This window comes from Dactylosporangium sp. NPDC006015 (assembly GCF_040614215.1).
GTDB lineage: Bacteria > Actinomycetota > Actinomycetes > Mycobacteriales > Micromonosporaceae > Dactylosporangium > Dactylosporangium maewongense.
Genome location: NZ_JBEXUD010000062.1, coordinates 1 through 57,524 on the forward strand (window position 1 = coordinate 1; position 57,524 = coordinate 57,524).

Consider the following 57,524-nt stretch of genomic DNA (forward strand, 5'->3'; position numbering starts at 1 on the left):
TTCCTACTTTGTTTGTGGGGGGCGCCCCCCCCGCCCCCCCCCCCGCGGGGGGGGGGGGGGGGGGGGCCGCGCCCCCCCCCCCCCGCGACACCCTGCACGGAACGGTGTGCTCCCGGCGCTTCCGGCTTCCATGGACGATCCACCACCGATCCCGCCGTGCGCCGCAGAGTCGCGGGCGGTGGGCTCCGGCCCTGAGCGATGCTTCAATGATGACCATGCCGCTCGACGAGTTGCGCCACTTGCTCGCCCGTCACGCTCGGCGCGATCTGAGCTCGCCCATCGATGACGTCCGTATCTTCCGGGCAGACCGGCCCAACCCGCCGACGCCGACCACCTACGGCAAGGTGCTGGCTCTCGTCGCCCAGGGCACCAAACGCTTCGCGCTGAACGACCGGCTGTACGAATATCACGCTGGGCAGTACGTCATCGCCTCGGTCGACCTGCCCGTGACCGCGTACTTCGCTCGGGCCAGTCCGGAGGAACCCGCGCTCGGCTTCGGCCTGACCCTGCGACCGGCCGTCGTCGCCGAGGTGCTCCTGCGGGCTGACCCGGCGGGACTGCCGGACGCCTCTCCCGGCACACCGCCCGGCCTGGCCGTCAGCACCGCCCCCGCCGAGTTGATCGACGCCGTCGTCCGTCTTGTGCGCCTGCTCGACCAGCCCCGGGACATCCCCATGATCGCACCCCTGATCAAGCAGGAGATCATCTGGCGGCTGCTCACCGGTGAACAGAGCAGCATGCTGCGCCAGTTCGGCCTGCCCGACAGCAGCCTCAGTCACATCGCGCGCGCTGTGCAGTGGATCCGCGACAACTACGCGCAAAGCTTCCGGGTCGAGGAGGTGGCACAGCAGGCAGGCATGAGCGTCTCCGCGTTCCACCGCAACTTCCAGGCCGTCACCTCGATGAGCCCCATCCAGTACCAGAAACAGATCCGACTGCAACGCGCCAGGCTGCTGCTCGCCGCGAACCCCGGGGACATCGCCGGGATCAGCCGCCGCGTCGGCTACGAGAGCCCGGCACAGTTCAGCCGCGAGTACCGCCGGCTCTTCGGTGGTCCGCCGCGCCGGGACGCCGCCCGCCTCAACCCTCATGCTCGAACCAACGCACCGGCGAACCCCAGCAGCGGTTGATCAGAACTCGCCTTCTCTTGCTTGATTCTGCCCGCCTGCCCGGCCGGCCGCTTCTGCGATGGTTTCCGATGTAGCCTGCCCGAACAGAGACCCCTTGGTTGTCCTGTAGTCGGTACGAGGTCGGCTGATGGCCGACAAGCAGACAACGGGTGTGTAGGTGCGGGGAGGCCGGTATCGAGCTGTTCGGGCGTCACGCTGAGCTGGCACAGATCTCCGACTTCCTCGACGGTGTACGACGTGGCGGTGACGTCCGGCTGATCTGCGGCGAACCGGGTGTCGGCAAGTCTTCTCTCATGACTGCCGCGGAGGAACTCGCCATCTCCGCCGGGATGCGGGTGCTGCGGGCGTCCGGGTCGGAGTTCGAAGCCGACGTCAGCTACTCCTGTCTCAACCAGTTGTTCCTGCCCGTGCACGCCGACCTGGACCGTCTCCCGTCCGGTCCGCGCGAGGCGCTGTCAGTGGCGCTCGGCTTCGGCGCCGGCGCGCTTCCGGACGTCCTTCTGGTCTGCAACGCCGCGCTGCTGCTTGTCGCGGAGGTCGCGGCCGACGTGCCGGTCGTCCTGGTGGTCGACGACGTGCACTGGATCGATCGCGCGACCGCGGTCGTCCTCGGATTCATCGCCCGGCGGCTGGCGGGCCGCCGGGCCGGGCTGCTGGTCTCGGCCAGAACGGAAACGGTGAGCTTCCTCGACCTGCGCGGGCTGTCGGAGCAGGTCGTCGAGCCGCTCGGCAACGAGGCGGCCGGGCGGCTGGTCGACGCCCATCACCCGCAGATGCCGGCGACGGTACGGCGCCGCCTGCTCGACCTCGCACAGGGCAATCCCCTCGCGTTGCTGGAGCTGCCGTCCACGCTGCTGGGTTCCGTTCAACGCGCCGGGACGCAACCCGAGGTGGTCCCTCTCAGCGACCGGCTACAGGCGGTCTTCGCGGCACGCCTCGCCGGACTGCCCGAAGCGACCCGACAGGTACTGCTGCTCGCTGCCTTCGAGGGCGCCGGCGACGTCCGGGTGCTCCGCGCGGCCCTGTCCGACCGGTCCAGCCTGGCCGACCTGGCCCCCGCGGAGCGCGCGCATCTCGTGCGCGTGGACGACGCCACCGCCCGGATGGCGTTCCGGCATCCGCTGATCCGGTCGGCGATCGTGGCGATGTCCACTCATGAGGAACGCCGCAGCGCGCACATCGCCCTCGCAGGCGCCCTCGTCGAAGACCGGGAACGCCGCGCATGGCACCTGGCGGCGGCCGCCACCGGCTTGGACGAGGCGGTGGCGGAACTCCTCGACGACGCGGCGCATCGCGTGATGCTCCGCGGGGATGCGCTCGCCGCGATCGCGGCCCTGGTTCGCGCCGCTGAACTGAGCAGCACCAGCGCCGGCCGGGGACGGCGGCTCGCGGAGGCGGCGTACATCGGCGCGGAGGCCAGCGGCGCCATCGACGATGCCAAGATCCTGCTGACCGATGCACGCCGGGCTTCGCCGGACTCCGCCGGCTCGCTGCACGCGGCCAACGCGGCCGTCTTCCTCATGATCAACACGGATGGCGACGTGAATACCGCGCACCGGCTGCTGGCCGGCGCCATCGAGACCGGCGACCACGGCTACCGCGCCGACGATCCCGCCCTCATCGAGTCCATGCACACGCTGCTGCTGTTGTGCTGGTACGGGAGCACGCCGGACTACTGGAAACCGTTCTTCTCCGTCTTGCGAAGGCTCCAGCCCCAGCCGCCGGACGTACTCGCGCTGGCGAGCGAGAGTTTCGCCGATCCGGTACGCACCGGGACGGCTGCGCTGCCGAGGGTCGACGCGATCCTGCAGACGCTGACCGACGATGCGGACCCCACCCGCATCATGCGGATCGGCACGGCCTCGGTCTATCTCGATCGCCTCGGCGACTGCCGGGAGTCGTCCTGGCGCCTGGTCCAGCAGGGTCGGGAGGGCGGAGCACCCCGCCGGCACCTCGGGGCCCTGATGCACCTGTGCCTCGACGACTATCTGGTCGGACGGTGGGACGAGGCTGAGGAACTCGCGGCCGAGGGGCAGCGGATCTGCGACACGAGCGGCTTTCCGTTCTTCGCATGGTATTTCCGGTACAACCGGGCGATCCTCGCCGCCGGCCGGGGGCGTCTCGAGGAGGCGTACGCGCTTGCCGACGAGATCACCCACTGGGCGCTGCCCCGTGGCGTGGCGGCCGCCGCACTGTTCGCCCATCATCCGCGGGCGCTCGCCGCCCTGGGGCAGGGTGACTACGACGCCGCGTTCGGGCACGCCGCCGCCATGAGCCCGCCCGGTGTCCTCGCCTCTCATGTGCCGCACTGCACGTGGGTCATGTTCGACCTGGTCGAGGCGGCCGTACGCACCGGGCGTACGGTCGAGGCCAGGGCCCACGTCGAGGCGATGCGCACCGCGAACGTGGCGGCGCTGTCGCCGCGCATGGCCCTGCTCCAGGCCGGCGCCGAGGCTCTTGTCCTCGACGGCGATGAACCGGCGACCCGTCTGGAAGCGGTGCTGGCCGGTGCCGCGGCGAAACGGTGGCTCTTCGACGGGTCCCGGGCGCAGTTGGTCCTGGGCGAGAAACTCCGTCGGAGCCGGTCATCAGCGCAGGCCCGCCGGCACCTTCTCGCCGCGCGCGACGGATTCGCCGCCATGGCGGCCGAACCGTGGCTCGCCAGGGTCGACGGGGAGCTGCGCGCGTCCGGGCACCGGCCGGCCCCGCAGCAGCGGGGCGGTCTGAGCGCGTTGACGGCGCAGGAACTGCAGATCGCGCAGCTGGCGGCGAGCGGCATGACGAACAAGCAGATCGCCGAGCGCCTGTATCTGTCGCACCGGACAGTCGGCGCTCACCTGTACCGGATCTTCCCCAAGCTGGGCGTCACGTCCCGGGCCGGACTCCGGGACGCGATGTCGCCGCCTGCTGCTGAGAAGACTGCGCGCTGAGCTCGTCGGCCTGCGTCTCCTTCTCCTCGAGCAGCCGCTCCAGCAGCCGCCTGCTGGTGGGATCGTCGTTGCCGATCCAGCGCACCGCCTCCTGCAACGTCTGAACGAGAATCCGCACCCCGACGAGGTTCTGCGTCACGATGCCGGCGAGGTCGCCGTCGCCGAACGTCCGGAAGGCGACCCGGGACCGGGCGCTCAGGTGCTGCGGGTCGTACTCGCCGGCGAACCCGAGCTGCCGGATCCGCGCCGCGAGCAGCCGTGCGCCACCGCGGTCCGCGTCGGCGCAGGCGAACAGGAACTCCGCGAGCGGCCGGCCCGACGGCGCGCGGACGACGATCGCGTGCTGCTCGTACTGCAACGACGACACGACCAAACTGGCCAGCAGCACGTTGAGCAGACGCGTGGTCGCCACCAGATCGACGCGGTTCGACGGCGTGACGGGCCCGTCGTCCAGGTCGAACAGGGCACGGTCGCGGACCTCGCGCGTACGCAGCACGGCGGGCGGCGATGCGGGTTCTTCCCGTCCTGATGGCGTCACGTCATCGATGGTGGAACGCGGCCCGCACCACATGCATCCGTCAAACGACCTAACCGACGGCCGGAGTACCGCCGCTGGGCGGCACCACCGGCCCAGAACCGGGTCGCTGTGATCGGTCACACCCGCCCCGCGCGCCGGCCGTTCCGACATGACCGGTTAGGTCATCCGCCGCCGGCGGGCCGGATCCTCGAAGTCGGATGACTGATGAAGCCCGATCGGGTCGCATCGACAGTGGAGCTCGTACACATCACGTCGATCGCCGCCGGATCACGGCGGCACCGAACGAGGAGATTGGCCGATGACCATCAGCTACGGCTTCCACGCCACCATGACCGCCCAGCCCGGAAAGGGCGACGAGCTGGTCGGCTTCCTGCTCACGTCGCCGTCGCTGGCGAACGAGGACTGCGTCGTCTTCCTGATCGGCCGCTCGGCCGGCAACCCCGACGTCGTCCACGTCACCGAAGGTTGGACGACCGAGGAGGCGCACCACGGGTTCTTCGCCACCGACGCCGCGCGGACGCTGATGGCGCAGCTCCAGCCGCTGATCGCGGGCGAGCCGGAATACGTCGACGAAGTGCCGATCGGCGGCAAGGAAGCCATCTGAGACCGCCGAAGGACAACCGGCCGTTCCCGACCACCCACAGCGAAGGAATCCGTCATGACACTGGCAAGTCCCCCTTTCGACCCTGAGCTGCGCACGCTCCTTGCCGACGTGCCGCTCGTGCCCGAGCTCAACCATGAGGTCCTCGCCCAGATCCGGCCGTTCTCGTCGGCGCCGGTGGAGCCGCTGCTCGAGGGCCGCACGATCGACCGGCGCGACGTCGGCATCGCCGGCCCGGACGGCACGCGCATTCCGCTGTCGGTGTTCAGCCCCGCGGGCCCGAACCGCTCCACCGCAGCGCCGTGCGTCTACTGGATGCACGGCGGCGGCATGGTCATGGGCGATCGCTTCTCCCAGATCGACATCCCGCTGGAGTGGCTCGACCTGTTCGGCGCCGTCGTCGTTTCCGTGGACTACCGGCTGGCGCCGGAGGCCACCGGCACGAGCCTGGTCGAGGACTGCTACCGCGGCCTGCTGTGGGTGGCGGAGCACACCGACGAGCTGGGCGTCGATCCGGACCGCATCGTGGTCGCCGGTGCCAGCGCCGGCGGTGGCCTCACCGCGGGGGTCGCGCTGCTGGCCCGCGACCGCGGCGGCCCGTCGATCGCCGCCCAGGTGCTGATCTGCCCCATGCTCGACCACCGCAACGACACCACGTCCAGCCGTCAGTACTCCGGTGCGCCCGGAGTGTGGACGCGGGAGATGAACGAGTTCGGATGGCGGTCGGTGCTCGGCGACACGGCCGGCGACACCGTGCCCGCGTACGTCTCACCCGCCACGGCCGGTGACCTCTCCGGCCTGCCGGACGTCTACATCGACGCCGGCACCGCGGAGGTCTTCCGCGACGAGGCCGTCGCCTACGCCAGCCGCATCTGGGCCGCCGGCGGCCAGGCCGAGCTGCACATCTGGGCCGGCGGCTTCCACGGGTTCGACGCGTTGTACCCGCACGCGCGGCTCTCGGCCGTGGCGCGGCGTACCCGCAGCGACTGGCTCACCCGTCTCCTGACCCGGGCCGCCGGGTCGGCCCGGCCGCAGGTCTCCGGGCAAGGAGCCGGGCGATGAGGTCTGAGCACCGGGCAGCGTTCCTGCGAGAGTTCCTCCGCGACCCGTTCACCGTCGCCGCGGTCGCCCCCAGCGGCGCGTCGCTGGCCGACCTGATCACCGCGCCCGTGCCCCGCAACGGGAATCCGCTGGTCGTCGAACTCGGCCCCGGCACCGGAGCGTTCACGGCCGCCGTCCAGCGCCGGCTCGCCGGCCGCGGGCACCACCTCGCGGTCGAGGTCAACGAACGGTTCGCGGGCCTCCTGGCCGGCCGGTACCCGCAGACCGACGTCGTTGTGGCCGACGCACGCGACCTCCGCGAAGTGCTGGCCGAACGGGGCCACCACCACGCGGACGTGATCGTGAGCGGCCTGCCGTGGGCGGCGTTCGCCGGGGACCAGCAGGACGACCTCCTGGGTGCCGTCACCGACTGCCTCGCCCCGGACGGCGCGTTCGCCACGTTCGCCTACACCCTCGCCCGCTGGGCTCCGCCCGCCCGGCGACTACGACGGTCGCTGGACGCCCGGTTCGAGGAGGTCGTGGCCGGCCGCACGGTGTGGGCCAACGTGCCGCCGGCATTCGTCTACTTCTGCCGGCGGCCCAGGGTACCGGCGCGGTCGCACGCCCTGGTGCCAGCCTGACAACCGTTACCGGAAAGGAGAGTTGGCCATGGGAAAGCAGCGTTCCCTCCCCGCCGTACGCCCGGTCGGCCAGGATCATCGCGCGACGCCGTTCGAGCTGTTCTTCGACCTCGTCTACGTCTTCGCGACGACCCAGATCACCGGATTTCTGGCGCACGAGCACAGCGCGTACGGTGTCCTGCAGGGATTGTTGATCCTCGCCCTGCTGTGGGGGACGTGGTCCGGCTACACCTGGCTGGGCAACCATTCCCGGGCCGACAAAGGCCTGCTGCGGGCGGGAATGGTCGGTGCGATGGCGGCGATGTTCGTGGTCGCCCTGACCATTCCCGAAGCCTGGCACGACACGCCCGGCGGCCTGTACGGCCCTGTGGTGCTGGTGTGCGCCTACGTCATCGTCCGATGGGTGCACCTCACGGTGTACGCCGTGGCCGCGACCGGCGACGCCGGTCTGCGGCACCAGATCGCGGTCACCTGGCTGCCGCTGCTGGCGGGTGCGGCCCTGCTGCTCTGCGGGGTGCTGCTCGGCGGCCGGGCCCAGGTGCTGATGTTCGCTGTCGCCCTGCTGGTGGACTGGGCCGGCATCTACCTCACCGCCAGGCACGGCAACTGGCGGCTGCACAGCCCGGTGCACCTCGCCGAACGACATGGCTTGTTCATCATCCTGGTCCTCGGCGAGTCGGTCGTCGCGATCGGTGTGGGCGCCGCCGACCGGCCCATCGGTGTGCCCCTGGTGGTTGCCGCCGTCCTCGGCGTCGGCGCCGCCGTCTGCCTCTGGTGGTTGTACTTCGACGTGGTGGCGCCCGCGGCTCAACGCCGCCTCGGCGACGTGCGCGGCCGGGCGCGGGTCAGCCTGGCCGTCGATGCGTACACCTATGGTCACTTCCCCCTGATCGCCGGCATCGTGCTCGTCGCGCTCGGCGTGGAGGGTGTGGTCGCCCACGCCGGTGAGAGCCGGCCGTTGGGGGCCTTCTCCGCGCTGTCCCTCTTCGGCGGTGCGGCGCTCTACCTCATCGGGCATCTGCTGTTCGAGCTCCTCATGCACCATGCGTGGGACCCGCCCAGCCTGGTGACGGCCGGCGCGCTCGTCGCCGCCTGCCCGGCGGCTGCCGTCCTCGCGCCGATCGCCGCGCTCGCCGGCCTGGTCACGATCCTGACCGTTCTGATCATCGTCGAGACCGTCCGGCACGAACGGAGTCCGCGGGCCGTCGCGCAGCCGATCGAGGCGCCGGCGGGAACGACCGAAATCGAAGAGGATCGAGCAAGCATTTGCGAGCATTGAAATAGCCGTTTCACCTGCACAGCTGATTACATCAGTGCATTGTCCGGCTTTTCCGAATGTCATTCCTGCTTCCGATTCAGACTGGTGAGAGGACGACGATGACCGATCACACGAGCAGCGACATATCGCTGCGGGTCAACGATGTGATGCACCGGCTGTCGGTGGACAACCGCCGGACGCTGCTCGATGCGTTACGGGAAGACCTGGGCGTCACCGGTCCGAAGAAGGGCTGCGACCACGGGCAGTGCGGCGCCTGCACGGTGCTGCGCGACGGCCGGCGGGTGGTCTCCTGTTTGACCCTCGCGGTCGCCGCCGACGGTGCCGCGATCACGACCGTCGAAGGGCTGGCCGGCGAGGGCGAACTGCGGCCGATCCAGGAGGCGTTCCTGCGTTTGGACGGTTTTCAATGCGGCTTCTGCACACCCGGGCAGATCTGCTCGGCGGTCGGGATGCTCGCCGAGTACGCGGCCGGCTGGCCTAGCGCCGTCACTGCCGGCGACTCTCCGGACCGGGCGCCGGACCTGGATGAGGCCGAGGTACGCGAGCGGATGAGCGGCAACCTGTGCCGTTGCGGGGCGCACCCGTCGATCGTCCGCGCGGTGCTCGAGACGGCCGTTCGTGAAGGGGTGACAGGGTGAAGGAGTTCGCTTACCGGCGCGCGACTCAGGTCCGCGATGCGCTGACAGCGGTGGCGGAGACTGCCGGCGCCCGGTATCTGGCCGGGGGCACGAATCTCGTCGATCTGATGAAGGGCGGCGTCGAGGCGCCGACCCGGCTGGTGGATATTCGGCAGCTTCAGCTGGACGGTGTCCGCGACGCACCGGACGGGGGGCTGGTGATCGGTGCGACCACGACGAACAGCGACGCTGCCGCGCATCCCGAGGTGCGACGCCGGTTCCCGGCGCTGACCCAGGCCATCCTGGCGGGCGCGTCCGGCCAGTTGCGGAACATGGCCACGGTGGGCGGGAACCTGTTGCAACGCACACGGTGCGGCTACTTCGCAGACCTCTCTCAGCCGTGCAACAAACGGGTTCCGGGCAGCGGATGCTCCGCGCTCGCCGGGGTCCACCACAACCACGCCGTCCTCGGCCGCTCCGAGCATTGTGTGGCCACCCACCCCTCGGACATGGCGGTGGCGCTGGCCGCGTTCGACGCGGTCGTGCACTACGAGACGCTCGACGGCGCCGGCGAGATCCCCCTGTCACGGTTCTACCTGCCGGTCGGTGAGCGTCCGGACCTGGAGACGGCGTTGCCACCCGGCGCGCTGATCACCGCAGTCGCCCTGCCGGGGTCCGCGGTGAACCCTCGGTCGCGGTACCGCAAGGTCCGCGAGCGCGCGTCGTACGCCTTCGCGACGGTCTCCGTCGCCGCCGCGCTGGACATCCGTGACGGCGTGGTGCGCGACGTCCGCATCGCTCTCGGCGGCGTGGCGTCACGGCCCTGGCGCGCCCACTCCGCGGAGGCCGTCCTCCGCCACACCCGGCCCACCACCGACCGGTTCCGGATCGCCGCCGAGGCGGAGCTGGACGCCGCGGAGCCGTTGCCCGGCAACGGATACAAGGTGACGTTGGCGCGGAACCTCATCGGGGCCGTGCTCGGTGAACTCGCTGGAACGGAGAACGACCGATGAACACAGACCCCACTCCCGGCGCTGTCGGTGCCCCCCGCTCGCGGATCGAGGGCCGGCTCAAGGTCACCGGCGCGGCCCGGTACGCCTCGGACGTACCGATGCCGGACCTCGCCCACGGCTGGATGGTGACCGCCACCATCTCCCGGGGCCGCATCCGCGACATCGACGCCGCCGGCACCCTGGCCATGCCGGGCGTGCTGGGGGTGCTCGACCACCGCAACGCGCCCCGCCTCAATCCCCGGGCCGGCAACTACTTCGGCCCGGATGGGAGCCTGCAGCTGCTGCAGGACGACGTGATCCCGTACGCGGGCCGGCCGATCGCGCTGGTGGTGGCGGAAACACCGGAGCAGGCACGGGCGGCGGCGGCAGCGCTGCGGGTGACCTGCGACGTCGAGCCGCACGACTTGGACTTCCACCTGGAGCATCCTGCCGCCCGTCCGGCGTCGACCGCCTTCGGCCCGGAGGCGGACACCGGCGACATGGACGCGGAACTGGCGGCGGCCGCGGTCGTGGTCGACGAGCGGTACCGCACCCCCGAGGAGAGCCACAGCGCCCTGGAACCCCATGCCGCAACCGTGTGGTGGGAGGACGGGCACGTGTACGCCGTGGACTCCAACCAGGGAGCGTTCAGCGTGTCCGAGGTCCTGGCCGCGTTGTGGTCCATCGACCGTGAGCGGGTCCACATTCGCGCCGAGCATGTCGGCGGCGGTTTCGGCGGCAAGGTCGCCTGCGGCCCGCCGGTGATCCTCGCATCGATGGCCGCCGAACGGTTCGGACGTCCGGTGCGGATCGCCATGACCCGGGAACAGGTCTTCGAGGCGACCGCGTCCCGCCCCCCGACGGAGCAGTCGATCCGCGTCGGTGCCGACGCCGACGGCCGCCTTCTCGTCATCCACCACCGGGCGGCGTACGCCCTCTCCCCGCTCGCCGAGTACATCGAGTGGTGCACCGAGCAGGCCAAAATCCTGTACGCGGCACCGGCGATCCGCACCCAGCTCACCGCCGTACCCCTCGACATCCTGCCACCGGCCTCGATGCGCGGACCCGGCGCGACGCCCGGCTCGTTCGCCCTGGAGTCGGCGATCGACGAGGTGGCGGAGCGGCTGGAGATGGACCCGCTGGACCTGCGCCTGCGCAACCAGCCCATGGTCGCGCCCGTGTCGGGCCTGCCGTTCAGCAGCCGGCGCCTGGTTTCCTGCCTGCGGGAGGGTGCACGCCGATTCGGCTGGACGGCCCGCGACCGGCGTCCCCGCTCGCGGCGCGAGGGCCCGTGGCTGATCGGCAGCGGCATGGCCACGACCTCGTTCGGCGCCGGGGTGTTCCCGTCGTCGGCGTCGATCACCGCGGAGAAGGACGAGACGTTCACGGTGTCGATCGGCGCGAGCGACATCGGTACGGGTGCCCGTACCGCGCTGACCGCGGTCGCCGCCGACGCGCTCGGGGTCGGCACGGACAAGATCCGGATCCGGATCGGCGACAGCGACCTCGGCATGGCTTGGGGCGCGGGCGGCTCCCGCGGAACGACGTCCTGGTCCTTCGCCATCCTCGAAGCCGCCAAGAAACTCCGGGACAACCTGGGCGACCCGGCACGGCCGGTGACCGCGACGGCGGACACCACTGCGATGATCAATTTCCAGCCGGACCGCGAGCGGCAGACCTACAGCGCCGTCTTCACGGAGGTCGCCGTCGACACAGCGACCGGCGAGGTGCGGGTACGCCGACTGCTCGGCATGTTCGCCGTGGGCCGGGTGATCAACCCCCTGCTGGCCCGGAGCCAGGTGATCGGCGGGATGATCATGGGGCTGTCCATGGCCCTGCACGAGGAGAGCCTGCGGGACCCACGGACCGGCAGACAGACCAACGGCGACTTCGCCGGCTACCACATCGCCGCGCACGCCGACGTACCCGACATCGAGGCCGACTTCGTCCCGGACTACGAGCCCCAGGACCCGTCGGGGTTCAACGGTCTCGGCGAGATCGGCACGGCCGGCACCGCGGCGGCGATCGCCAACGCCGTGTGGCATGCCACAGGCACCCGCCAGCGGATCCTCCCGATCCGCCTCGACCGCGTGCTGGAGCCGGCAACCACGGTCGACATCGCCGGCGAACTCCGTGTTGCGTAAGGCCTGGCCATTCATCGACGCCCATCGCCAGGCGGGGCGCCGCGTCGTTCTCGCCCGGCCGGTCAGCCGACGGCGACCAGTTTGGGGTGGGCGGCGAGGAAGCCTTGACCCGGTCGGTGCGGACGGCGGTGAGCAGGTTGATGGTGGTCTGGTCGAGCTCTTCGGCGGTGCCGTTGCCGGGCGACTGGTTGAACGTGCCCTCGTTCGACTTGATGGTGACCACGTCGTCGCCGCTCACGCCGCGCATGGCGTACGCCCAGTCGGCCAGGTCGATGCCACCGCTGTCGATGGTGATCGCCTTGCCTGCGCCCTCGATGACCTTGTTGAACCGCACGCGTACCTGCTGGCGTTCGTGATGACGCGTTTTCCGGTCCGGCCCGGGCGCGCGCCTCGACCCGTTCACGGGCGCCTGGCAGCCACCGGTCGGCGCACTGCCGCCGCTGCTGGCGGTGCTGGCCGGCGGCACGATCCTCGCGGTGCTGGCCGCAGCGGCGACCGGCGACAGCACGCGTGGTCCCGTCCACACACCGCCAGAACAGCACGCGTTGCCTTCCATGCCGAACGTCCAGTGACACGCTGCCTCCGTCAGGCGCGGCGTCACGCCGGGACCGCGGAGCCCTACTGGCGCCCGCCAGGACCGCGAATGCGCGCCGGGAACAGGCAGCAGCGCCCTGCAGCGCCGCCACGGCGGGCCGCAGCTGCTGCCGTCACCTCTGCCTCCCGCAACGACCCTCAATACGTCGTGTATCACCGGGGTAGGAGCTGCTCCACGGCGGTCAGGGGTAGGGCGGTGAAGCCGGCCTCAGCGGCGCGTTCGTAAGTGCCGCTACCGGGGATCTCCGTCAACGGGCCGTGGAATGGTGTGCCGCCGGCCGGCCGGACGTCCCAGCAACCGCCGGAGATGCCGAAGATCACCTGGTGGTCCACGACAGGCGACTGGATAACCGTCACGCCGAGGGGTGAGTTCCGCGCCGCCTGCGGAAACACGAACCCGAACAGGGCGCCGTCCGGCCCCCAGAGCGGCCCCGGGTTGCCCCGCGCGATGGCGTCGCCCTTCAGCGGCGGCAGCTGCGGTGTTTCGATCCACACCATGGTGCCGTCCGGGAGGTCCGGTCCGGCGAGGGTACGCACAGCGGTCAGCGTCATCTCGCTGTTGAACGGACCGTCGGGACCGATCCGCCCCGTCAACCTACCGCTGGCCACGACGATCGACGCCCCGAGCTCGAGCACCTGCCGCATCCGCTCGCCCAGCGACATGGGGACGCACGCCTCCGCGGCGGCCATCGGCGCGGTGTCGTCCGGCGAACGGGGTTGCTCGCGCAAGGCGAACCAGCCGATCGGCACCAGCAGAACGCCCACGATCACGGCTGCCGCGACGGTGATGCGCCGCCGGCTGCGGGTCCGGCGCCGCGCGCCCAGTAGCCCGAGAACCGTGTCCGGGTCGGGGTCATGCTGCGCGAGTGCCTCCCGCAGCTGAGATTCTTCCATGTCAGGCCTTCTTCTCCTAAGTTGCCGTCAGCCGCAGCGCCGACCGTGCGTGCGACAGGTGCGAGCGGACGGTGGCGGTGGAACAGCCGAGCACTGCGGCGATCTCGTCGTCCGTCTGGTCGTACAGGTAGCGCAGCACGACTGCGGCCCGTTGCCGGGCCGTCAGCCCGGCGAGGAGCCGCTGGACCTCCTCGCGGTCCTCGACGGCGCGGTATGTGTCCGTGTCGGTCCGGTCCAGCACAGCCGGGTCGGCAGTCACCTCGGTGCGCCGCCGTTGCCGTTTGCGGGCGTCCGACAAGAACGTGCTGAGGACGATGCGCCGCACGTACGCCACCGGTTGCCGCATCCCGGAGATGCGCCCCCACCTGGCCGAAGCGGCGAGCAGTGCGTCGGCCAGATGGGCGGCTTCCAGCTGGCGCCGGCCTACTGGCTCACCGACGCGGCCCGTGTCGCGGGTGACGCCAGTCGCCTGACGGCAACCGCTCGCGGATCCAACCCGGAGGCATGGGACGTGCACTGGGTGCCGCTCGCTGCCGGCCGGTGCGGCGGCTACCTGGTCGTCGACCACACCCCAGACGTGGACACCGGTCGAACCTTTCTCTGGGAGCCCGAGAACGGTGCGGATGCGATGGGGTCATGGACAGGTCTTGAGGAGCTCTGCAGCGAGCTCCGGTCCGCGCTGCTGGGTGGAGCACCGTGGCTGGACAACAGCTACCAGATGGTCGACGGTGGGGTGGAGTGGGAGTAGGACTCGCTGCTGCCGGGCGAGAGTGTCGACGCATACCTGCGGCGGATCAGCCCGCCGAAGGCTTCGCTGGCCGAGTAAAGGGTCCACGAATCACCTCGCCGCCGGAGCCCGGCCATTGCCCGGAACTGGCGTTGTCGTTCATGCCGCGCTCAGCACCTCGGCGATCGGAGTGAAGTCCGGCGCGATGAGTCCCGCGAGGTCGTCGGCGCTCTGGTGGCGGTCGGCGTTGACCCGAGCGTAGTAGCGCATCAACGTCGTCGGATCGTGGCCGAGACGCTCAGCCACCTCCGCAATCCCGTACCCGGCCGGGGTCCAGCAGATTCGAAGCGGCCAAGCGCCGGCGTGGGTGCCGATAGACCCCATCCATACGGCTCGTACCAATGACCGATTCGGACAGGAACGTCGAGATCCTGACGCTGCGCCACCAGCTCGCCATCCTGCAGCGCCAGATCGACAAGCCCCGCCTCACCCCGCCCAACCGGGCGTTCCTCGCCGCCCTCCTCCACCGGCCACCAAGACCGAAGCTGCGTCGGCAGCGGTGCCGGTCCCGGCCTGTCCATCGCCGCCGTCATCACCACGCACGGCGGCGACATCCGGGCCGAACCCGTCGACTCCGGTTTCGTCGTGCGCATCGGCCTGCCGGTCGCCGGTGCGTGGGACCGGCCGGCGCGGTTCAGCTCCAGGCGCGGCCGAACCACCGCCGGACACGGCTCGACCCGAACTCGGTCTTGTCCGCCCGGTAGACGTCGGAGGCGTCGTCGAAGGTGCCGAACGGCGTCTCGCCCCGGCGGAACGTCACCTGGACGCGGCCGATGCGCTCCTCGCCGAACTCGACGAAGCAGATGCCGGTGCCGTCGTAGGTCGCCGCGGCACCGTCGCCGCGGTGCGCCGCGATGATCTGCTCGGCGACGACCGCCGCCTGTCCCTCGGCGAACACCCCGGCCTTGGGCGTGCCGACGCTGGTCACGTCGCCGACCGCGTAGACACCCTCATACTGCGTGCGCAGGGTCAGCGAGTCGACCGGGATCCAGCCGTCGACGCACATCCCGGAGTCCAGCACCACCTGCGGCGCCCGGTGCGCGGGCACCCCGAGGAACAGGTCGAACGGCAGCTCGTCGCCGTCGGCGAGCAGCGCCACCTTGCGCCGCGGGTCGAGCCCGCGCACCAGCCGGTTCGGGTGCCAGCCGATGCCCCGCTCGGCGAACGCCGTCAGCAGCGCCGCTGACGCGGCCGGCGACGGCGGGATCGGCGCGCCCAGCGGCATCACGAGGTCGACCCGCGAGCGGTCCCGGATGCCGCGAGCAGACAGCAGGTCGTGCAGCATGAGCGCGGTCTCGCTCGGCGCCGGCGGACACTTGAACGGGGTCGACGTGACTCCCACGAGCACCCGGCCGCCGTCGAACCGTTCGAGGACCTCGCGCAGCGCGAACGCGCCGTCGACCGTGTAGAACTCGTGCCCGGCCTCGACCAGGCCCGGGGTCGCGCCCGGGTCCAGGTCGGCGCCGAGCGCGACCACCAGGACGTCCGCCTCGTACGTGCCCTCGTCGGTCTCGACCCGCCGCCCCGCCGGGTCGATGGACCGGATCTCGGCCCGTACGACGCGGACACCCGGCTTGACCAGGTCCGCGTACGGGTGCCGCACCGCCGCCGCGGTGGTGCGGCCGAACATGACGTCGAGCTTGGAGAACCCGAAGACGAACCCGTCGGCTTTGTCGACCAGGGTGATCTCGGCGGCGTCGCCCAACGCCTCGGACAGCCGGGTGGTCAGCTCCAGCCCGCCGAAGCCGGCACCCAGCACCAGGACGCGCACGACGTCAGGCCGGCTGCGCGACGATGCGGATGTACGGCTTCGGCTCTTTCCAGACGCCGAAGATCTCGCGGGCCCGCTCGTTGCTGACCGAGCCGGCGATCACCACGTCCTCGCCCTGTCGCCAGTTCACCGGCGTGGCGACCGCGTGCCGGGCGGTCAGCTGCAGCGAGTCGATGACCCGCAGGATCTCGTCGAAGTTGCGTCCGGTGGTCATCGGGTACAGCAGGATCAGTTTGATCTTCTTGTCCGGGCCGATCACGAAGACCCCGCGGACCGTCTGGTTCTGGGCGGCGGTCCGGTCGGCCGCGTCACCGCTGACGTCGGCGCCGAGCATCCCGTACGCCTTGGACACGACGAAGTCCGCGTCCCCGATCATCGGGTAGTTGGGTGCCGTGCCCTGCGTCTCCTCGATGTCGGCGGCCCACTGGGCGTGCCGGTCGACGGGGTCCACCGACAGCGCCATCAGCTTGACGCCGCGCTTGTCGAACTCCGGCTTGATCTTCGCCATGTAGCCGAGCTCGGTCGTGCAGATCGGGGTGAAGTCCTTCGGGTGCGAGAACAGCACCGCCCAGGAGTCGCCGATCCACTCGTGGAAGCTGATCGGGCCGTCCGTGGTCGCCGCCACGAAGTCGGGGGCGATGTCACCGATCGTCAAGCTCATCTCGTGCTCCTTCATCCTCGCCCGGCCGGCGTGGCCGGGCGTTGAGGAGAACAGTAGGAAGGCGGCGTTCCCTGGGCGTTACCTTATTGGAAGGCCTGCTCAGCGCGGGTGCGATCGACCCAGAACGGGTGATCGGCCCGGGTGAAGCCGGCCACCGCGGCCTGCCGCCGGTCCCGGGCCAGGGCCGGGTCGCCGGCCGCGACCGCCGCGTAGGACGCCGCCAGGTCGGCCATCGCGGCCCAGCCGGAACTGGCGAACGCACCCGCGAACCGGGCGGCCGTCGCGGCCAGCTCCGCCGCTCCCTCCGGCGCGCCCGACTGGACGTGGGCCTGCGCGCCGACCGGGTTCAGCAGCGCGCTGCAGGTCGGGCACTCGCCGTACCTGGCCGCCGCGGACCGCGCCGAACGCACCGAGCGGACCGCCGCCTCGGGCTCGCCGCGCTCCACCGCCGCGAACGCGGCCGTGGCGTGCAGCCGCGCCCACGCGTGCCGGGCCATCGGGGTCACGGTCGCGATCGTCGTCGCCCGCTTGAGGAACACGGTCGCCTCGGCGTGCTCCCCGACGCACGCCGCCAGCTCGGCTCGGCGCAGCCAGGGCAGCGCGACCGTGCGGCTGCCGAGCGGCTCGTACAGGTCGCAGCTGCGCTCCAGACAGGCGGCGGCCTCGTCCCACCGCGCCCGCAGCAGCAGCGACTCGCCGAGCAGGCACCAGGCGAACGCCTGGGCGGGCACGGCGTCCAGGCGTTCGGCGAGCGCCAGCGTCTCCCGGGCGTACTCGTCCACGTCGCGGGTCGAGTCGTCACCGTACAGCTGGTACTGGCTGAGGCAGTGGTTGAAGTCGCAGAACCGGGCCACCCGCTGGCCGAGCGCCGAACCGGTCAGCCGCTCGATCTGATGCTGCAGGCCGGGACGCCAGTCGCCACGCAGGTGCGAGACGAACGCCAGCGCCTCCAACGCCGCGGCCACGTCGTCCTCGTCGCCGTGCGCCAGCGCCGCCGTGTGCGCCTCCTCCGCGTGCCGGCCGGCGACCGCGAGGTCGCCGCGTTCCCACGCCAGCTGGGCGCGCAGACAGCTCAGGCGGCCCCGCTCGGCCGGGCCGGGACCGAACCCGTCCGCGGCCGCCAGGTGCGGCTCCGCCTCGTCGGGCCGGTGCTGCATCAGCCACGCGCCCGCGGCCTTGCGGTGCACCCGACCCGACGGCGCCGCGGCCAGCGCCTGCGCGTAGGCCTGCACCGCCGCGGACGGGTTCCCCGACTGCACCCGCAGGTCGCCGACGCGCTCCCACAGGTCGGTGGTCAGCGCCGGCTCGCTCACCTGCTCGGCGCGGATCTCCTCGTAGAGGCGCTGGGTCTCCGCGGCCGGTCCCACCCCCAGCTCCTCCTGAAGCACCTCGCACAGCCGCGCGTACTGCCGCTGCGCCTCGTCGCGTCGCCCGGCCAACGCGTACAGCCGCATCAGCCACGCGTGGTTCGCCTCGCCGAGCTGGTCGGCGGCCACCAGCCGCTGCACGGCGCGGGCCGCCTCGACCAGGTCACCGCCGGCCTCCAGCAGCCCGGCGTACTCCCCGACCAGGGCGAGGAAGTCGGCGTGCAGCTCCTCACGCGGCGCCGCCGCCCACTCCTCGTACAGATCCTCGGGCAGCAGCCCCTGCCGGTACACGGCGATCGCGGCGGCGTACGCATCGGCCTTCCTGCTCGCCCGGGCCTCGGCCACCAGCGACCAGTAGTCGCCGACGTCGACCGAAAGCCGACCGGGCGGCAAAAAGAGCAGATCCCCCGCCGAAACGATGTATTCCGCGCCATCCACGGAATGCAGAATCCGCCGGGCGGAATGCAACACCTTCCGCAAATTCGCGGCCGCCGCCGACGGCTCGAACTCCGGCCACAGCGCCGCCGTCACCTGCTCCCGCCGCAACCGCTGCCCCGGCGCCAGCGCAAGCATCTTGACCAGGGCCGCGGGCTTCCGCTGGGTCCACATCCCCGGATCGACGGCCCGACCTTCCACGTACACCCGGAAACCGCCGAAAAGGTCGATGCGCAAATTCACGCGGCCACCCTACCGAACCGATCCGTTCAGTCGGCTACCTCTGCCTTTCCCGTGACCGATGGTATTGCTGCGACTGCGCCACGACGGGTGTCATGGCCCCGGAACGGCAGCGGCTGTGGTGCCGAAATCCTGCTGTAACACGTAACAGTCCGGTCACGACGGCTTTCCCGGCGCGTGCCGCCGCACGTACAGTGCCAGTGGCCGGAGGTCAGACCTCTGTCCTCAGGCCTTCAATCCATGCCAACGTGAGGTGGACGCGTGCAGGAACCCGCCGCCCGGTACGAGGGATACAAGTCGTTCGACTACCTGGCCCCCCATACCGACTTCAAGGTGTTCGAACTGGCCCCGCAGCTGGGCCGGGTGCCCGAGCACGACCTCGGGCTCTCCGACAGCCAGCGGGAACGGGTCGCCCGGCTGCTCAGCGAGCACGCCGCGATCTCGCTGCACGAGCACCCCAAGATCCTTCCTGCCGACGTCACGCAACTGCGGGACTACAACCGCACCGGACGCAACGCCTTCGGATTCGAAGGGCTCGCGCGGTCCGGCCTCACCGCCGTCTTCGACAACTTCATGAACGGCACCGGCTGTGTCACCAGCGAGCACGCCTGGAAGTGGGACGACGTCATCTATGACATCGGGCTGCGCTTCGCCGATGTCGCCAAGCAGGACTACGTGGTGGTGGCGACCACCCTCGACGAGATCTTCGCGGCCAAGCGCGACGGCCGGCTCGCCCTGGTGGCGGGGCTGGAGGCGGCCACGATGATCGAGAACGAGCTGGACCGGATCGACATCCTGTACGGCTTCGGCGTGCGCCAGATGGGCATCGCCTACAGCCAGGCCAACATGCTCGGCAGTGGGCTCTCCGAGGACCGCGACGGCGGCCTCACCCACTTCGGCCGCCGCGCCGTCGACCGGATGAACAAGCTCGGCATCGCCATCGACATCTCGCACTCCGGCGACCAGACGTCCCGCGACGTGATCGAGGCCAGCCGGGTGCCGGTCTTCATCACCCACGCCGGCTCGCGCACGGTCTGGGACACCCCCCGGATGAAGCCGGACGATGTGATCCGCGCCTGCGCCGAGCGCGGCGGCGTGATCGGCATCGAGGCCGCCCCGCACACCACCCTGTCCGCGAAGCACCCGCACCACTCGATCGAGTCGGTGATGGACCACTTCACCCACTGCGTCGAGCTGGTCGGCATCGACCACGTGGCGTTCGGACCGGACACCAACTTCGGCGACCACGTCGGCCTGCACGACAGCTTTGTCGGGCACCTGGCGATCGGCCGGGCGCACGGCGCGGTCGACCACCCGCGCGTGCCGTACGTCTCCGGGCTCGAGAACCCGGCCGAGTGCTTCAGCAACATCGTCGGCTGGCTGGTCCAGCACGACTACTCCGATGACGAGATCGCCAAGGTCATCGGCGGCAACATCATTCGCGTACTTCAGGAGGTTTGGTGAGGAACCTGAGCAAGGCCGCCGTCGCGCTCGGCGCGGCGGTCGCCCTGACCCTGTCCGGCTGCGGGCTCAACGAGGACAACGACTCGTCGAAGGGCAGCAGCGGCGGCGACGCGGTGCTGCGGATCGGCACCACGACCGACGTCTCCAACTTCAACCCGCTGCAGTCGCTGAGCAAGACCGACTCCTGGATTCTCAACGCGATGTACCCGCACCTGCTGCGGATCGACGAGAACGCGAAGAAGGCGCCGGAGCTGGCGAAGGACTACAGCTACGAGGACGGCGGCAAGACCGCGGTGTTCAAGCTGCGCGACGACTTCGTGTGGACCGACGGCAAGCCGGTGGTCGCCGATGACGTCAAGTTCAGCGCCGAGTCGATCATGAAGTACAAGCTCGGCAACGTCGCCGCCAAGCTCACCTGGGTCACCTCGGTCGAGGCGCCGGACGCGACGACGGTGAAGTTCCACCTCTCGCAGGCGTACGCGCCGTTCGCCGAGGGTGTCGGCTTCTGGATGTCGGTCGTGCCCAAGCACGTCTTCGAGTCCGCCGGCGACCTGTCGAAGTTCCCCAACGACTCCAACTGGGTCGGCGCCGGGCCGTTCGTGCTGGAGAGCGCCACCAAGAGCCAGCGGTACGTGATGAAGCGTAACGACAAGTACCCGCTCGCGCCCGGTGGCAAGGCGGCCGTCAGCAAGGTCGAGTACCGCATCTACCCGGACGTCAACACGATGATGCTGGCGCTGCGCAACGGCGACATCGACCTGATGGGCACCCCGGTGCCGACGTCCGCGGCGAAGACCTTCCAGGGCGACTCGAAGATCAAGCTGGCCAAGGTCGGCGCGCTCGGCTTCGCCCACCTGACGTACAACATGAACAACAAGGACCTGGCCAAGCAGGAGGTCCGGCAGGCGCTGTCGATGGCGGTCGACACCAAGGCCATCATCGCCTCGGTGCTGCAGGGCGACGCGCAGCAGATGGCCGGCCCCATCTCGCCGATCTTCGCCGAGTACGACAACACCCAGCTCCAGCCGTACGCGTTCGACCCGGCGGGGGCGAAGGCCAAGCTCACCGCGGCGGGCTACAAGGACGGCAACGGCGACGGCTTCTTCGACGGGCTGGAGCTCGGCGTCGCCTGCGACCAGTCGAACGCCAACATGACCCGGGTGGTGCAGCTGTTCCGGGAGAGCGCCGAGCAGGCCGGCATCAAGTTGAAGAACGAGTGCGTTGAGCGCAACACCTTCCTGAGCCGCACCAAGGAAGGCAAGTACGACATCGACGCGTCGCAGTGGGGCGTCTTCGACAACCCGATGGACCAGCTGCGCAGCACGTACCTGTCCAGCAACCCGGGTGGGATCAACTACAACCTGCTCAAGTCGGACGAGATGGACCGGCTGATCAACGACGCCGCCGGCACGACCGACCACGCCACCTTCGTCGAGAAGATCAAGAACATCGACAAGGTCGTGCACGACCAGGCGTACCTGACCCCGCTGTACGTGGAGAACTTCCAGTTCGCCTACAACGCCAGCAAGTTCCAGGGCTTCGTCGCGTCGCCCTCCGACCTGCTCGGCATGGTCACCGCGTACTCGCTCGCCCAGGTCAAGCCGGTCGGCTGACCGGCTGACGCCAGCGTAAGAAAGGAGGGGGTCCCCCGTGGCACGCTTCGTGCTCAACCGGGCGCTGAAGGCCGTACTGACGATCTGGATAGCGATCACCGCGACGTTTTTCCTGCTCCGGTTGCTCCCGGGGGACCCCACGACCCTGATGGTCGAGGGCGACATGACCCCTGAGATGCGGGCCGCCCTGCTCAAGACCTACGGCCTGGACCAGCCGTTGTTCGAGCAGTACGTCGCGTATCTTCGCGAGCTGCTGCACGGCAACTTCGGGATATCGTTCCGGCAGATCCAGCCGGTGAGCGAGATCCTCCTCGACCGGCTGCCGTGGACACTGCTGCTGGCCGGCACGGCGTTCGTGCTGACCATCGCCATCGGCATCCCGATCGGCGTGTTCGCGGCGGCCCATCGCGACCGCTGGCCGGACAAGGTGCTGCAGGGCTTCGGCATCGGCGGGCACGCGCTCTTCGTGCCCAGCGTGGCCATGCTGCTGCTGGTCTTCGTCGGCGCCCGGCTCGGCTGGTTCCCGATCGGCGGGGCGATCGACCCCGACAGCCGGGGCGCCGCCGCCTATCTCAGCCTGGCGCACCACCTGGTGCTGCCGGTGCTCTCACTGGTCCTCGTGCAACTCGGCCCGTACGCGCTGACGCTGCGCACCAACCTGGTCGACGTCCTCGGCGAGGACTACATCCGCGCCGCCCGCGCCCGCGGCCTCTCCGGCCGCCGCCGGCTGTGGAAGCACGCCCTGCGCAACGCGATCCTGCCCGCGCTGACCCTGATGGGCCTCCAGCTCGGCACGCTGGTCGGCGGCGCCGTGCTCACCGAGACCGTGTTCGCCTACCCCGGGGTCGGCCGGCTCATCTTCGAGGCCGTCGGGCAACGCGACTACCCCGTCCTGCAAGGAGCGTTCATCATGCTCGCGATCACCGTCGTGGTTGCCAACACGCTCACCGACCTGCTCTACGCCGTGCTCAACCCGAGGATCCGGCTGTGAGCGCGCCGCTCATGCCGGAGCCGGCGGCGGAAGCGGCCCCCAGCGCCAAGCCGGCCTGGCGCGCCTTCCTGCGTCAGCCCTCCGGGCTGCTCGCGGCGACGGTGCTGGCGGTGATGGTCGTGGTCGCGCTCGCCGCCCCGCTGATCGCCGACGAGCCCGTCGGTACGGGCAATGACGTGCTCGTCGGACCCTCGGGCGCGCACTGGTTCGGCACCGACGACCTCGGCCAGGACATCTTCGCCCAGGTGGTCTGGGGCACCCGGACCAGCCTGATGATCGGTGTGGCCGCCTCACTCATCGCGATCGTGCTCGGCACCGCGATCGGACTCGCCTCGGCGCATTTCCGGCCGGTCGACGCCGTCGGCACGGTCGTCACCGACGTGATGCTGGCGCTGCCGACCCTCCCCCTGATGATCATGCTGGCCGCGATCGTCAACCCGAGCGTCTGGACGCTCACCGTGATCATCGGCGTCTTCGCCTGGCCCGAGGTGGCCCGGCTGATCCGCTCGCAGGGCCTGGTCGTCTCGGCGATGCCCTACATCGACGGCGCGCGGGTGCTCGGCGCGAGCGGCTGGCGGATCGTCACCCGCGAGATCCTGCCCGCGGTGGTCCCGCTGATCGTGGTGAGCGTGCTGCTGACCGCGTCCCGCGCGGTCATCTCCGAGGCGGGGCTGAGCTTCCTCGGCCTCGGTGACCCCGACTCGTGGTCGTGGGGGCGGATCCTGCTCAACGCCCAGCGCAGCGGCGTGGTCGCCATCGCCTGGTGGCAGACGCTGTTCCCGTCGCTGGCGATCCTGCTGCTCGTCCTTGCCGCCACCGTGGCCGGCATGCGCTTCAACGACATCCGCGACCCCCGCCGGAACGGAGGCTGACCCGTGCGCCTGCCCGACAGTTTCTACTCGTCCGTCCGCGCCGAGCTGACCGAGGCGCTCGGCGAACGCGGCCTCGACGGCTTCCTCGCCACCTCCCCCGCCGACGTGGCGTACCTCTGCGGGTTCTTCTACATCGCCACCGAGCGGCCGGTGTACCTGTGGATGCCGCGCTCCGGCGACCCGCTGCTGGTGATCCCCCGTCTGGACGACGAGTACGCCGCCCAGCAGCGGGTCACGGTCGAGACGGTCAGCTACTTCGAGTACCCCGGCGTGGTCACCGCCGAGCAGACGCTCGCCGCGGCGCTGGCCGGCCGCGGGGCGCGCCGGATCGGGGTGGGCGCCGGCGTGTCGGTCGGGGCGTTCCGCGCGCTGTCGACGGCCCTCGGCGAGACCACCACCTTGGAGACCACCGACGCGGTGGCCAGGCTGCGGCTGCGCAAGCGGCCCGAGGAGATCCCGTTTCACGAGGCGGCGGCGCAAATCTGCGACGAAATGCTGGCCGCGGGCCGGGAGCTGATCGCCGACGCGCTGCGCCGGGGCGACGAACTGCCCCGCGAGGACGAGATCGCCCGGCACGTCATCGGCTACGGCACGGACCGGATGTACGCCGACTACGACATGGTCGTCTACACCACCAAGCTCGCCGGTGGGCTGGTCTACGCCGGGCCGAACTCGGCGCTGCCGCACGGCCTGCCGACGCGGCGGCGGGTCCGGCCCGGCGACACCCTGATCCTCTCGCTCGGCGCGGCGGTGGCGAGCCGGTTCGTGGAGAGCGAGCGGACGTTCGTGATCGGCGAGCCGACCCCGGAGCAGCAGCGCTACTACGAGGCCGACCGGGAGGCGCAGGAGGTCGGCACCCAGGCGATGGTGGCCGGGCGGACCTGCGCCGAGGTCAACAAGATCTGCCTGGACGTGCTGCGGGGCCACGGTCTCGGCGACTACATCCGGCACCGGCAGGGCCACGGCATCGGGTTGCAGAACCACGAGCCGCCGTGGGTCGAGGACGGCGACACCACCGTCCTGGCCCCCGGGATGCTGCTGTCCAGCGAACCCGGCGTGTACGTGCCGGGGCACGCCGGCTACCGCATCTCCGACACGGTGCTGGTCGAGGCGGCCGGACCGCGCCGGCTCACCAGCCACCCCCGCGACCTGGCGTCCACCGTCATCGAGGAGGTCCGATGAGTTTCCATGAGCGGCTGACCGTCAACGGCGCCGAGCTGGTGGTCGAGGCGTTCGGCCCGCAGGACGGGCCGGCGATGATCGTGCACCACGGCGCGCCGGGCCTGGGCTCCCGGTCCGAGCCGAAGCGGTCGTTCGGCCCGTTCGCCGACACGTTCCGGGTCATCGTCTTCGACGCCCGCGGCTCCGGCGAGTCCAGCGACCACGAGCCGTTCACCCACGCGCAGTGGGTCGCCGACGTGGACGCGATCCGCGCGTACTTCGGCCACGAGCGGATCGTCATGGCCGGCGGATCGTACGGCGGGTTCATCGCGCTGGAGTACGCCGTCGCCCACCCCGACCGGGTCTCGGCGCTCGTACTGCGGGACACCGCGGCCGACACCGCGCACGACCACCTCGCCGTCGAGCGGGCGAAGTCCACCGACCGGACCGTCATTCCACAGTGGGCGATCGACCGCATCGGCACCGGCCGGTTCGAGAGCAACGAGCAGCTGCGCGAGTACTGGAAGGCGATCCTGCCGCTCTACGACCACCAGCACGACCCGGCGAAGGACGCCGCCAAGCTGGCCGCGACCCGGTTCCACTACCGGACGCACAACGCGGCGTTCGGGCAGAACATGCCGCGGTACGACCTGAAGCCGAAGCTCCCGTCGGTCACCTGCCCGACCCTGGTCACCGTGGGCCGGCACGACTGGCGCACGCCGGTGGCCGCGTCGGAGACGATCGCGGAGCTGATCCCCGACGCCCGGCTGGTCGTGTTCGAGCAGTCCGGCCACTCCCCCCAGCTCGAGGAGCCGGAGCTGTTCCAGCGGACCGTCCGGGACTTCCTGGCCGAGGCCGGAGTCGTGTGATGGCGCTGCTGGAGGTCGAGGACCTGCGGGTCAGCTTCCCTGCGCCGGGCAGCGCGCCGGTACGGGCGGTCAACGGCGTGTCCCTCGCCCTGGAGCCCGGGCGGACGCTGGCCATCCTCGGCGAGTCCGGCTCGGGCAAGAGCGTCACCGCGCAAGCGGTCATGGGCATTCTCGACGCGCCCCCGGCGCAGGTCAGCGGATCGGTGCGGCTGCGCGGCCGGGAGCTGCTGACGCTGCCGGCGAAGCAGCGCGACAAGGTCAGCGGCGAGGAGATCGGCATGGTCTTCCAGGACGCCATGGCCGCGCTGAACCCGGTCTACACGGTCGGTGAGCAGCTCAGCGAGCTGCTGCGGGTCCGGCGTGGACTGTCGCGGTCGGACGCCCGGCGGCGCGCGGTCGAGCTGGTCGACCGGGTGCGCATCCCGGCCGCCAGGGACCGGGTGCGCGACTACCCGCACCAGTTCTCCGGCGGGATGCGGCAGCGCATCATGATCGCGCTGGCCATCGCGCTCGAACCGGCGGTGCTGATCGCCGATGAGCCGACGACCGCGCTCGACGTCACGGTGCAGGCCCAGGTGATGGGGCTGATCGCCGAGATCCAGCGGGACAGCGGGATGGCCCTGCTGCTCATCACGCACGACCTGGGCGTGGTCGCCGAGGTCGCCGACGACGTGGCGGTGATGTACGCCGGCCGGCTCGTCGAGCGGGCCACCGTGGAGCAGGTCTTCGGCGGCCCGGCCCACCCGTACACCGAAGGGCTGCTCGCCTCGATGCCCCGGGTCGACCGGCGCGACGAGGAGCTGTACGCGATCCCCGGTGCCCCGCCGAACCCGGCGCGGCTGCCGGCCGGTTGCCCGTTCCACCCGCGCTGCCCGCGTGCCGACGACACCTGCCGTTCCACGCTGCCGCCGCTGTCGCCGTTGCCGCACGGCCGGGCCAGCGCCTGCCACCACCGGGAGGAGCTGCTGCATGTCAGCCACCGATGACCCGGTGCTCCGGGTCGACAACCTGGTCCGGCACTTCCCGGTGAAGGGCCGGCTGCCCTTCACGTCCGGCGGGGTGGTCAGGGCCGTCGACGGGGTGTCCTTCGACCTCCGGCGCGGCGAGACCCTCGGGGTCGTCGGCGAGTCCGGCTGCGGCAAGAGCACGCTCGCCCGGATGCTGGTCGGGCTGGAACGCCCGACGTCCGGCGAGGTGCGCTTCGGCGACGCCGTCGTGCACACCGCGCGGGGCCGCCGGCTGCGGGAGCTGCGCCGGCGGATCCAGATCGTGCTCCAGGACCCGTACACCTCGCTGAACCCGCGGCGCACCGTGCGCGACATCCTGCTCCAGCCGTTCGAGATCCACCCGGACGTGGTGGACCGCCGGCGTCGGCTGGACCGGGTCAAGGAGTTGCTCGAGCTGGTCGGTCTCGACCCGTCGCTGCACCTGGACCGCTATCCGCACCAGTTCTCCGGCGGTCAGCGGCAGCGGATCGGCATCGCCCGGGCGCTCGCCCTGCGGCCTGACGTCATCATCTGCGACGAGCCGGTCTCCGCGCTCGACGTTTCGGTCCAGGCCCAGGTGGTCAACCTGCTGGAGCGGCTGCAGCGCGAGCTCGGCGTGGCGTACGTCTTCATCGCCCACGACCTGTCGGTGGTCCGGCACATCTCGGACCGGGTGGCGGTGATGTACCTCGGCAAGCTGGTCGAGACCGGACCCGAGGCGCCGTTGTACGACGCGCCGCAGCACCCCTACACCAAGGCGCTGTTGTCGGCGGTCCCCGTGCCGGAGCCCGTGGGCCGGGCCGAACGGCAGCGGATCCTGCTCGCCGGCGACCCGCCGAGCCCCGTCGACCCGCCGTCCGGCTGCCGGTTCCGGACCCGCTGCTGGCAGGCCTCGGAAACCTGCGCCCACGTCGAGCCGCTGCTGACCGGCGACGGGCGATCGGTCGCCTGCCACTATCCGCTGTCCGCCGCATAAGGAGAATGTGCTGTGCTGCAAGAACCCGCGACCCGGTACCAGGGCCACAAGTCCTACTCGTACCTTGAGCCGCACCTCGACTACCGGGAATTCGACCTGGCTTCGGAGGTCGGCCGGGTGCCCGAACACGACCTCGGGCTCTCCGACGCGCAGCGGCAGCGGGTGACCCGGCTCCTCGCCGAGCACGTCGCGATCTCGCTGCACGAGCACCCCGTGGTCCTCCCGTCCGACGTGCGGCAGCTGCGCGCCTACAACCGCACCGCGCGCCAGCGGACCGGGTACGAGGGGCTCGCGCGCTCCGGCCTGACCGCGGTCTTCGACAACTTCATGGCCGGCGCTTCCTGCGTGACCAGCGAGAACGGCTGGAAGTGGAACGACCTGATCTACGCGCTCGGGATGCGGATGAGCGACCTGTACAAGCAGGACCACGTACGGCTGGCCACGTCGGTCGACGACATCCGGGCCGCCAAGCGCGACGGCCGGCTCGCCCTGGTCGCCGGGCTGGAGTGCTGCACCCCGATCGAGAACGAGCTGGACCGCATCGACATCCTGTACGGCTTCGGCGTCCGGCAGCTCGGTGTCGCGTACAGCCAGGCGAACATGCTCGGCGGTGGGCTCTCCGAGCCGCGCGACGGCGGGCTGACCCACTTCGGCCGGCGCGCCGTCGACCGGATGAACAAGCTCGGCATCGCCATCGACATCTCGCACAGCGGCGACCAGACCTGCCTGGACGTGATCGAGGCCAGCCGGGTGCCGGTGTTCATCACCCACGCCGGCGCACGGTCGGTGTGGGACACCGCGCGGATGAAGCCGGACGAGGTGATCCGCGCGTGCGCCGAGCGGGGCGGCGTCATCGGCATCGAGGCGGCGCCGCACACCACGCTGTCGGAGCAGCACCTGGAGCACTCGATCGAGTCGGTGATGGACCACTTCACGTACTGCGTCGACCTGGTCGGCATCGACCATGTCACGTTCGGCCCGGACACGATGTTCGGTGACCACGTCGGGGTGCACAACACGTACGCGGGCAACTACGCCCACGACAGCGGGAAGAAGCCGTCGCACCCCCGGGTGGAGTACGTCGCCGGCCTGGAGAACCCGGGCGAGGCGTTCGGCAACATCGTCGGCTGGCTGGTCAAACACGACTATTCGGACGACGAGATCGCCAAGGTCATCGGGGGCAACACCCTGCGCGTGCTCGAACAGGTCTGGTAGCGGCTGGCGCTATTACACTCTGGACGGCGGAGAGGTGGGACTGAATGGCTCGGCGCGAAACCGCGCTCCAGGCCGCGCAGATGCAGCTGCGCGAGCTGATCGGCAGCGAGTTCCTGAGCGGTGACAGGCTACCCAACGAACGGGAGCTCGCGGACCGGTTGACGGTCAGCCGCGCCACCGTGCGCGAGGTGCTCGGCCAGCTCGCCGCCGAGGGCCTCCTGACCCGCACCTGGGGTGTCGGCACGTTCGTCCGGGAGCCGGCCGAGCGGGTCCCGGTCTCGATCAGCGACGTCACCGCGCTGCGCGACCGCATCACCGCCTCGGGCCACAGCCCGGCCCTCCAGGACGCGTCGGTGAGCCGCACCGCCTGCCCGGACGACTGCGCCAAGGTCCTCGGCCTGGCGCCCGGTGACCCGGTGTGGCGCGTCGACCGCCTCTTCGCCGTCGACGGGGTGGCTGCGGCCTGGATCCGCGACCACCTCCCGCTCGCCGTCGGCGGCCGGGACCTCGACCCGTCGGGCCTGCTCAGCATCGACCACGACATGTTCGAGTTCCTGGCCGGCGCCACCGGCATGCCGGTCCGCCGCGCCGAGATCGACTTCGCCGCGGTCCTGGCCGACGAGGAGGCCGTCGACCGCCTCGGAGTGCCGCTCGGGCACCCGCTGGTGAGCGCCACCCAGATCGGCTACACGGCCGAAGAGCTGGCCCTCTTCCACGGCCACATCACGGTGCGCACCGACATCCTGACGCTGCGGATCACCCGCGCCGGCTGACCGCCGGCGGTTCTGGGCGGCTGGGCGTCGTTCGGCCCGCGTGAATCGCAGTGGCGTGCACCTGGACGACCTCGCCCCCGCCGCACAGAACCGCCCGGCGACGGTGGTGGCGTGACCGGATGCGCCGGTCGAACCGGCGTCGCCTCCCCCAGGGTGATGGGCCGCCCCCGTTTGCCGGCCCATCACCCTGGCGCGCGTCTTCCTTGGCGAAGTGCCGATACCTGGCACCGGCACCTTCGCCGGACGTCCCTTACGATCGCCGGACGCGGTGGTGACCGCCAGGTCAATGGGCGGCAGTTGACCGGCAACTTCGCCCGTTGGCATCATGGGCACGCACCGGTCGGGGCCGATGCGCCGGTCCTGGCCCAGCCGGTGCCGGGGCCTGTACGGAAAGGATCGGATGTTCAGCGCGCAGGTACGGGCCCACCGCCGGCGGCTGGGTATGACGCAGGAAGACCTGGCAGCCACAACGGGTGTGAGCGTGCGCACCATCCGTAACCTCGAAGCCGGCCAGACCGGTCGCGCCCGGCCTGCAACGGTGCGACTGCTGGCCGACGCCTTCGAGCTGGCCGGCGACGAACGGGACCGGTTCTGCCGGTCCGCGCTCGACGGCACCGACCAGCTGCCCGCAGACAAGGCTCCGACGAGCGCCGCCGGCACTCCCCCGGCGCATGGACGACCCGTTCCGGCGCAACTGCCCGCCGACGTGGCCGGCTTCGTCGGCCGTACCGGCCAGCTGCGACAGCTCACCGAGCTGCTCGACGACCATGACCGGCCGGCCGCGGTGGTGATCTCCGCGATCGCCGGCACGGCAGGCGTGGGCAAGACCGCCCTCGCGGTGCACTGGGCACACCAGACCCTCGACCGGTTCCCCGACGGGCAGCTGTACGTCAACCTGCGCGGCTATGACCCCGACCAGCCCGCCACCCCCGCAGAGGTGCTGGCCCAGTTCCTCACCGCCCTCGGGGTGCCCGGCACCGACATCCCCGCCGACCTCGACGAACGCGCCGCCCGCTACCGCACCGAGCTCACCGGCCGACGCATGCTCATCGCGCTCGACAACGCCGCCACCGTCGACCAGGTCCGGCCCCTGCTACCCGGAACCGGTTCCTGCATGGTCCTGGTGACCAGCCGCGACAGCCTCGCCGGACTCGTCGCCGTCAACGGCGCCCACCGCCTCGACCTCGACCTGCTCCCCTCGGCCGACGCGATCACGCTGCTGCGCCGGCTCATCGGCCACCGCGTCGACGCCGACCCCGACGCCGCCGCCACCCTCGCCACCCAATGCGCCCATCTCCCGTTGGCGCTACGGATCGCCGCCGAACTCGCCGTCGCCCGCCCCACCACCCCCCTGGCCGAACTGGTCATGGAACTGGCCGACCAGCAGCACCGCCTGGACCTGCTCGACGCCGACGGCGACTCCCGCGCCGCCGTCACGGCAGTGTTCTCCTGGTCGATGCGCCACCTACCGGCCGACGCCGCCCGCACCTTCCGGCTGCTGGGGCTGCACCCCGGCCCCGACATCGATGCCTACGCCACCGCTGCGCTCACCGACACCAGCCTGTCGCAGGCCCGTCTCGCCCTCGACCGGCTCGCCCGGGCCCACCTCGTGCACCCCACCGGCCCGGCCAGGTACGGCATGCACGACCTGCTCCGCGCCTACGCCACCACCCTCACCACCGCGCACGACGCCGCCGCCGACCGCCGCTCGGCGTCGACCCGACTGTTCGACTACTACCTGGTCACCGCCGCGGCCGCCACGCAACAGTTGCGCCTCGTCGATGCCCACAGCCGGCCCGGCACCGCCGCGCCGGCCACCACCCCGACCCCGGACCTGGCCGGCCCCGGCACCGCCCGGCGGTGGCTGGACACCGAACGGCCCTGCCTGGTGGCCGCTGCCGTGCACACTGCCACCCACGGCTGGCCCGCCCACGCCGTGCAGTTGTCGATGACCCTGTACCGCTACCTCGAGAGCGGTCACTACATCGACGCGCTCACCATCCACACACACGCCCGCGACGCCGCCCGGCAGACCGGTGATCTGGCCGGGCAGGCCCACACACAGCTCGGCCTCGGCGGCATAAACATCCGCCTCGGCCGGCTGGAGCTGGCCACGGAGCATCTCGTCCAGGCGTCAGTGCTGTTCCAGCAGGCCGGCGACCTGGTCGGCCAGGCCCGCGTGCTGACGAACCTCGGCGTCGTCGAGGACCATCGAGGCTTCTACCAGGCCGCCGCCGACCGCCAGGAGCAGGCGCTGGTCCTGTACCGGCAGGCCGGCTACCCGCGCGGGGAAGCCATAGCGTTGCACAACCTCGGTGTTGCAGAGGACCACCTGGGCCGCCATCGGGCCGCTGCCGACCACCTCGAGCAGGCACTGGCCCTGCACCGACAGACCTCTGACACCATCGGCGAAGCCATGGCGCTGCACAACCTCGGCCTCGCCGAGATGGGGTTGGGCCGCTACCAGGAAGCCGCCGACCGCCAGGAGCAGGCGCTGGTCCTGTACCGGCAGGCCGGCTACCCGCGCGGGGAAGCCTGGGCGCTGTTCGGCCTCGGCAGTGTCCAGACCCACCTCGGCCGGCCTGACCAGGCCATCGCGCTCCACAGGCGGGCCCTCACCCTCTTCCGGGAGTCAGGTGAGCGCGGCGGCGAAATCCGAGCGCTCAACGGCCTGGGCGAAGCCGCCCTCGCCGCCGGCCGCCCTGCCGAGGCGCTGACCCACCACACCACCGCCCTGAGCACCAGCGTCATCCCCGATCAGCAGGCCCGCGCCCACACCGGTGCCGGCCGCGCCCACCACATGCTCGGCGACCTCGTCCGCGCCCGGCACCACTATGAACACGCTCTGGCCCTGCACACCCGCCTCGGCTCCCCGGATGCCGACGACGTAGGTGCCCGCCTCATCGCCCTCGACGCGTCACCTGACACCGGCCACGACCAACACGATTGACGGACCCTCTTCCGCTCAGGTTGATCGCCGGCGGCTCGAGGGCGTAGTCACCGGCCAACGGAACCTCGGCACTCGGTCCGTCCCATGAGGATCACAACCTGGCATGCACACCGGCCGGGACCCGAAGGCCACGTCGTGCAGGGTCAGCCGGCCGGCTTGCGGATCTCGATGTTGGAGAACAGCACGGAGTACGGCGGCGGGGTTTCGGGCTTTGACTCCTGGAAGATGCCGAGGACGACGCGGCCCTGCTTGAACATGTTGTCGGTCAGGCTGCCGACGGGCCGGCCGTCCCGGGTGAAGGTGAGGTTCGTCCCGGCGGCGGCGATGCCGACCGTGGTCGCCCAGCCGTAGGCGATCGGGGTGGTGAGCGGAAACCGGCCGAGCTCCTTGATCGCGGCCGCGCCCGTGGCGCCGTGGGCCACCAGCGAGTACGCGTCGGCGCAGATGCGCAGCGCGTAGCCGGAGCCGTCGAAGCGGAACCAGACCGCGGCGCAGCTGCCCTCGTCGCGGAGCTTCACGTCGACGGTGGCGGTGAAGTCGGCGATGACGTCCTGGGGGCCGAGGCAGCGGTAGGAGCCGCCGGTGCTCCGGGTGACGATGAGCGCGCCCGCGAAGGTGCAGGAGGCGTTGTTGGGCTTGTCGTCCTTGGGGTGCCACAGTTTCTCGACGCTGAGCGGGTCGGCGATGACCACCGGGCCGAGGGGGTCGGCGGTGGGAGACGCGGTCTGGGCCACCGTGCTCGGTGCCGGCGACCGGCCGGCGGAACTGCTGGGCAGGTCGATCGCCCCGGACGCGATGCCGACGATGGTGAGCGACGTGACCAGCGCGGCGACCGCGACCACGACGAGCGCGGCCCGGCCCCACCGGCGGCCCCGGTTCGGCGGCGCCGACGTCAAAAGCGCCGATGTCGCAGGTGCCGATGTCGTAGGCGCCGATGTCGTAGGCGCCGATGTCGTAGGCGCCGATGTTGCCGGTACCGGCGACGCCGAAATCGCAACGTCGGCCTTCTGCGAACCGGGCGGCGGCGCGATCCGCGTGGTTTCGTTCGCGCCGAGGACGACGGCGGCGGTCCGGCCGGTTGCCTGGGCCTCCTCGGCGGCGACGAGCAGGTCCGGCTGGCGGGCCAGCGCCGCTGCCAGGTCGGGTGAGCGTGCCGGTCCCGGGCCGAGCAGCTGCTCCAGCAGCTCGCGGGCCGTCGGCCGATCGGCCGGGTCCTTGGCCAGGGCCTGCTCGACCAGCCCGCGCAGCATCCCGGACAGCCCGGTGAGGTCGGGCGGCGAGGTGAGGATGCGCGCGGCGACCACCGGTGCGGCGTCCGAGCCGAACGGGGTCCGGCCCGTGCCCGCGTACGCGATGACGGCGCCCCACGAGAAGATGTCCGCCGCCGGGGTGACGGGCGCGCTGCCGGCCCCCGCCGACCCGAACCGCTCCGGCGCCATGTAGGAGATGGTGCCGACGATCTGGTCGGTGCGGGTGTGCCCGCTGGTGCCCTGGACCGAGTGCGCGATACCGAAGTCGATGACCTTCGGGCTGCCGGCGGCGAGCAGCACGTTGTTGGGCTTGAGGTCGCGGTGGATGACGCCCGCGCCGTGGATCGCGGTGAGCGCGGTCGCGACCCCGATCGCGAGTCCGTGCAGGTTCGACTGGGACAGCGGGCCCTTGTCCCGTACGACGGTGGCGAGGCTCGGCCCGTCGACGTACTCGACGACGAAGTACGGCATCTCGTGGTCGGGGTCGGCGTCGAGGACCTCGGCGGTGCAGAACGGCGGCACCTGCCGGGCGCGGTCGACCTCGCTGCGGAACCTGCGGCGGAACTCCTCGTCGTCGGCGAGGTCGGTGCGGACCACCTTGATCGCGACCAGGAGGCCGTCGGGTGCCTGGGCGAGGTACACGGTGCCCATGCCGCCCTCGCCGAGGCGGCCGATCACCGCGTACCTGCCCAGTTGCCGGGGATCGCCCGGACGGAGCGGCGATCCCGGTGGTGGTGCCTGGTTGCCCGTCATCGCTGTGGTGCTCCCGCGGGTGTCGGCGTTGTGGTCGACGTGATTCTGCGCTTTGCGGAGGGCTCCCGGCGACCCTGTACCCGCAGATGCGCCGTCCCCGTATCACCGGCGGTGATGACCAGCGCCGATGCCGGGTCCGGCATCGGCGCGGTGCGGGCGCCGAGCTCCTCGATGACGGCCGCGATGCGGCGGGACGGCTTGCCGCCGGTGTCCGCGATCAGCTCGACGCCGTGCGCGGCGGCGAGTTCGGCACCGACGCGCAGAGCCGCCTCGCCGTCGGAAACGCCGGAACCACCGGAACCGCCACCGGCCCGCACGAGCACCGCGCTCCACGGCTGCGGCGGCTCCGTCACCACGGTGACCAGGGTCGGTCCGGCGGCGTCAAGCAGCGCCTGGTAACCGTCCTGGCCGGCATCGACGACCAGGACGTCGGGCTCGGCGGTACCGACCTGGGTGAGGATCTCCGCGGCCGGGTCGGCACTGAACCGGGCGAGCACGGGCGCCGCCGGTCCCCGCTGCCGCACCGGTGCAGCCAGATCGGCGAGCTCGGCCATGGACGACGTCATCGCGAGCAGATCACCGGACAGGCCGGTGCCGACCTCGACCCGGGCCTGCGCGTATGGCAGGACCCGGCTCAGGACGACCTCGGCCGGGTCACGGCGGGCGGCGATGTCGGTGGCGAGCGAGACCAGCGGTGCCGCCGCCGCGCCCGCGGGCACGAGCGCGAGCACGCGGTAGGCGCCGGCGCCGCCGAGCGCGGCCCGCTGCAGCTCCGCGGCGTCGCGTTCCACGGCCGTCTTCGGGTAGATGACCGCGAGCAGCGGACCGGCCATCGCGGTCGTGACCAGAGCCATCACGACCATCAGCGAGAACAGCGACTCGTCGAGAATGCCCAGCTGCAGCCCGACCGTGAGGATGACGATCTCGGTGAGGCCGCGGGTGTTCATCAACGTGGCCAGCGCCCCGGCCCGGCGGGGCGCGATCCGGTTCAGCCGGGCGCCGAGGTACGCGCCGGCGAACTTCCCGGTGATCGCCACGGCCAGGATCAGCGCGAGGTCGGTCAGGCCGGTCGCGCCCACAGTGGACAGATCGACGCGCAGCCCGGCGATGACGAAGAAGACCGGCAGCAGGAGCAGGACGCTGACCTGTTCGAGCCGTTCGAGGGTCTCGTGCCGCAGCTGCTCGCCACCGGCGCGGGGCATGACCGCACCGAACACGAACGCGCCGAAGATGGCGTGCACGCCGATCGCCTCGGTGGCCCAGCACGACAGCAGCAGGCCGGCGAGCATGATGCCGAGGATGTCCGGGGTGAGCCGGCCGGCCCGGTCGCGGGCGGTCAGCAGCCGGCGCAGCAACGGCCGGACGACGAGGAACATCACCAGCGCATACGGCACGGCGAGCAGGATCTGCCACGGCACGTCACCGCCGCCGGCGCCGAACGCGACGACGCCGGCCAGCAGTGTCCAGGCAATGATGTCGTCGACCGCGCCGCTGGCGAGGGCGAGCCCGCCGACCTCGGTGCGCAGCATGTCCCGGTCGGTGAGGATGCGGGCCAGCACCGGGAACGCGGTCACCGACATCGCCGCGCCGATGAACAGGGCGAAGGGCGCCACGTCCGTGACGCCGTGGTGGCCGGCCAGCCATAGCGCCAGCAGGATGCCCATGCCGAGCGGCAGCACGACCGAGCCGATGGACACCGACACGGCGGCCCGCCGGCGGCCGCGGACCGCGGCGAGGTCGACCTCATAGCCGACGATGAACATGAACAGCACCAGGCCGACGTTGGCGAGCCCGGCCAGGGCGCCGCGGATGTCCATCGGGAACAGCAGGTCGCTGACGGTGGTGCCGAACAGGGACGGCCCGATCAGCACCCCGGCGAGGATCTCGCCGATGACGGCCGGTTGCCCGAGCTTGCGGGCGATCGCCCCCAGGAGACGGGCCAGCAGAATGATGGCGGCGAGCCCGAGCAGCAGCTGCCCGACGGCGTGCGCGGTCATGCCAGCCCGTCGATCCGGGTGGCGACCGTGGCCGCGGACGGGCGCTCCCCCGCCGGGGCGAGGCAGTCGCGGACGAGGGCGGCGACGGGCCCGGGGAGCCGGTCGCTGAGCTGCGGCGGCACCGACAGGACCCGCCGCAGCGCGAGCAGGCCGTCGCCGGCGGGCAGGTCGCCGTGCACACCGGTGCCGGCCACGACCCGGTGCAGCATGACGCCGAGCGACCACACGTCGGTGGCCGGCACGCTGCGACCGCCCATGAGGACGGCCGGGTCGATGTACTCGACCGAGTCGAGCGGCCCCATCCCGGTGATGGTGACGCCCTCGGCGAAGACCTGCGCCAGCCCGAGGTCGGACAGCTTGCCGCCCTGCGGGTGCAGCAGCACGTTGCCGGGTTTCAGGTCGCGGTGCACGATGCCGGCCGCGTGCAGGGCGGCGGCCGCCCGGGCGGCGTCGGCGACGGCCCGCAGCGCCTCGGCGGTCGTCACCGGCTGCGCGGGCGCGGCCAGCGAACCGGCCGGGAAGTACTCCATCGAATAGTAGAAGTTGCCGTCCTGCTGGCCGGCGTCGAACGGCGCGACCAGGTGTGGGGACTGCACGGTGCTGAACGCGGTCAGCTCCCGTACCGCGCGCCGGAACGCGGTGTCGGTGGACTCGGCCGACAGCACCTTGACGGCGACATACTCGACGTCGACCGGCAGCCGCTGCGGGCGCCGGGCAAGGAAGAACTGCCCGTTGTTGCCGGAGCCCAGCGGCCGGACGAACTCGTAGTCGGCTATGCCGTGCATCTGCGCGGCGCTCCCCTCTAGGTTCCAGGTCATGGGATTCACGGGCTTCACGGATTGCGGTGCGACTCGTACCGCAGCCAGCGGCGTCCGAAGAGGACCTTCGAGCCGGGCCGCAGCACCGTCGAGTCGCCGGGTGGCACGCGGTGCGCCTCCGCCTCGCCGGGTGCCTGCAGGTAGGTGCCGTTGGCGGAGCCGAGGTCGACGACCCGCACCTCCCACCCGGCGAGCTTGACCCGCAGGTGCCGGCGGGAGATTCCGCCGTGCGAGTCGGCGATGCGCAGCGGGCGCGCCCGCCCGGCGAGCACGTCGGGGTCCTGCGCGGGTTCGCGGCCGACGACGTAGTCGGTGTCGACCCGCAGCGTCATCCCGTTGTCCAGCAGCAGCACGCCCAGCGGCGGCCGCGGCCCGAGCCGGGTCACGTGCGTCACCTGCAGCATCCCGATCCCGCACCGCTGGCAGAACCGCAGCCCGGGATCGTTGAAGTGGCCGTTCTTGCAGTCCACGCCCTCGATCAGGGCGACGGTGTCGACCACCGGCACGTCGTCTGGCGGCGGCACGGGTTGCCCGGGCAGCAGCAGTACCGACTGGAACGGCGCACCCTTGTCCTCAGCTCGGGCCGGCGGCGGAGCCGGTTGCGGCCGCGCGAACCGGGCCGTGAGACCCGCACCGGTGACCACTCCGGCGCCGAGGCGGGCGTACGGATGCGCGGCACCCGCACCGGGTAGCGCCAGGCGCAGCCGCGAGACCGGACCGGCGACCTGCCGCTGCTGCGACACGGGACCGGACAGCCGGACCTCCTCGTGCGGGCCGGCCAGCTCGGCCACGCCGTGCCCGCAGACGAACACCGCGACACCGCCGTCGCCGGTCACCCCGCCCACGGCGCAGCTGAGCTCGCCGGCCGGCAGCAGCTCCGCGGTGTGCCGGGCCAGGTCGGCGCCGTCGCCGCCGTCGGCCGCCACCCGGTCGAGCAGTGCCAGCAGTTCCTCGCAGCCGGCCGGCTCGCACACGACGAACAGGTCACCGGCCCTGGCCACCAGACCGTTGCCCGGCAACGGTTGCACCATCGGCGCGCTCACGTGAGCCGCCCACCGCGGAAGCGCCAGCGCAGGAACGGCACCCGCATCGGCCCGTTCGCGGCCAGCCACACGGCGACCCAGACCACGGTGAAATGCACGACGAACGCCGCGAGCGGAGGCACCGCCGCGATCCCGGGGACCAGCTCCGCGTCCAGCAGCAGCCAGAGCACGATCGCCTCCGGTACACCCGACAACAGGCCGAACAACGACGGCCAGTCCTTCTCCCAGCGGAACTGCATGATCAGGTGATAGAGCAGTTCCCAGCCGATGCCGAGGACGGCGACGGCGGCGAGCACGACGAACGTCGCGCGGTAGCGGTCCGCGAGTGCGCCGTCGCCCGGCAGCACCGGGGTGAGCAGGGCGGTCACCGCCGAACCCACGATCGCGAGCAGGAAGATCCGGGTCTGGATACGACCCAGCAGAATCGGCACCATCAGTTGTCTCCGTCCCCTTCAGACCGGTCGTCCGAGCGCCCAGCGCACCCATTGCGCCGTGGAACGGACCGGGCCGATCCGCCGGCACCAGCCGCGGCGGGCCAGGTCGTCGGCGATCTCCTGGGCGGCGACCTGCAGGCCCAGGAACGTGTCCACGCCGGGGAAGTAGCCGCCGAGCGTGGTCGCGCCGGACGCGTACAGCGCGCCGTCGCCGCTCGCGGTGCCCTTCACCTCGAAGTGCCGCTCGACCTCGAGGCGGCCGAGCGGGTTACGGCCGGCGCCGCCGTGCTCCAGCAGGTCGGCGAGGACCCGGTGCTCGGCGATGTCGGCCTCCAGGCCGGTGCAGTCGATGATGTAGTCGGCGCGGATCTCCCGGCTGCCGGCGTCGCCGTCGACCAGACTGACGAGCGTGCCGTCGGTGTCCGGCCACACCTTCTGGACCGTGCCCTGCGACGCGCGGTACCAGCCCTCGACCCGGCCCTTGCGCATCTGCTGCTGCCAGCGGCGGCGTTTCGGCGTGTTCGTGCCGCCCATCTCGCGGTACAGCGCGGCGCGTTCGTCCCCGTCGAGACGCCGCATCCGCGCCTTCAGCTGCCCGCCCCACACCGACTTCGGATAGTTGAATCCCTGGTACGCGAAGCCGTCGCCGCCCTTGCGGCGCGCCCACAGGTGCGGGCCGTGTGCGCCGGTCACGAACGTGCGGAACAGGTGCACGACCGTGGTCTGCAGCCCGTGCCGCTCCCGGTCGTCCATCAGCCGCTGCAGCACCCGCGACGCGACGATCCCGCCGCCGCGCACGAGGACCGTGCCCGGCCGGGTCTTGAGGAATTCGTACACGTGCTCGTGCGGCTCGTACGCATTGACGACGCGCTCGAAGTCGTTGTGCTGCTCCCGGTACGCCTGCAGGTCCGGCAGGAACCGCAGCCCCGGATACCCGACGGCGAGATGCACGAACCGGGACCGGTAGGCGACCCGCTTCGTGGGTCCGCTGCCCGCCGGCGGGGTGAGGATCGTGAAGTAGCCGCCCTGGTCGCGCCGCCGGACCAGCCGGACGACTCCGGTGACGCGCATCTGCTCGTACCCGATCCGCGCCGACTCCCGCCGCATTCCGGCAAACACGTCCCCGGCCCGCGGGGTCCAGTAGTCCGCGAACAGCGGCTCACCGAGGACGTGCACCAGCGGCCGCAGCGTGCGGTCCCGCCAGGCCTCGCTCAGCGCGTACGACGGGAAACCCCAGATGTTGTCGGGCCGCGACGACGAGTCGGACCGGATCCGCTCCCGCTCCGGGATCTGTGACACCCGGGTCAGGTACTGGTAGGTCTGCCAGGGATGGTCGATGTTGGACAGGACGCGGATATCCGACACCGGCACCCCCGCGACCCGCAGGTAGTCGACGGTCACGAACGACCCGATGCCCCCACCGACGGAAACGAACGGCACGTCGACAACCGGTATGCCCGCGGCCTCCACCATGGCATCCGACCATGTGGCGGCACCCAGCAGCGCAGACGTCAGCTCGCCAGCTTGCATTCGCATCCCCCGATCCGTGTGCACATACGGATAGCACACGGACACAAACGCTGCGGCCCCTCTTCCCGGTTGGAGCCTTCCGCCCGCGATGCCCGGCGCACCGCTGCCCGCGCCGCGGCGGTGCGCATCGATGATCTTAGGGCGGCGGGTCGTGGCAGCTGTCCCGTCCGGCGACCGCTACGTGGTTGTGGAGGACAACATCGACGATCTGCGCTGGGCGCTCAGATGGCGACGGCGTTCGAGACCTTCCACGCCCCGTCGACGGGCACCATGGTGAGCACCACGCGGTTCTGGTCGACCTTCTCACCCGTGATGTTCGTGTTGCGACGGTACTGGTTGAGGTAGAGCAACAACTCGACGCGTTCCGGGCCGGCGCTGACGACGCCGGAGGCGGACACGGCCGCGCGGACGATTGCCTGTTCCGACACCGCGTTGGGTTTGAGTGCGGCGGTCGTCCGGCCGTACTCGTCGGCGAATTGGCCGGTCACAAACGTCCGCGCGTTCGCGACGCTGGTGTCGAAGCTGCGGTAGTCGTACGAGAAGATCGCCTGCGCGGCGGCGGTTGCGGCGGTGAGCGACTGGCGGGCCGCCACGTCCCGCTGGTGCGCCTGCTGGTGCTCGTACCAGCCCGCGCCGGCGAAACCCAGACCCAGCGCGATGGCAAGGGCGAGCGCGACGACGCCCTTGCGGTACCCCTTCGGAAACCTCGGCATGACGGACCTCCTGCTTCAGCCGACGAACTGCAGCCGGGACACGAGCCAGCGGCCCGATCCGCGGTCGTGGGCGACGTCGAGCTGGATGCGGAAGTGCGAGGCGCGCCCTTCCGGCGACTTGGCGTTGCGGACGGTCGCGTCGACGGCGACCAGCACGACGGCCGCGCTGCGGTCGCCGGAGACCAGTGCTGCGCGCAGCACCGTCCCGCGCGACTCGACGTTGTTCTCCACGATCGCGGCCCGCACCTGCGTCTGACCGCGGGTGAACTCGTCGCGGAAGTCGCCGGTGGCGCCGGCGACGATCCGCTGCAGGTCGCGGTCGACGCTGGCGGCGCTGACCGAGACGAAGTTGACGGTCGTCTGTTTCGCCGCGGCGAGTGCCTGCTGGTGGGCGCGGTCGAGCATCCGGTCGCCGTACCAGCGGCTGCCGAAGACGCCCGCCCCGGTGAGGGCCACGCACATGACGACCACCAAGACGACGGTGCTGAGCGCGGGCCGGGAGAACCGGAGCCGGCTGCGCGGGGCCGGCTCGCGACGCTGCACCGTGCGGCGGTGCGGTCGCGGCCTGACCCGCTTACCCGGTTCCGGTGCGCGCTTCTGCTCCGTCGTGGACTCGGTCGTGGCCTCGGTCGTGGACTCGGTCGCGTCCGGTGGGGCCGGGGCGTCGTCGGGCAGGACGGGCTCCTCGCCGAGCTGTCGCAGGACCGCGGTGATCGGGTCACGCTGCCGCCGCGTGCGGCGGGTGGCCGTGCGGCGCCGGACACTGCGCGGCGGGAGCTCGGTCCCGGCCGCGCCGCCCTGCACGAGCTTCAGCGTTCGGTGCTCAGGTGCGGACACAACTGCCTCCATCCGAAGGTGCGCTACGGGGCGAGCCCGGCGAGCAGGAGCTGTTTCCAGGACTGGTCCCCGGCGAGTCCGTACTGCCCGCCGGTCGTGCCGAACAGCAGCGGGTGGCCGTCCGTGCCCAACGCCACCCCGGACGCCGGGTCGTACCCGCCGGTCCCGCCCGATGGGCCGGGCGGTGGCGGGTCGCTGCCGCCCGGGCGCGGTGCGTTGTTCGTGCCCCGGACGCTCGAGCCCCGGGCCTGGTCGGCGGCGCCGCAGCGGGTGCCCTGCCCGTACTTACAGGGCGGTGGGTCGTCGACGTTGAGCACCAGGCCGAGGTGGGCGGTGCCGTCCCCGGGCGTGACGGTGAAGCCGCCGGCGACCGTCATCGGGTACACGACGAGGATCTGCTCGATGCCGGGCAGGCGGCGCGCCGCGACGCCGTTGACCGACACGAGGTTGCCCAGCAGCGTGCCGATCGTGGGGTCGAGCGCGTCCAGCAGCGTCACGAGTTCTCGGGCGGCGGGTGGCGCGTCGGTGATGAGCCGCCGCAGGTCGGGGTCGGACGAGCGCAGTGTCGCGGCGATCTGCGCCAGTCCGCTCGCCCATTGCCGGATCGCCGCCGAGGACTCCTCCTGGGTGGTGAGCACGGTGCGGCCGTCGCGCAGCAGGGTGAGCGTCTGCGGCAGGTTCGCCGACGCCTCCCGCAGGATCAGGTCGCCGGCGTCGAGGATGCGGCGCAGCGCCTGCTCGTTGCCCTCGAAGGCGGTGCCGAGCTCGTCGATGACGACGGACAGGGCGGCCGGGTCGACGGAGCGCACGAGCGCGTCGAGGTTGGCCAGCAGCGTCTCGGGGGTCAGTGGGACGCCGGTGCGGCTGCGCGGGATGACCGAGCCGTCCCGGAGGTACGGGCCGGCGTCGGTGTCCGGGCGCAGGTCCAGGAACTGCTCGCCGACGGCGGAGCGCTGTCCGACGACGGCCCGGGTGTCGCTCGCGACCCGGACGCCGTCGTCCAGCCGCAGCCGTGCCCGGGCGCCGCCGTCGTGCAGCGTGACGGCCTCGACCCGGCCGACCGGCACACCGCGGTAGGTGACCGGCGCGTTGGCGAAGAGGCCGCCCGCCTCGGCGAAGTCGGCGTGGACGACGTACCCGCGGCCGAGGAGCCGGTCGCCGAGCCCTACATACGTGACGCCGACATAGCCGACGCCGACCAGCCCGACCACGAGAAACGCCAGGACCTGCAGCTTGGCGGAGCGTCGGATCATGGCAGCAGCCCTCCTCCGAGAACGTCGGGCAGCCCGCCCTGCCGCCCGGTGACGGCGCCGGTCGCGGGTGGCAGCAGGCAGCCGGGCGACAGTGCGGTGCCGGGCGGCAGCACCGTTCCGGGCGGGAAGACGGTGCCGGGCGGCACGATGCCGCCGGGCGGGAGCAGGCTGCCGGGCGGTGCGACGCTGCCGGGCGGCAGCAGGGTGCAGCCCTTCGGCAGGTCGCAGCCGGACGGGGGCTGCCAACCGGGCGGCAGCACCCCGCCGACCGGCAGGCACGGCAGCGGCAGCACGCCGGGCAGCGGCGGCGTGGTGACGGGCGGCTTCGTCGGGCTCTTCCCACCCGTCCCCGGGTTGGACTTCCCCGGTTGTGCGCCGCCGGTCGCCGCGGGCGCCGGACCGGCCGGCGCGGTCGCGACGAGCAGGTTCGAAAGGATCGTCGGGGCGTCGAGGTCCGCGGTCGCGCCGAGGTTGACGAAGTCCCCGACGATCGCGCCGGTGATGTTGGGCGGGAAGGGGAACGTCAGCATGAAGTCCAGGGACTTCGGCAGCGCGTCGCCCGCCTTCACCAGCTGTTCGAGGATCGGCTGGACCGCGCGCAGGGACGCCAGCGTGTCGTCGCGGCTCTGGTCGACCACCTGGGTGCCGACCCGGCCCAGCTCACCCAGGGCGGTCAGCGCGAGGGTGAGCTGCTCCCGCTGGTCCTCGAGGACGGTCAGGCCCGGGGCGAGGGAGCCCAGCGCCGTGCCGATGACGTCCCGCTGCCGGGACAGCTGCCCGGTCAGGCGGTCGAGCGAGTCGACCGCGCGCACGATGTCGGCCTTCTGCTGGTCCAGGCCGCCGACGAAGGTGTCGAGCTGGTGCAGCGCGTCCTTCGCCTCCGGCTCGCGCCCGTCGAGAGCCTTGGCCAGTTCCTCGTTGATCGTCTTGAGCTGCGCCAGGCCGCCGCCGTTGAGCAGCATGCCCAGCGCGGCGAGTACCTCCTCGACCTCGGCCGCCCGCCGGGTCCGGGCCAGCGGCACGACCGCGCCGTCGGTCAACCGGCCGCGCGGCGGCTCGGTCGCCGGCGGGTCGAGCGCCACGTACTTCTCGCCGAGCAGGCTGGTCTGGCGCACGGCCGCGGTCGCGTTCGCGGGCAGCCGCACGTCCCGGGCGATCCGCAGCCGGACGCGGGCCGTCCAGCCGGACAGCGAGATCTTCTCCACGCTGCCGACGGTCACGTCGTCGACCTTCACCGCGGCCTGCGGCACCAGGTCGAGGACGTCGGCGAACTCGGCCGTCACGTGGTACCCGTCGCCGCTGGGCGCCCCGCCCGGCAGCGGGAGCCCGGCGACGTCGGGCAGCCCGCAGCCACCCACGAGGAGCGTGCCGGCGAGCATTGCGGCCAGGTGCCGTCCGGCGCGCTTCACGGCGTGCCTCCCAGGATGCCACCGACGGTGAGATCCCGCGTGACACCGGGCAGCTCGGGCAGTCCAGGTGGTGCCGGCAGTCCGGGCGCGGCCGGCTGGGCGGGCGCCGCGGCGCCGTTCGCGGCGGGCGGCGCGGCGGCCGGCAGCCCGAGAAGCTTGCGCAGCTGGTCGGTCAGCGGCAGCCCCCGGGCGTTGAGGGTCTGGGCGAGCGCGAAGCACTCCTTGGGGATCTGTTCCGTCGGCACGAGGTCGACCATGACCGAGCACACGTAGCTCGCCGGGTCGTAGGGCCCGAGCGCGTTGTCCCGCGTGTCGAGCGTCCCCGACGTGGCGTTGTAGGCCAGGTTGAGGTTCGACAAGGCCAGCGGGGTGACGTCGAGGATCTCGATGATCGCCTTCTGCTGCCGTACCAGGATGCCCGTCACGTCGGCCAGGGCGTCCACATCGGACTTCAGCGCGTCGCGGTTCTCCCGGATGAACGTGGTGACGTCGCCGAGCGCCGTCGCGAGGCTGCGCAGGGCGGCGGCCAGCTCGTCGCGCTCGCCGGCGAGCTGCCCGGCCACCGCGGCGAGCTGCTGGTTGAACGCCCGCACCTGCTGGTCGCTCTCAGCGAGTGCGGTGGTGAACAGCTGGAGGTTGACGACCGTGCCGAAGAGGTCCTGCCGCCCGTCGGCCACAGTGGACAGTGCGCGGCCGAGCCCGTCGAGCGTGGCGTGCAGGTTGTCGCCGTTGCCCTCGAGATTCGCCCGCCCGGCGGCGACGAGGTCCTTGAGCGCGCCGTCGGCGTTGGCGCCGCCCGGCCCGAGCGCCCGGTTGAAGTCGTCGAGCGCGCGGTAGATGTCGTCGATCTCCATCGGCGCGGCCGTGCGCTCCACCGGCACGTCGGCGCCGTCGCCCAGGGTCGCGCCACCGTTGTACGCGGGGGTGAGCTGCACGTACCGGTCGCTGACGACGCTGGGCGGGATGATCAGCGCCTGGGCGCCGGCCGGGATCCGCCGGTCGGCGTCGTACCGCATCTCCACGCGGACGGTGCGACCCTGGGGAGTCACCGAGACCACCTCGCCGATGTCCACTCCGAGCACCCGGACCGACGAGCCCTCGTGGATGCCGACCGTGCGGCTGAAATGCGCGACGAGACGCCGTTGCGGCCGCCCGCCCAGGAACACGACGGCTGCTGCCGCGGCGACGGCGAGCACCACACCCGCCGCTATGAGACGACGCCTGCGCATCTCAGCGCCCTCCCGTCGTCGGCTGGTACGGCTGGAGCAGCCCGCTGACGTACGAGTCGAACCAGCGGCCGTTGCCGACCACGTTCGCGAACGCGTCGACGAACGGCCCCATCCTCTGGATGGTCTGCTCGAGGTTGTCGCGGTTGCGTTGCAACGTGGCCACCACGCCGCGCAGCTGCCGCAGGGCCGGCTCCAGCTGCTGCCGGTTGTCGGCGATCAGGCCGGACAGCTGCGTCGCGAGCGCGTTGGTGCCGACCAGCAGGTCGTGGATGGCGTCCTTGCGGCGGCTGACCTCGGCCAGCAACGCGTTGCCGTCGGTGACGAGCTCGCGGAACTCCTCGTCGCGCGCGGCGAGCACCCCGGTGACGTTGTGCGCGCGGGCGAGCAGCTCGCGCAGCTCGGCGTCGCGGTCGCCGACCGTCTTGGACAGCCGCGACAGCCCGTCCAGCGACAGCTGCACACTCGCCGGGGTGTCGGCGAATGTCTGCGCCAGCGTGGTGAACGCGTTCGCCAGCTGGGTGGTGTCGATCGAGTCGAGCGTGTCGGCCAGGCCGGTCACCGCCTGGACCACGTCGAACGGCCCGGCGGTGCGCTCCAGCGGGATCTCGGCGTCGTCGGCGAGCCGGCCCGGCCCGTCGGGCGCGAGCGCCAGGTACTTCTGGCCCAGCACGGTCTTGATCCGGATCGTCGCGCCGGTGCGGGTGCCCAGCCGCACGTCGTGGTCCTCCAACCGGAACCGCACACGCACGTACGGTCCGGTGTTGCCCTGCGCCAGGTCGACGCCGGTGACCTTGCCGACGCGGACCCCGGCGACGCGGACCTCGTTGCCGGGGGCCAGCCCGCTGGCGTCGCGGAACGCCGCGCGGTACGAACCCTGAGCGGTCAGCGCGGCGAGCGCGTCGAGCTGGAACGCGCCGAGCATCAGCGCCGCCAGGACGGCCAGGCTGACCGCGCCGACCACGACCGGATTGCGTTCCCGGAACGGTTTCACGCGCCACCTCCCGGTTGCCGGCACCGCGCCGCCTGGGAGCTGAAGGTGGCGGGGTTGAGGTCGCCGCCCCCGGCCACGCTCACGTTGCCGTCGAAGTCGCAGAGGAAGAAGTTGAACCACGAGCCGTAGGACGCGACGCGGGTCAATGCGGTGTACCGCTGCGGCAGCCCGCCGAGCGTCCGGTCGATGACCGCGGCGTTGTCGTTGAGCGTGCCCGACAGCGTGCCGAGCGCGTTCACGTCGGCGGCGATCGCCGGCCGCGCGTCACCGAGCAGCGAGGCGGTCGCCCCGGTCAGCTGGCCGAGGTTCACCAGGGCGTCGCCGATCGCCAGCCGGTCGGCCGCGAGCCCCGACACGAACTGCTGCAGCTGGCTGATCGTCACGTCGAGGTCGCCGCTGTGGTCGTCCAGTGTGGACAGTACCGCGTTGAGGTTGGTGACGACCCGGCCGATCACCGCGTCGCGGTCGGCGAGCGTGTTGGTCAGCGATGCGGTCCGCCGCAGCAGGCTCGCCATCGTGCCGCCCTCGCCCTGCAGGACCTGGATGATCTCGAAGGCGAGTTGGTTGACTGCCTGCGGGGTCAGCGCGGTGAACAGCGGCCGGAAGCCGTTGAACAGCACGGTCAGGTCCAGCGCCGGGGTCGTCTGCGACTCGGGGATGACCTGGGACGGCCGCAACGGCACGCCGTCGCCCGGTCCCTCGCTCAGCGCCACGTACCGCTGGCCGACCAGGTTGCGGTACCGGATCTTCGCCCGGACGCTCGTCGTCAGCGGGATGTCGTCGGCCACGGTGAAGGCGATCTCCGCGACGGTGTTGCCGGCGACCTTGATGTCGCGGACCTCGCCCACCTTCACGCCGGAGATGCGCACGTCGTCGCCGACGAGGAGCCCGGTGACGTCGGTGAAGCGGGCCCGGTAGCGGGTGCCGCCCGTCGAGAACGCGCCCAGCGTCTGTGCGAGCAGGGCGGTCAGCAGCACGGTCACGGCCGCGAAGACGGTCAGCTTCACCAGCGGTGCGAGCACAGTCCGGTTCATGCGCCCTCCGCTTCGCTCCGGCCGCCCGAACTTCAAGCTGAGCCCCTGATGAGCGGCCCCTCCGCTGCGCTCCGGACCGCTCATGGCGCGTTCACCACCGCTCCGCGCAGCAGCGGGCCCCACAGCAGCACCGCGATGTCCGGCACCTCGGCGGGCGGCACGCCCATCGTCGCGCCCAGCAACGGCTCCAGCAGCTTGCGCTCCTCGGCGGTGCCTGCGTCGGCGGTGGGCAGCGGCGCCGCGGGGACCGCGCCCGGGATCAGCCCGACGGGCAGCTTCGACGGTCCGGGCCGGGCGGCACCGTAGTCGTACCCGTCGTTGATCGGGGTCGACGGCGCGGGGACGTGCGGGTCCGGCAGGCCCCGGCAGTCGGGGCCGTTCCTCGCGCCGTACACCGGCTCGTCCCTGCCCGGCACGAACCTGCCGTTGTCGCGGGTGATCTCCAGCGTGATGCGCATCCGCCCGGAGGCGAACACCTGCTCCACCCGCGGCTGCAGCGCGACCAGGCCACGCATCAGGCAGGGGTACTCCGGCGCGTACGCGGCCAGCAGCTCCAGGACCGGCCGGCTCACGTCACCGACCTGGATGAGCTGGTCGCCGTGGCGTTCGAGGAAGAACCGGGTCACGTCGGCGGCCTCCGTGCTGTCGGCGAGGAACGCGGCGAGCTGGGTACGCTGGTCCGTGACGGTCCTGGCGGTCACCGACGCGTCGCGCAGGATGGCAAGCAGGTCCGGCATCGCGCCGTCGTAGACGTCCAGGACGTTGGCGAGCCTGCGCACGTCCTCGGCGATCAGCGGCATGTCCTTGTTCAGCGCGGCGAGATAGCCGTCCAGGGAAACCAGCTGCTCGCCGAGCTGGTCGCCCTTGCCGTCGAGGGCCGTGGCGATCGCGCCCAGGGTCGCCGCGAGCTTGTCCGGCTGGATCGACTGCAGCAGCGGCAACGCGTCGTCGAGCACGCGCTCCAGCTCGACGCCGCTCGCGCTGCGGTCCTGCGGGATCACGTCCCCGTCGCGGATCGGGCGGCTGGCCTGCTGCGCGGGGGGCACCAGCGCGACGTACCGCTCCCCGAACAGCGTCTTGGGCAGCAGCCGGGCGCTGACGTCGGCGGGGATCTGCGGCACGAGCGCCGGGTCGAGCGCGAGCCGCAGCCGGGCGCCGGCGCCGTCGCTGGAGACGGTGCGCACCTCGCCGACGACCACGCCGTGCAGCTTGACCTCCGCGCCGGGGCTCAGCTGCATGCCCGTTCGGCTCGCCCGCAGCGTCACCCAGGTCGTGTCGTCGAACGCCTTGCGGTATTGCAGCACGGCGAGGCTGAGCGCCGCGCCGAGCAGCGCCACGAAGGCGAGGCCCAGGAATCTGTGCCGCGCGTTCATCCGGCGATCCGCACCGTGGTGGTCGCGCCCCAGATGGCCAGCGACAGGAAGAAGTCCACGACGTTCACCGAGACGATCGCCAGGCGTACCGCACGACCGACCGCCACGCCCACCCCGGCCGGGCCGCCACTGGCGGTGTAGCCGTAGTAGCAGTGCACCAGCACGACGATGACGCTGAACACCAGCACCTTGCCGAAGGACCACAGCACGTCCTCCGGCGGGAGGAACAGGTGGAAGTAGTAGTCGTACGTGCCGGCCGACTGTCCGAAGTAGACGATCGCCATCGTCCGGGTGGCGAGGTAGCTGGAGAGCAGGCCCAGCACGTACAGCGGGATCACCGCGATGAAACCGGCGATCATCCGGGTGGTGACCAGGAACGGCAGCGACGGCACGGCCATCACCTCGAGGGCGTCCACCTCTTCGGAGATGCGCATCGCGCCGAGCTGCGCGGTGAAGCCGCAGCCGACGGTCGCCGACAGGGCCAGCGCCGCGACGAGCGGCGAGATCTCCCGGGTGTTGAAGTACGCGGAGATGAACCCGGTGAAGGCGCTGCTGCCGATCTGGTCGAGGGCCTGGTATCCCTGCAGCCCGACCTCCGTGCCGGTGAAGAAGGTGAGGAAGCAGATGACGCCGACCGTGCCACCGGCGACGGCGAGCGCTCCGGTGCCGAAGCTCACCTCGGCGAGCAGGCGAAGGACCTCCCGCTTGTACCGCCGGATCGTCCGCGGCGTCCAGGCGAACGCCCGCAGGTAGAACGCCAGCTGCCCGCCGAGGTTGTCGAGCTGTCGCAGGACCGGCATGTCAGCTCCCCTTCTGCGGCACGATCTGGAAGTACACGGCGGTGATGACGAAGTTCAGCGCGAACAGCAACATGAACGTGATGACCACGCTGTGGTTGACCGCGTCCCCGACGCCCTTCGGCCCGCCGCGTGCCGTCATGCCCTTGTACGAGGCGACGAGCGCGGCGACCGCGCCGAAGCACAGCGCCTTGATCTCGCCGACGACCAGGTCCGGCAGCTGCCCCAGCGCCTGGAAGCTGGCCAGGTAGGCGCCCGGCGTGCCGCCCTGCATGACGACGTTGAAGAAGTAGCCGCCGGACACGCCCACCACGCTGACCAGGCCGTTGAGCAGGACCGCGACCAGCATCGTGGCCGCGATCCGGGGCGCGACGAGGCGGTGCAGCGGGTCGATGCCCAGCACCTCCATCGCGTCCAGCTCCTCGCGGATCTTCCGCGCCCCGAGGTCGGCGCAGATCGCCGAGCCGCCCGCGCCGGCGATGATGAGCGCGGTGACGATCGGGCCGGCCTCGCGAACCACCGCGAGCACCGACGCCGCGCCCGTGAACGACTGCGCGCCGAGCTGGCGGACCAGGGAGCCGAGCTGCAGCGCGATCACCGCGCCGAACGGCACCGAGACGAGTGCCGCCGGCAGGATCGACACGGAACTGACGAACCAGGCCTGCTGCAGGAACTCGCGCACCTGGAACGGCCGTCGGCCGAGCCCCCGCAGCGCGTCGAGGCAGAACGCGAAGAACAGCCCGGACTGGCGCAGCGGCGCGGTCATCGGACCCGCCCCGGTTCGGCGTGGAAGGATCCCGGCGGCGGGGTGACGCCGTGCTCGAAGCACCATTCGCCGGGCGGTCGCTCCGCCCGGCGCGGCAGGCCGTCCGACGGCTGCAGTTGCAGCGGGATCGGCGGCAGGGGCGGAAGCTCGGCACCGGCGTCGGCCTCGGCCTTGAGTTCGTCGGCGTCCTTCTCCTCGGCCATGCCGATCGGCCCGACCCGCTGTGCGTTGAGGAACTGCCGAACCACCGGCTCGGTGCTCGACAGCAGCATCTCGCGCGGGCCGAACATCGCCAGTTGGCCGTGGTAGATGAGCCCGATGTTGTCGGGCACCGTACGGGCCGTGTTGATGTCGTGCGTGACGATCAGGAACGTCGCGTCGATCTGCTGGTTGAGGTCGACGATCAGCTGGTTCAGGTAGGCGGTGCGCACCGGGTCAAGACCCGAGTCCGGCTCGTCGAACAGGACGATCTCCGGATCGAGGACCAGCGCCCGGGCCAGGCCGGCGCGCTTGCGCATCCCGCCGGAGATCTCCCCGGGCAGCTTCCGCTCCGCGCCGACGAGGCCGACCATCTCCAGCTTCTCCGCGACGATCGCCCGGATCTCCCGCTCCGGCTTTCGGGTGTGCTCCCGCAGCGGAAACGCGACGTTGTCGTAGATGTTCATCGAGCCGAACAGCGCACCGTCCTGGAACAGCACGCCGAACAGCTTCCGCACCTCGTACAGCTCCCGCTCGCCGAGGCGGGTCAGGTCGTGCTCACCGATCCGGATCGCGCCCCGGTCCGGCTTGAGCAGGCCGACCAGCGTCTTGAGGAACACCGATTTGCCGGTACCGGACGGGCCGAGCAAAACCGAGATCTCGCCGGCGGGCAGGGTGAGGCTCACGTCGGACCACACCGGCTGGGCACCGAAGGACTTCGCCAGTGCCTCGACACGCACCTCGACGCCCATCCGGCCCTCCTGCCTGAACCCGTTGCCTGTGACATCGCGGCACGGGCGCCCGGCGTAACACCGCGGGCCGGAATTCTTTCGCGACCACCCGTCCGGCTGGTGGGATCGGCCGCCGCCGGTTACCGTGCGGAAACCCCCCGGTAACGAAGGTGCGCACCCAACGCGATGACGGCAACGATCGAACCAGAGCTCGTGGACCGCGCCCTGCGGGCCGATCCGGACGCCACGGCGGCGCTGCTCGCCGAGCTGCGGCCCGGCATCGTCCGCTACTGCCGGGCCAGGCTCGGGCGGGTGGGCGGCGCGTACACGACCGCCGACGACATCGCGCAGGAGGTGTGCCTCGCGCTGCTGCGGGCGATGCCCAAGTACCGTGACCAGGGGCGGCCGTTCACCGCCTTCGTCTACGGGATCGCGGCGCACAAGGTCGCCGACGCGCAGCGCGCCGCCGTCCGCGACGCCGGGACGGCCCCGGTCGACACGCTCGCTGACCGGCCCGACGCGGCACCGGGCCCGGAGCAGCGGGCGCTCAGCACCGACCTGGCACGGCGCCTGTCCGGACTGCTGGCCCAGCTGCCCGAGCCGCAGCGGGAGATCGTCGTCCTGCGGGTGGCGGTGGGGCTGCCGGCCGACGAGGTCGGCGCGATCGTCGGCATGTCCGCGCCCGCGGTACGGGTCGCGCAGTCCCGCGCGCTGGCCCGCCTGCGTACGCTGGCAGGCGACACGTTGGGCGAGGTGGCGGCGTGAACGGGCCGGCGCGTAACCGCGCCGTCGAGCGGAGCGAGGTGACGTGGTGACGGAGCGCAGTGGCGAGCCGCCCGTCGACCTGGCCGAGATCCAGGCCGACGACGCGCTGCTCGACGCCCTCGGCCGCGGCGAACCGGCACCGGACGACGACGAGTTCGCCGGCCTCCTGGCGGGCTGGAGGGCGGACCTCGGCACCGACCTACCCGCGGACCTCCCGTCCGGCATCCCGGTGCCGCTGCCCGCCCGCCGCCGCACCGGCGTCCGGAGGATGCTCGCCGGTGCCGTGGCGGCCGCTGTGCTCCTCGGTGGCGCGGCGCTCGGCGCCCGTCATTCGGGACCGGACAATCCACTCTGGCCGCTCACCCGGGTGCTGTACCCGCAGCAGGCCCAAGCCCTGGCGGTGGAGCACACGATCGCACTGGCCGGCGACGCGGCGGCGGCCGGACACTACGACGACGCCCGCCGCCTGCTCGACGTCGCCGCGACGGACGTGGAACGGATCGAAGACCCGGCGACGCGGCAGCGGCTGCGAGACCGGATCGAGGAGATCCGCCGCTCCCTGCCGACGGTGACCGGCCCGGCCGCACCCGCCAGGACGCCACCCACGCCGGTCACCCCCTCGACCCCGGCGCCGTCGCCGGGCGTCACCACGCCGGGCCACACCCCCGGATCGGGCGGCGGGGACCCCACGACCGGTCCCGGTCCCCTCATCCCCGACCTGCCGACCCCGCAGGTGCCGCCGCTGCCCGGGCCGAGTCTGCCGCTGCCACCGCTGCCGTCGTCGTTGCTGCCCGGACTCCCCGGCTGAACCGACTCCAAACACCCCGCATGAACTCGAGCCTTTCAGGGACCAGCCGGTCTGTGGGGATGCTGGTACCTCTTGTGGTGCCGCATACCCGGAGGACGAAGAGCCGACGGGAGGTGGTCACCTTCTCTCCCGTCGCCTGGAAGCCTTCGTCAGGGCGATCAGGGTTCGATCGGGCGGACCTGATCGCGGTAGCGCTCGTAAAGGGCGCGGTTGTGCGCATCGCCCTGAGCGAGATTCGCGGACACGTGGACCGGCAGCTCGACGCCGCGATCCAGCAGCTTGCGGCAGACCAGTTCGGTGAGCAACTGCGCGATGAGGACTCCGGTGAGGGACGAGACCGCCCCGATCCGTACTCCAGGAATGATCTCCAGTGCCGCGTCGCCGGCCGGTGCGTGGTTGTCGATCACCACATCTGCCAGGTCAGCAAGATGCGGTCCCTGGGTCGACCGTGCACCGGCCGAGCGGGTGTGGGCGAGTGAGGTGACCGCGACGATCGGATGCGCGCGCTCGCGGGCCAGCGCCGCCATCTCGGTGATGGCGGCGTTGAGGCCGGAGTTGGAGACGATCAGGAAGGCGTCGTGCTCGGACGGTGCGGCGAGGTGGTAGATCCGCTCGGCGAGGCCGGATTCGCGCTCGTACGTCGGGTCGAGAATCGGCCCCGGGTCGGCGCCGCCGAACATCACGAGATCCTTGACCGCCAGCATGCTGACGGCGGCGAGCCCACCGGCGCGCCCCGCGAGTTCGAGGGTGACGATCCGCGAGTGGCCGGTCCCGAACGCCTGTAGGACGCCACCGGCAGCGATGGCGTCGGTGACCAACCCGGCCGCGGCCTCGATGGCGTCGAGTTCCTCGGCCAGAACCTGTTCGAATGCGTTCCGGGCGATGATGGCGTAGGCAGGCTCAGGCACTGGTCCTCCTGGAATGTTCACGGTCGCGGGCGGCTTCGACGGCAGCTTCAACGGCAGCCTCTACGACGATCTCGCCGCTGCCCGAGGTAACCGGACTGACATGGGTTTCGTAGCAGGGTTGCGTGTCGCGGGCGGGTAGGTAGCCGAGGTAACCGTTCGCATAGCCGAGGACCACGATGTCCCCCACCTGGTCGGGCGCTGCCGAACGGATCGTTTCGCCCAGCTCCAAGAACAGCTCGCCGGGAACGGCCACGACCGTAACCCCGTCGAGGTCCACCGCCTCCACCTCGATGACGTACGGTTCGGTGCGCCGGCGGGCGGCCTGTTCCTCCGCGATCCGCCGCCCCTGTTGCAGAACCCAGCGGATGCGTTCGTCCTCGACCCCCGGCGGCGTCTGTTGCAGGGCGACGTCGAGTTCCGCAGGCTCCTTGGGGGCGAGTGTGACGGTTCGCGAGATCGGTGGCCGTACCGGCGTCGGGGTGTCCCCGCCGACGTGCGGCAGCACCGGTTCGACCCGGCCGGCCAGCCAGGCGCCGAGTCGATTCACCTCATCCAGGCCCCGCCCCAGGCGGGTGTGTCGAGTACTGATGTCGCCGGCGGCGCCGGTGGCGACGACCACCCACCTGCCTGGTGCAGACAGCGCCCGGCGGATGCCGCCGTTCAGGTCCGCGCTCACATGGTTGTTGTCAGCGGGAAGGATGGTCGGGTGGACCGGAGAGATCACGACCAGCCCCACCACGTCGGTACCCGCGGTGACCGCGATGGTGTCGACGGGGATGTCCAGTGGGCCTGAGTCGGCGACGTTACGGCGACTCGCCAGCTTGGGAACCAGTGTGCGGGCGGAGCCGAGACGGGCGGCGCGTTCGGACGCCAGGGCGGACCGCGCGGCCGCGAGCGATGCGGCTTCAAGCCGGTCGGCGACGTGCCGTGGGGTGGCCTCGCCGCCGGGGCTGCAGCCCGCCTCGGGGCTCGCGTGGGTGTGGGTGGCGGCGACCCAGCAGGACTGCACGCCGATGTCCCGCACGGCGGTCCGGATCCGCTCGACGACGTCGACATTGACGCAGATCAGATCCGCGACCACCAGCGCGAACCGGTGGCCGTCGTCGGCGAACGTGACGACGTGGACCTCCAGCGGGTCGAGCACATTCTGGACACCGTCGGATCGGTCGGCATAGCCTCCCATGGGTTCTCCGGACACGGCCTCGATCCGCGCCACCCCGTGTCCGACCCTCATGCGTCGCCACCGGTTCCCTGGCTCGCGAGCAGGCGTGCGTAGGGGTCGACACCGCTCAGCAGCGCCGGACCACCATCAAGCGGCTCCGCTCTGGGGCTGACCAGGGGCAGCCCCCTGGTCTCAAGTTCAGCCGCCAGCGCCTGGTGGAGAGCGTTTCCCGGGGTCAGCAGCCGTCCGCTGAAGGACACCTGCTGGGCCGCCCGGCTGAGATCGAGCCGGACGGCTGCCGCCTGCGCCGCGTCGGCGAGATCGGTCGCCGCGTGGGCGCAGATCAGGCCGGCCACCGAGTCGGCCTGGGCGGCCGCGTCGAGCACGTCGCGGGCGAAGGCCGCGGTGCGGGAGATCATGGCGGGGTCCCGGTAGTAGCGCTGGAGTGACGCCAGGTCGATGCCGCCGAGTGCCGTGACGAGGCGGTCGGTCAGCACGGTTGTCGGTCCGACCTGGTCATGCGACGCGGTCGCGGCGCGCATTCCGGCCAGCCCGATGGCGTACGCGCTGCCGCGGTCACCGAGGTGCGGACCCCATCCGTCGAGCCGTACGTGGTCGCCGTCGGAGTCCACCGCGAGCACGGTCGTCCCGGTACCGACGCACAGCAGCACGCCGGGACCACCGAGAGCGCCGGCGTGCGCGAGGACACTGTCCTCCACGACGACGGCCGGGCCGCCGAACTGCCGCTCGAGGGCGAGGGCGAGACGCCGGCGCTCGGCGCGCTCCCCCGGTACCCCGGTCAGGCCGGCGACCACGCCGGCCACCTGTGTGGGTAGGGAGATCGTCGCCGCGGCGCCACGAACGGCGGCCAGTATCCGGTCGACGCCGTCCTCGTCCGGACGGTAGGAGAAGCCCGGGCCGATGCCGATCGCGCGGCCCGCCGGGGTACGCAGCAGCAGCCGAAGTTCCGACTTGCCGCCGTCGATGGTGATCGTCGTTGTCATCGCGACATCCCTGCGGTCAGCCCTGCGACAATCTGCTTGGTCGCGAGCGCGAACACCACGGCCAGCGGTACCACGGCGATCACGAGTCCGGCGAACAGGGTGCCGCGGTCGGTGGCGAACTCGCCGAAGAACCGGGTCAGCCCGACCGGCACGGTGTACTTGTCCACAGTGCGCAGCAGCACCAACGGGTAGAAGAAGTCGTTCCAGGTCGGCGCGAACTGGAAGACCGTGGCGACCGCGAGCGCCGGCCGCATCAGGGGCAGGACGATCGACACGAACAGCCGGCCCTCGTGCGCGCCGTCGATCCGCGCGGCCTCCTCCAGTTCACCGGGGAATCCCCGCATGAAGCCCATGATCACGAAGACCGAGAACGGGATTCCGCTCGCCGCGTAGAGCAGCACCAACCCGATCCGGCTGTCGATCAGACCCATCGACTGGAACATGTAGAACACCGGCAGCAGGCCGAGTTTCGCCGGAATCATCAACCCGGACAGGAAGAACGCCGCCAGCAGGGCGCGGCCCCGGAACTTCCACCTGGACAGGGCGTAGGCCGCCATCGCCGACACGGTGACGCACAGCGCCACCGAGGCGCAGGTGACGATCAGGGAGTTGACGAAGTACGTCGAGATCGACGCGGTCTGCCAGGCGCGGGCGTAGTTGGTCAGGTCGAACGAGCGGGGCAGGCCGACCGGTGTCCGGAGGATCTCCGCGTTGGGTCGCAGCGATCCGATCAGCACCAGCAGCAGCGGGCCGAAGGCGATCGCGGCGTAGGCCCACAGGAGCACCTGGCTGCCGGCGACGTGCAGCGGCGAACGCCGGCGGGTGCCGCGCGCGGGTGGGTGGTCGTCCCCGGCCTGCCGTGCCGCGCGGGGGGCGGTGCGAACGACGCTCATCTAGTGGACCTCCCGGCGGCGCAGCGCCCGCTCCAGGGCGAGGGAGACGCCGAAGATGAGCACGAAGATCAGCATGGCCAACGCCGAGGACTCTCCGATCGCGTTACTGCCGCCCCGGAACGCGGTCCGGTAGTAGAGCAGGCCCAGGACGTCCATGGCGCCGCCGGGTCCGCCGTCGGAACCGCCGAGCGCGTAGACGAGGTCGAAGATGTTGAAGCATCCGATGAAGGTCAGCACGGTGATCACGCCGACCGCCGGCATCAGGAGCGGGAAGCGGATGCTCCAGAACGTCCGGG

General features: G+C 71.6%; 52 protein-coding genes (1 of these 52 running past the window's edge). 24 read left to right on the forward strand and 28 right to left on the reverse strand.

Annotated elements, in window-relative coordinates; genetic code table 11:
* Window positions 1–215 precede the first annotated feature (215 nt).
* Together ABZ321_RS52310 and ABZ321_RS52315 are read left to right on the forward strand one after the other, a co-directional pair.
* A complete protein-coding gene (locus ABZ321_RS52310) occupies window positions 216–1,130 on the forward strand; it encodes an AraC family transcriptional regulator (protein ID WP_354903889.1) in 915 nt (304 codons plus the stop codon).
* 149 nt (window positions 1,131–1,279) lie between these two features.
* Window positions 1,280–4,060, forward strand: a complete 2,781-nt coding sequence (locus ABZ321_RS52315) for an AAA family ATPase (RefSeq protein ID WP_354903891.1) — start codon at window positions 1,280–1,282, stop codon at window positions 4,058–4,060.
* Here the strand turns inward: ABZ321_RS52315 and ABZ321_RS52320 are convergent.
* A complete protein-coding gene (locus tag ABZ321_RS52320; RefSeq protein ID WP_344508842.1) occupies window positions 3,996–4,598 on the reverse strand; it encodes a ferritin-like domain-containing protein in 603 nt (200 codons plus the stop codon). The genes ABZ321_RS52315 and ABZ321_RS52320 overlap by 65 nt on opposite strands.
* A gap of 298 nt (window positions 4,599–4,896) precedes the next feature.
* Here ABZ321_RS52320 and ABZ321_RS52325 point away from each other — a divergent pair, with 298 nt between their 5' ends.
* From ABZ321_RS52325 to ABZ321_RS52360, 8 genes are all read left to right on the forward strand, one after another.
* Window positions 4,897–5,202 (forward strand): antibiotic biosynthesis monooxygenase, encoded by a 306-nt coding sequence (locus tag ABZ321_RS52325; RefSeq protein WP_354903893.1) that lies wholly within the window; start codon window positions 4,897–4,899, stop codon window positions 5,200–5,202.
* 54 nt (window positions 5,203–5,256) lie between these two features.
* On the forward strand, window positions 5,257–6,261 hold the full coding sequence (locus ABZ321_RS52330; protein ID WP_344508845.1) for an alpha/beta hydrolase: 1,005 nt from the start codon (window positions 5,257–5,259) through the stop codon (window positions 6,259–6,261).
* Entirely contained in the window at window positions 6,258–6,881 is a 624-nt protein-coding gene (locus ABZ321_RS52335) for a methyltransferase domain-containing protein (RefSeq protein WP_354903895.1), read from the forward strand. Before ABZ321_RS52330 ends, ABZ321_RS52335 begins: the two co-directional genes overlap by 4 nt.
* Before the next feature lie 28 nt (window positions 6,882–6,909).
* Window positions 6,910–8,160: a low temperature requirement protein A gene (locus ABZ321_RS52340; RefSeq protein ID WP_354903897.1), complete on the forward strand. Its 1,251-nt coding sequence runs from the start codon at window positions 6,910–6,912 to the stop codon at window positions 8,158–8,160.
* Between the two features lie 146 nt (window positions 8,161–8,306).
* Window positions 8,307–8,798, forward strand: a complete 492-nt coding sequence (locus ABZ321_RS52345; RefSeq protein WP_344508951.1) for a 2Fe-2S iron-sulfur cluster-binding protein — start codon at window positions 8,307–8,309, stop codon at window positions 8,796–8,798.
* Window positions 8,795–9,790 (forward strand): xanthine dehydrogenase family protein subunit M, encoded by a 996-nt coding sequence (locus tag ABZ321_RS52350; protein WP_354903898.1) that lies wholly within the window; start codon window positions 8,795–8,797, stop codon window positions 9,788–9,790. The genes ABZ321_RS52345 and ABZ321_RS52350 overlap by 4 nt, the downstream gene beginning before the upstream one ends.
* Window positions 9,787–11,913: a xanthine dehydrogenase family protein molybdopterin-binding subunit gene (locus ABZ321_RS52355; protein ID WP_354903900.1), complete on the forward strand. Its 2,127-nt coding sequence runs from the start codon at window positions 9,787–9,789 to the stop codon at window positions 11,911–11,913. Before ABZ321_RS52350 ends, ABZ321_RS52355 begins: the two co-directional genes overlap by 4 nt.
* Window positions 11,914–11,999: 86 nt before the next feature.
* Window positions 12,000–12,269, forward strand: a complete 270-nt coding sequence (locus tag ABZ321_RS52360; protein WP_354903901.1) for a hypothetical protein — start codon at window positions 12,000–12,002, stop codon at window positions 12,267–12,269.
* Between the two features lie 391 nt (window positions 12,270–12,660).
* Here ABZ321_RS52360 and ABZ321_RS52365 read toward each other — a convergent pair whose 3' ends face one another.
* Together ABZ321_RS52365 and ABZ321_RS52370 are read right to left on the reverse strand one after the other, a co-directional pair.
* The gene (locus tag ABZ321_RS52365; RefSeq protein WP_354903903.1) at window positions 12,661–13,401 is read right to left on the reverse strand and encodes a hypothetical protein; all 741 of its coding nucleotides are present in this window, start codon (window positions 13,399–13,401) and stop codon (window positions 12,661–12,663) included.
* Window positions 13,402–13,417: 16 nt separating this feature from the next.
* Window positions 13,418–13,918 (reverse strand): sigma-70 family RNA polymerase sigma factor, encoded by a 501-nt coding sequence (locus ABZ321_RS52370; RefSeq protein WP_344508860.1) that lies wholly within the window; start codon window positions 13,916–13,918, stop codon window positions 13,418–13,420.
* On the opposite strand from ABZ321_RS52370, the gene ABZ321_RS52375 reads away from it, so the two are divergent.
* Window positions 13,799–14,149, forward strand: a complete 351-nt coding sequence (locus tag ABZ321_RS52375) for a hypothetical protein (protein ID WP_354903948.1) — start codon at window positions 13,799–13,801, stop codon at window positions 14,147–14,149. The genes ABZ321_RS52370 and ABZ321_RS52375 overlap by 120 nt on opposite strands.
* 673 nt (window positions 14,150–14,822) lie before the next feature.
* Here ABZ321_RS52375 and ABZ321_RS52380 read toward each other — a convergent pair.
* From ABZ321_RS52380 to ABZ321_RS52390, 3 genes are all read right to left on the reverse strand, one after another.
* Entirely contained in the window at window positions 14,823–15,959 is a 1,137-nt protein-coding gene (locus tag ABZ321_RS52380; protein WP_354903904.1) for an FAD/NAD(P)-binding oxidoreductase, read from the reverse strand.
* 4 nt (window positions 15,960–15,963) lie between these two features.
* On the reverse strand, window positions 15,964–16,620 hold the full coding sequence (locus tag ABZ321_RS52385; protein WP_354903905.1) for a peroxiredoxin: 657 nt from the start codon (window positions 16,618–16,620) through the stop codon (window positions 15,964–15,966).
* Between the two features lie 83 nt (window positions 16,621–16,703).
* Window positions 16,704–18,665 (reverse strand): BTAD domain-containing putative transcriptional regulator, encoded by a 1,962-nt coding sequence (locus ABZ321_RS52390; RefSeq protein WP_354903906.1) that lies wholly within the window; start codon window positions 18,663–18,665, stop codon window positions 16,704–16,706.
* A 258-nt stretch (window positions 18,666–18,923) separates the two neighbouring features.
* Between ABZ321_RS52390 and ABZ321_RS52395 the strand changes: the two genes are divergently transcribed.
* The 11 genes from ABZ321_RS52395 (at window position 18,924) to ABZ321_RS52445 (ending at window position 32,532) form a co-directional block, all read left to right on the forward strand.
* Entirely contained in the window at window positions 18,924–20,126 is a 1,203-nt protein-coding gene (locus tag ABZ321_RS52395; protein WP_344508866.1) for a membrane dipeptidase, read from the forward strand.
* Window positions 20,123–21,739, forward strand: coding sequence for an ABC transporter substrate-binding protein (locus ABZ321_RS52400; protein ID WP_354903907.1), 1,617 nt, complete (start codon window positions 20,123–20,125; stop codon window positions 21,737–21,739). Before ABZ321_RS52395 ends, ABZ321_RS52400 begins: the two co-directional genes overlap by 4 nt.
* A gap of 37 nt (window positions 21,740–21,776) precedes the next feature.
* Complete coding sequence (locus ABZ321_RS52405; protein ID WP_344508870.1) at window positions 21,777–22,730, forward strand: ABC transporter permease; 954 nt, start codon at window positions 21,777–21,779, stop codon at window positions 22,728–22,730.
* Entirely contained in the window at window positions 22,727–23,602 is an 876-nt protein-coding gene (locus ABZ321_RS52410; RefSeq protein ID WP_344508871.1) for an ABC transporter permease, read from the forward strand. The genes ABZ321_RS52405 and ABZ321_RS52410 overlap by 4 nt, the downstream gene beginning before the upstream one ends.
* A gap of 3 nt (window positions 23,603–23,605) precedes the next feature.
* The gene (locus ABZ321_RS52415; protein ID WP_354903909.1) at window positions 23,606–24,784 is read left to right on the forward strand and encodes a Xaa-Pro peptidase family protein; all 1,179 of its coding nucleotides are present in this window, start codon (window positions 23,606–23,608) and stop codon (window positions 24,782–24,784) included.
* The gene (locus ABZ321_RS52420; RefSeq protein WP_344508875.1) at window positions 24,781–25,632 is read left to right on the forward strand and encodes an alpha/beta hydrolase; all 852 of its coding nucleotides are present in this window, start codon (window positions 24,781–24,783) and stop codon (window positions 25,630–25,632) included. Before ABZ321_RS52415 ends, ABZ321_RS52420 begins: the two co-directional genes overlap by 4 nt.
* Complete coding sequence (locus ABZ321_RS52425) at window positions 25,632–26,618, forward strand: ABC transporter ATP-binding protein (protein ID WP_344508876.1); 987 nt, start codon at window positions 25,632–25,634, stop codon at window positions 26,616–26,618. Before ABZ321_RS52420 ends, ABZ321_RS52425 begins: the two co-directional genes overlap by 1 nt.
* Window positions 26,602–27,594 carry a dipeptide ABC transporter ATP-binding protein gene (locus ABZ321_RS52430; protein WP_354903910.1) on the forward strand — a complete coding sequence of 331 codons (993 nt, stop codon included), beginning with the start codon at window positions 26,602–26,604 and terminating at the stop codon, window positions 27,592–27,594. Before ABZ321_RS52425 ends, ABZ321_RS52430 begins: the two co-directional genes overlap by 17 nt.
* A 12-nt stretch (window positions 27,595–27,606) precedes the next feature.
* A complete protein-coding gene (locus tag ABZ321_RS52435) occupies window positions 27,607–28,809 on the forward strand; it encodes a membrane dipeptidase (protein ID WP_354903911.1) in 1,203 nt (400 codons plus the stop codon).
* A 44-nt stretch (window positions 28,810–28,853) separates the two neighbouring features.
* On the forward strand, window positions 28,854–29,582 hold the full coding sequence (locus tag ABZ321_RS52440; RefSeq protein ID WP_344508882.1) for a GntR family transcriptional regulator: 729 nt from the start codon (window positions 28,854–28,856) through the stop codon (window positions 29,580–29,582).
* A 400-nt stretch (window positions 29,583–29,982) separates the two neighbouring features.
* Complete coding sequence (locus ABZ321_RS52445; RefSeq protein WP_354903913.1) at window positions 29,983–32,532, forward strand: tetratricopeptide repeat protein; 2,550 nt, start codon at window positions 29,983–29,985, stop codon at window positions 32,530–32,532.
* Between the two features lie 143 nt (window positions 32,533–32,675).
* On the opposite strand, the gene ABZ321_RS52450 is transcribed toward ABZ321_RS52445, so the two are convergent.
* From ABZ321_RS52450 to ABZ321_RS52530, 17 genes are all read right to left on the reverse strand, one after another.
* A complete protein-coding gene (locus ABZ321_RS52450) occupies window positions 32,676–34,460 on the reverse strand; it encodes a protein kinase (RefSeq protein ID WP_354903914.1) in 1,785 nt (594 codons plus the stop codon).
* A gap of 71 nt (window positions 34,461–34,531) precedes the next feature.
* Window positions 34,532–36,532: a cation:proton antiporter gene (locus ABZ321_RS52455; RefSeq protein ID WP_354903916.1), complete on the reverse strand. Its 2,001-nt coding sequence runs from the start codon at window positions 36,530–36,532 to the stop codon at window positions 34,532–34,534.
* On the reverse strand, window positions 36,529–37,350 hold the full coding sequence (locus tag ABZ321_RS52460; protein ID WP_354903917.1) for a protein kinase: 822 nt from the start codon (window positions 37,348–37,350) through the stop codon (window positions 36,529–36,531). Before ABZ321_RS52460 ends, ABZ321_RS52455 begins: the two co-directional genes overlap by 4 nt.
* Before the next feature lie 14 nt (window positions 37,351–37,364).
* Window positions 37,365–38,381 carry an FHA domain-containing protein gene (locus tag ABZ321_RS52465; protein ID WP_354903918.1) on the reverse strand — a complete coding sequence of 339 codons (1,017 nt, stop codon included), beginning with the start codon at window positions 38,379–38,381 and terminating at the stop codon, window positions 37,365–37,367.
* 8 nt (window positions 38,382–38,389) lie between these two features.
* The gene (locus tag ABZ321_RS52470; protein ID WP_354903920.1) at window positions 38,390–38,827 is read right to left on the reverse strand and encodes a hypothetical protein; all 438 of its coding nucleotides are present in this window, start codon (window positions 38,825–38,827) and stop codon (window positions 38,390–38,392) included.
* Between the two features lie 18 nt (window positions 38,828–38,845).
* Window positions 38,846–40,363 (reverse strand): hypothetical protein, encoded by a 1,518-nt coding sequence (locus ABZ321_RS52475; RefSeq protein WP_354903921.1) that lies wholly within the window; start codon window positions 40,361–40,363, stop codon window positions 38,846–38,848.
* Between the two features lie 215 nt (window positions 40,364–40,578).
* Window positions 40,579–41,070: a hypothetical protein gene (locus ABZ321_RS52480; RefSeq protein ID WP_354903923.1), complete on the reverse strand. Its 492-nt coding sequence runs from the start codon at window positions 41,068–41,070 to the stop codon at window positions 40,579–40,581.
* A gap of 15 nt (window positions 41,071–41,085) precedes the next feature.
* The gene (locus ABZ321_RS52485; RefSeq protein ID WP_354903924.1) at window positions 41,086–41,907 is read right to left on the reverse strand and encodes a hypothetical protein; all 822 of its coding nucleotides are present in this window, start codon (window positions 41,905–41,907) and stop codon (window positions 41,086–41,088) included.
* A gap of 23 nt (window positions 41,908–41,930) precedes the next feature.
* The gene (locus tag ABZ321_RS52490; protein ID WP_354903925.1) at window positions 41,931–43,160 is read right to left on the reverse strand and encodes an MCE family protein; all 1,230 of its coding nucleotides are present in this window, start codon (window positions 43,158–43,160) and stop codon (window positions 41,931–41,933) included.
* A complete protein-coding gene (locus tag ABZ321_RS52495; protein ID WP_354903926.1) occupies window positions 43,157–44,569 on the reverse strand; it encodes an MCE family protein in 1,413 nt (470 codons plus the stop codon). Before ABZ321_RS52495 ends, ABZ321_RS52490 begins: the two co-directional genes overlap by 4 nt.
* Window positions 44,566–45,798 (reverse strand): MCE family protein, encoded by a 1,233-nt coding sequence (locus ABZ321_RS52500; RefSeq protein WP_354903928.1) that lies wholly within the window; start codon window positions 45,796–45,798, stop codon window positions 44,566–44,568. Before ABZ321_RS52500 ends, ABZ321_RS52495 begins: the two co-directional genes overlap by 4 nt.
* Before the next feature lies 1 nt (window position 45,799).
* Window positions 45,800–46,789 carry an MCE family protein gene (locus ABZ321_RS52505; protein ID WP_354903929.1) on the reverse strand — a complete coding sequence of 330 codons (990 nt, stop codon included), beginning with the start codon at window positions 46,787–46,789 and terminating at the stop codon, window positions 45,800–45,802.
* The gene (locus tag ABZ321_RS52510; RefSeq protein ID WP_354903931.1) at window positions 46,786–47,823 is read right to left on the reverse strand and encodes an MCE family protein; all 1,038 of its coding nucleotides are present in this window, start codon (window positions 47,821–47,823) and stop codon (window positions 46,786–46,788) included. Before ABZ321_RS52510 ends, ABZ321_RS52505 begins: the two co-directional genes overlap by 4 nt.
* Window positions 47,824–47,903: 80 nt before the next feature.
* Entirely contained in the window at window positions 47,904–49,196 is a 1,293-nt protein-coding gene (locus tag ABZ321_RS52515) for an MCE family protein (RefSeq protein WP_354903932.1), read from the reverse strand.
* Window positions 49,193–49,996 carry an ABC transporter permease gene (locus ABZ321_RS52520; RefSeq protein ID WP_354903933.1) on the reverse strand — a complete coding sequence of 268 codons (804 nt, stop codon included), beginning with the start codon at window positions 49,994–49,996 and terminating at the stop codon, window positions 49,193–49,195. Before ABZ321_RS52520 ends, ABZ321_RS52515 begins: the two co-directional genes overlap by 4 nt.
* Before the next feature lies 1 nt (window position 49,997).
* Window positions 49,998–50,759, reverse strand: coding sequence for an ABC transporter permease (locus ABZ321_RS52525; RefSeq protein ID WP_344508909.1), 762 nt, complete (start codon window positions 50,757–50,759; stop codon window positions 49,998–50,000).
* A complete protein-coding gene (locus ABZ321_RS52530; RefSeq protein WP_354903935.1) occupies window positions 50,756–51,709 on the reverse strand; it encodes an ABC transporter ATP-binding protein in 954 nt (317 codons plus the stop codon). Before ABZ321_RS52530 ends, ABZ321_RS52525 begins: the two co-directional genes overlap by 4 nt.
* Window positions 51,710–51,874: 165 nt before the next feature.
* Between ABZ321_RS52530 and shbA the strand changes: the two genes are divergently transcribed.
* Window positions 51,875–52,453, forward strand: a complete 579-nt coding sequence (gene shbA / locus ABZ321_RS52535) for an RNA polymerase sigma factor ShbA (protein ID WP_344508913.1) — start codon at window positions 51,875–51,877, stop codon at window positions 52,451–52,453.
* Between the two features lie 46 nt (window positions 52,454–52,499).
* The gene (locus ABZ321_RS52540; protein ID WP_354903936.1) at window positions 52,500–53,261 is read left to right on the forward strand and encodes an anti-sigma-D factor RsdA; all 762 of its coding nucleotides are present in this window, start codon (window positions 52,500–52,502) and stop codon (window positions 53,259–53,261) included.
* Between the two features lie 158 nt (window positions 53,262–53,419).
* Here ABZ321_RS52540 and ABZ321_RS52545 read toward each other — a convergent pair whose 3' ends face one another.
* The 5 genes in view from ABZ321_RS52545 to ABZ321_RS52565 are tightly spaced (at most 14 nt apart) and all read right to left on the reverse strand, a layout consistent with a single transcriptional unit that may run on beyond the window.
* Complete coding sequence (locus ABZ321_RS52545; protein WP_344508917.1) at window positions 53,420–54,169, reverse strand: SIS domain-containing protein; 750 nt, start codon at window positions 54,167–54,169, stop codon at window positions 53,420–53,422.
* Complete coding sequence (locus ABZ321_RS52550) at window positions 54,162–55,385, reverse strand: hypothetical protein (RefSeq protein ID WP_354903938.1); 1,224 nt, start codon at window positions 55,383–55,385, stop codon at window positions 54,162–54,164. Before ABZ321_RS52550 ends, ABZ321_RS52545 begins: the two co-directional genes overlap by 8 nt.
* A 14-nt stretch (window positions 55,386–55,399) precedes the next feature.
* On the reverse strand, window positions 55,400–56,335 hold the full coding sequence (locus tag ABZ321_RS52555) for a BadF/BadG/BcrA/BcrD ATPase family protein (RefSeq protein WP_354903940.1): 936 nt from the start codon (window positions 56,333–56,335) through the stop codon (window positions 55,400–55,402).
* Window positions 56,332–57,228, reverse strand: a complete 897-nt coding sequence (locus ABZ321_RS52560; protein ID WP_344508923.1) for a carbohydrate ABC transporter permease — start codon at window positions 57,226–57,228, stop codon at window positions 56,332–56,334. Before ABZ321_RS52560 ends, ABZ321_RS52555 begins: the two co-directional genes overlap by 4 nt.
* Window positions 57,229–57,524: the 3' end of a sugar ABC transporter permease gene (locus ABZ321_RS52565; RefSeq protein WP_354903942.1), read on the reverse strand. It continues 655 nt past the right edge of the window; the window shows 296 of its 951 coding nt (coding positions 656–951); the start codon falls outside the window, past its right edge; it ends in the stop codon at window positions 57,229–57,231. It lies immediately after the preceding gene.

What these genes read in the sequence shown, in the direction of transcription:
- ABZ321_RS52310 (WP_354903889.1), top strand. Translation starts at nt 216, where the DNA reads ATGCCGCTCGACGAGTTGCGCCACTTGCTCGCCCGTCACGCTCGGCGC.
- ABZ321_RS52325 (WP_354903893.1), top strand. Translation starts at nt 4,897, where the DNA reads ATGACCATCAGCTACGGCTTCCACGCCACCATGACCGCCCAGCCCGGA.
- ABZ321_RS52330 (WP_344508845.1), top strand. Translation starts at nt 5,257, where the DNA reads ATGACACTGGCAAGTCCCCCTTTCGACCCTGAGCTGCGCACGCTCCTT.
- ABZ321_RS52335 (WP_354903895.1), top strand. Translation starts at nt 6,258, where the DNA reads ATGAGGTCTGAGCACCGGGCAGCGTTCCTGCGAGAGTTCCTCCGCGAC.
- ABZ321_RS52340 (WP_354903897.1), top strand. Translation starts at nt 6,910, where the DNA reads ATGGGAAAGCAGCGTTCCCTCCCCGCCGTACGCCCGGTCGGCCAGGAT.
- ABZ321_RS52345 (WP_344508951.1), top strand. Translation starts at nt 8,307, where the DNA reads ATGCACCGGCTGTCGGTGGACAACCGCCGGACGCTGCTCGATGCGTTA.
- ABZ321_RS52355 (WP_354903900.1), top strand. Translation starts at nt 9,787, where the DNA reads ATGAACACAGACCCCACTCCCGGCGCTGTCGGTGCCCCCCGCTCGCGG.
- ABZ321_RS52365 (WP_354903903.1), bottom strand. Translation starts at nt 13,401, where the DNA reads ATGGAAGAATCTCAGCTGCGGGAGGCACTCGCGCAGCATGACCCCGAC.
- ABZ321_RS52375 (WP_354903948.1), top strand. Translation starts at nt 13,799, where the DNA reads ATGGGCGGCTTCCAGCTGGCGCCGGCCTACTGGCTCACCGACGCGGCC.
- ABZ321_RS52385 (WP_354903905.1), bottom strand. Translation starts at nt 16,620, where the DNA reads ATGAGCTTGACGATCGGTGACATCGCCCCCGACTTCGTGGCGGCGACC.
- ABZ321_RS52420 (WP_344508875.1), top strand. Translation starts at nt 24,781, where the DNA reads ATGAGTTTCCATGAGCGGCTGACCGTCAACGGCGCCGAGCTGGTGGTC.
- ABZ321_RS52425 (WP_344508876.1), top strand. Translation starts at nt 25,632, where the DNA reads ATGGCGCTGCTGGAGGTCGAGGACCTGCGGGTCAGCTTCCCTGCGCCG.
- ABZ321_RS52430 (WP_354903910.1), top strand. Translation starts at nt 26,602, where the DNA reads ATGTCAGCCACCGATGACCCGGTGCTCCGGGTCGACAACCTGGTCCGG.
- ABZ321_RS52440 (WP_344508882.1), top strand. Translation starts at nt 28,854, where the DNA reads ATGGCTCGGCGCGAAACCGCGCTCCAGGCCGCGCAGATGCAGCTGCGC.
- ABZ321_RS52445 (WP_354903913.1), top strand. Translation starts at nt 29,983, where the DNA reads ATGTTCAGCGCGCAGGTACGGGCCCACCGCCGGCGGCTGGGTATGACG.
- ABZ321_RS52455 (WP_354903916.1), bottom strand. Translation starts at nt 36,532, where the DNA reads ATGACCGCGCACGCCGTCGGGCAGCTGCTGCTCGGGCTCGCCGCCATC.
- ABZ321_RS52460 (WP_354903917.1), bottom strand. Translation starts at nt 37,350, where the DNA reads ATGACCTGGAACCTAGAGGGGAGCGCCGCGCAGATGCACGGCATAGCC.
- ABZ321_RS52465 (WP_354903918.1), bottom strand. Translation starts at nt 38,381, where the DNA reads ATGGTGCAACCGTTGCCGGGCAACGGTCTGGTGGCCAGGGCCGGTGAC.
- ABZ321_RS52470 (WP_354903920.1), bottom strand. Translation starts at nt 38,827, where the DNA reads ATGGTGCCGATTCTGCTGGGTCGTATCCAGACCCGGATCTTCCTGCTC.
- ABZ321_RS52475 (WP_354903921.1), bottom strand. Translation starts at nt 40,363, where the DNA reads ATGCGAATGCAAGCTGGCGAGCTGACGTCTGCGCTGCTGGGTGCCGCC.
- ABZ321_RS52480 (WP_354903923.1), bottom strand. Translation starts at nt 41,070, where the DNA reads ATGCCGAGGTTTCCGAAGGGGTACCGCAAGGGCGTCGTCGCGCTCGCC.
- ABZ321_RS52490 (WP_354903925.1), bottom strand. Translation starts at nt 43,160, where the DNA reads ATGATCCGACGCTCCGCCAAGCTGCAGGTCCTGGCGTTTCTCGTGGTC.
- ABZ321_RS52500 (WP_354903928.1), bottom strand. Translation starts at nt 45,798, where the DNA reads ATGCGCAGGCGTCGTCTCATAGCGGCGGGTGTGGTGCTCGCCGTCGCC.
- ABZ321_RS52510 (WP_354903931.1), bottom strand. Translation starts at nt 47,823, where the DNA reads ATGAACCGGACTGTGCTCGCACCGCTGGTGAAGCTGACCGTCTTCGCG.
- ABZ321_RS52515 (WP_354903932.1), bottom strand. Translation starts at nt 49,196, where the DNA reads ATGAACGCGCGGCACAGATTCCTGGGCCTCGCCTTCGTGGCGCTGCTC.
- ABZ321_RS52520 (WP_354903933.1), bottom strand. Translation starts at nt 49,996, where the DNA reads ATGCCGGTCCTGCGACAGCTCGACAACCTCGGCGGGCAGCTGGCGTTC.
- ABZ321_RS52525 (WP_344508909.1), bottom strand. Translation starts at nt 50,759, where the DNA reads ATGACCGCGCCGCTGCGCCAGTCCGGGCTGTTCTTCGCGTTCTGCCTC.
- ABZ321_RS52530 (WP_354903935.1), bottom strand. Translation starts at nt 51,709, where the DNA reads ATGGGCGTCGAGGTGCGTGTCGAGGCACTGGCGAAGTCCTTCGGTGCC.
- shbA (WP_344508913.1), top strand. Translation starts at nt 51,875, where the DNA reads ATGACGGCAACGATCGAACCAGAGCTCGTGGACCGCGCCCTGCGGGCC.
- ABZ321_RS52555 (WP_354903940.1), bottom strand. Translation starts at nt 56,335, where the DNA reads ATGACAACGACGATCACCATCGACGGCGGCAAGTCGGAACTTCGGCTG.
- ABZ321_RS52560 (WP_344508923.1), bottom strand. Translation starts at nt 57,228, where the DNA reads ATGAGCGTCGTTCGCACCGCCCCCCGCGCGGCACGGCAGGCCGGGGAC.